The organism is Aeromonas sp. 604176 (assembly GCF_049170755.1).
GTDB classification, from domain to species: Bacteria; Pseudomonadota; Gammaproteobacteria; order Enterobacterales; family Aeromonadaceae; genus Aeromonas; species Aeromonas veronii_A.
On the sequence record NZ_JAAKNE010000005.1, the window covers coordinates 1 to 57,671 of the forward strand.

General features: G+C 57.1%; 51 protein-coding genes and 1 tRNA gene (1 of these 52 running past the window's edge). 33 read left to right on the forward strand and 19 right to left on the reverse strand.

What is annotated here, in order from left to right; all coding sequences use genetic code 11:
- From G5358_RS01570 to G5358_RS01615, 10 genes are all read left to right on the forward strand, one after another.
- On the forward strand, positions 1-606 hold a 606-nt coding region (locus tag G5358_RS01570), incomplete at its 5' end, for a transporter substrate-binding domain-containing protein (RefSeq protein ID WP_421323470.1).
- Positions 607-817: 211 nt separating this feature from the next.
- On the forward strand, positions 818-1,558 hold the full coding sequence (locus tag G5358_RS01575; RefSeq protein ID WP_005352911.1) for an ABC transporter permease: 741 nt from the start codon (positions 818-820) through the stop codon (positions 1,556-1,558).
- 3 nt (positions 1,559-1,561) lie between these two features.
- Complete coding sequence (locus G5358_RS01580) at positions 1,562-2,254, forward strand: ABC transporter permease (protein ID WP_005337302.1); 693 nt, start codon at positions 1,562-1,564, stop codon at positions 2,252-2,254.
- A gap of 176 nt (positions 2,255-2,430) precedes the next feature.
- Positions 2,431-3,090 (forward strand): TIGR01621 family pseudouridine synthase, encoded by a 660-nt coding sequence (locus G5358_RS01585; protein ID WP_421265426.1) that lies wholly within the window; start codon positions 2,431-2,433, stop codon positions 3,088-3,090.
- A gap of 7 nt (positions 3,091-3,097) precedes the next feature.
- Positions 3,098-3,796 (forward strand): HAD family hydrolase, encoded by a 699-nt coding sequence (locus G5358_RS01590; protein ID WP_421323471.1) that lies wholly within the window; start codon positions 3,098-3,100, stop codon positions 3,794-3,796.
- Positions 3,797-4,020: 224 nt separating this feature from the next.
- A complete protein-coding gene (gene hppD / locus G5358_RS01595) occupies positions 4,021-5,157 on the forward strand; it encodes a 4-hydroxyphenylpyruvate dioxygenase (RefSeq protein ID WP_323935940.1) in 1,137 nt (378 codons plus the stop codon).
- Complete coding sequence (locus G5358_RS01600) at positions 5,150-6,301, forward strand: homogentisate 1,2-dioxygenase (RefSeq protein ID WP_216953354.1); 1,152 nt, start codon at positions 5,150-5,152, stop codon at positions 6,299-6,301. The genes hppD and G5358_RS01600 overlap by 8 nt, the downstream gene beginning before the upstream one ends.
- 10 nt (positions 6,302-6,311) lie before the next feature.
- The gene (locus G5358_RS01605; RefSeq protein ID WP_139411878.1) at positions 6,312-7,307 is read left to right on the forward strand and encodes a fumarylacetoacetate hydrolase family protein; all 996 of its coding nucleotides are present in this window, start codon (positions 6,312-6,314) and stop codon (positions 7,305-7,307) included.
- 139 nt (positions 7,308-7,446) lie between these two features.
- A complete protein-coding gene (gene maiA, locus G5358_RS01610) occupies positions 7,447-8,082 on the forward strand; it encodes a maleylacetoacetate isomerase (protein ID WP_005361400.1) in 636 nt (211 codons plus the stop codon).
- Between the two features lie 456 nt (positions 8,083-8,538).
- On the forward strand, positions 8,539-10,035 hold the full coding sequence (locus tag G5358_RS01615) for a C69 family dipeptidase (RefSeq protein WP_421323472.1): 1,497 nt from the start codon (positions 8,539-8,541) through the stop codon (positions 10,033-10,035).
- A 171-nt stretch (positions 10,036-10,206) separates the two neighbouring features.
- Here the strand turns inward: G5358_RS01615 and G5358_RS01620 are convergent, their stop codons facing one another.
- Complete coding sequence (locus tag G5358_RS01620) at positions 10,207-10,731, reverse strand: acyloxyacyl hydrolase (protein WP_216953357.1); 525 nt, start codon at positions 10,729-10,731, stop codon at positions 10,207-10,209.
- A 1,170-nt stretch (positions 10,732-11,901) separates the two neighbouring features.
- Here G5358_RS01620 and G5358_RS01625 point away from each other — a divergent pair.
- The 15 genes from G5358_RS01625 to G5358_RS01695 all read left to right on the forward strand — a co-directional run bounded on the left by G5358_RS01625 (position 11,902) and on the right by G5358_RS01695 (position 30,229).
- A complete protein-coding gene (locus tag G5358_RS01625) occupies positions 11,902-12,276 on the forward strand; it encodes a hypothetical protein (RefSeq protein WP_201996467.1) in 375 nt (124 codons plus the stop codon).
- Positions 12,263-14,071, forward strand: coding sequence for a polysaccharide biosynthesis/export family protein (locus tag G5358_RS01630; protein ID WP_254204258.1), 1,809 nt, complete (start codon positions 12,263-12,265; stop codon positions 14,069-14,071). Before G5358_RS01625 ends, G5358_RS01630 begins: the two co-directional genes overlap by 14 nt.
- A gap of 65 nt (positions 14,072-14,136) precedes the next feature.
- On the forward strand, positions 14,137-14,937 hold the full coding sequence (locus tag G5358_RS01635; protein WP_421173013.1) for an ABC transporter permease: 801 nt from the start codon (positions 14,137-14,139) through the stop codon (positions 14,935-14,937).
- 10 nt (positions 14,938-14,947) lie between these two features.
- The gene (locus tag G5358_RS01640; protein WP_421259286.1) at positions 14,948-15,598 is read left to right on the forward strand and encodes an ABC transporter ATP-binding protein; all 651 of its coding nucleotides are present in this window, start codon (positions 14,948-14,950) and stop codon (positions 15,596-15,598) included.
- A 15-nt stretch (positions 15,599-15,613) separates the two neighbouring features.
- Positions 15,614-16,840 carry a sugar transporter gene (locus tag G5358_RS01645; RefSeq protein ID WP_421221617.1) on the forward strand — a complete coding sequence of 409 codons (1,227 nt, stop codon included), beginning with the start codon at positions 15,614-15,616 and terminating at the stop codon, positions 16,838-16,840.
- A gap of 228 nt (positions 16,841-17,068) precedes the next feature.
- The gene (locus tag G5358_RS01650; protein WP_421309674.1) at positions 17,069-18,061 is read left to right on the forward strand and encodes a CgeB family protein; all 993 of its coding nucleotides are present in this window, start codon (positions 17,069-17,071) and stop codon (positions 18,059-18,061) included.
- Positions 18,062-18,109: 48 nt separating this feature from the next.
- On the forward strand, positions 18,110-19,285 hold the full coding sequence (wecB, locus tag G5358_RS01655; protein WP_227342487.1) for a non-hydrolyzing UDP-N-acetylglucosamine 2-epimerase: 1,176 nt from the start codon (positions 18,110-18,112) through the stop codon (positions 19,283-19,285).
- A gap of 67 nt (positions 19,286-19,352) precedes the next feature.
- The gene (wecC, locus tag G5358_RS01660) at positions 19,353-20,609 is read left to right on the forward strand and encodes a UDP-N-acetyl-D-mannosamine dehydrogenase (protein ID WP_421309672.1); all 1,257 of its coding nucleotides are present in this window, start codon (positions 19,353-19,355) and stop codon (positions 20,607-20,609) included.
- Between the two features lie 59 nt (positions 20,610-20,668).
- Positions 20,669-23,434, forward strand: a complete 2,766-nt coding sequence (locus G5358_RS01665; protein WP_421221609.1) for a glycosyltransferase family protein — start codon at positions 20,669-20,671, stop codon at positions 23,432-23,434.
- Entirely contained in the window at positions 23,435-24,241 is an 807-nt protein-coding gene (locus G5358_RS01670; protein WP_421221607.1) for a YqiA/YcfP family alpha/beta fold hydrolase, read from the forward strand. It abuts the gene before it with no gap.
- Positions 24,242-24,254: 13 nt separating this feature from the next.
- Entirely contained in the window at positions 24,255-25,124 is an 870-nt protein-coding gene (galU, locus tag G5358_RS01675) for a UTP--glucose-1-phosphate uridylyltransferase GalU (RefSeq protein ID WP_421323473.1), read from the forward strand.
- 12 nt (positions 25,125-25,136) lie between these two features.
- On the forward strand, positions 25,137-26,207 hold the full coding sequence (locus G5358_RS01680; protein WP_421309671.1) for a galactosyltransferase-related protein: 1,071 nt from the start codon (positions 25,137-25,139) through the stop codon (positions 26,205-26,207).
- 22 nt (positions 26,208-26,229) lie between these two features.
- A complete protein-coding gene (locus tag G5358_RS01685) occupies positions 26,230-28,320 on the forward strand; it encodes a capsular polysaccharide biosynthesis protein (protein ID WP_421323474.1) in 2,091 nt (696 codons plus the stop codon).
- A 7-nt stretch (positions 28,321-28,327) separates the two neighbouring features.
- The gene (locus G5358_RS01690; RefSeq protein WP_216953368.1) at positions 28,328-29,662 is read left to right on the forward strand and encodes a capsule biosynthesis protein; all 1,335 of its coding nucleotides are present in this window, start codon (positions 28,328-28,330) and stop codon (positions 29,660-29,662) included.
- Between the two features lie 60 nt (positions 29,663-29,722).
- Entirely contained in the window at positions 29,723-30,229 is a 507-nt protein-coding gene (locus G5358_RS01695) for a hypothetical protein (RefSeq protein ID WP_421323475.1), read from the forward strand.
- A 317-nt stretch (positions 30,230-30,546) separates the two neighbouring features.
- Here G5358_RS01695 and asnB read toward each other — a convergent pair whose 3' ends face one another.
- The 4 genes from asnB to G5358_RS01715 form a co-directional block, all read right to left on the reverse strand.
- On the reverse strand, positions 30,547-32,211 hold the full coding sequence (gene asnB, locus G5358_RS01700) for an asparagine synthase B (protein WP_106842977.1): 1,665 nt from the start codon (positions 32,209-32,211) through the stop codon (positions 30,547-30,549).
- Between the two features lie 192 nt (positions 32,212-32,403).
- Complete coding sequence (locus tag G5358_RS01705) at positions 32,404-32,772, reverse strand: cupin domain-containing protein (RefSeq protein ID WP_129503815.1); 369 nt, start codon at positions 32,770-32,772, stop codon at positions 32,404-32,406.
- A 144-nt stretch (positions 32,773-32,916) separates the two neighbouring features.
- Positions 32,917-34,491, reverse strand: coding sequence for a cation:proton antiporter family protein (locus G5358_RS01710; protein WP_069555033.1), 1,575 nt, complete (start codon positions 34,489-34,491; stop codon positions 32,917-32,919).
- A gap of 54 nt (positions 34,492-34,545) precedes the next feature.
- Positions 34,546-35,295 (reverse strand): HAD-IIA family hydrolase, encoded by a 750-nt coding sequence (locus G5358_RS01715; protein WP_005337281.1) that lies wholly within the window; start codon positions 35,293-35,295, stop codon positions 34,546-34,548.
- 197 nt (positions 35,296-35,492) lie between these two features.
- Between G5358_RS01715 and G5358_RS01720 the strand changes: the two genes are divergently transcribed.
- Positions 35,493-36,557 carry an adenosine deaminase gene (locus G5358_RS01720; protein ID WP_263083988.1) on the forward strand — a complete coding sequence of 355 codons (1,065 nt, stop codon included), beginning with the start codon at positions 35,493-35,495 and terminating at the stop codon, positions 36,555-36,557.
- 113 nt (positions 36,558-36,670) lie between these two features.
- On the opposite strand, the gene G5358_RS01725 is transcribed toward G5358_RS01720, so the two are convergent.
- The 4 genes from G5358_RS01725 to G5358_RS01740 all read right to left on the reverse strand — a co-directional run bounded on the left by G5358_RS01725 (position 36,671) and on the right by G5358_RS01740 (position 41,896).
- Positions 36,671-37,657 (reverse strand): zinc-binding dehydrogenase, encoded by a 987-nt coding sequence (locus tag G5358_RS01725; protein WP_421323476.1) that lies wholly within the window; start codon positions 37,655-37,657, stop codon positions 36,671-36,673.
- A 147-nt stretch (positions 37,658-37,804) separates the two neighbouring features.
- Positions 37,805-38,926, reverse strand: coding sequence for an alkene reductase (locus G5358_RS01730; protein ID WP_421323477.1), 1,122 nt, complete (start codon positions 38,924-38,926; stop codon positions 37,805-37,807).
- Positions 38,927-39,133: 207 nt separating this feature from the next.
- Positions 39,134-40,669: a TerC family protein gene (locus G5358_RS01735; RefSeq protein WP_101531322.1), complete on the reverse strand. Its 1,536-nt coding sequence runs from the start codon at positions 40,667-40,669 to the stop codon at positions 39,134-39,136.
- Positions 40,670-40,969: 300 nt separating this feature from the next.
- Positions 40,970-41,896, reverse strand: coding sequence for a cation diffusion facilitator family transporter (locus G5358_RS01740; RefSeq protein WP_005361338.1), 927 nt, complete (start codon positions 41,894-41,896; stop codon positions 40,970-40,972).
- Between the two features lie 167 nt (positions 41,897-42,063).
- On the opposite strand from G5358_RS01740, the gene G5358_RS01745 reads away from it, so the two are divergent.
- From G5358_RS01745 to G5358_RS01760, 4 genes are all read left to right on the forward strand, one after another.
- Positions 42,064-45,135, forward strand: a complete 3,072-nt coding sequence (locus G5358_RS01745; RefSeq protein WP_421323478.1) for an FAD-binding and (Fe-S)-binding domain-containing protein — start codon at positions 42,064-42,066, stop codon at positions 45,133-45,135.
- Complete coding sequence (locus tag G5358_RS01750) at positions 45,135-45,623, forward strand: hypothetical protein (RefSeq protein WP_421323479.1); 489 nt, start codon at positions 45,135-45,137, stop codon at positions 45,621-45,623. Before G5358_RS01745 ends, G5358_RS01750 begins: the two co-directional genes overlap by 1 nt.
- A 168-nt stretch (positions 45,624-45,791) precedes the next feature.
- A complete protein-coding gene (locus tag G5358_RS01755) occupies positions 45,792-46,253 on the forward strand; it encodes a hotdog fold thioesterase (protein WP_216953377.1) in 462 nt (153 codons plus the stop codon).
- A gap of 180 nt (positions 46,254-46,433) precedes the next feature.
- Positions 46,434-48,329 carry a DEAD/DEAH box helicase gene (locus G5358_RS01760; protein ID WP_421323480.1) on the forward strand — a complete coding sequence of 632 codons (1,896 nt, stop codon included), beginning with the start codon at positions 46,434-46,436 and terminating at the stop codon, positions 48,327-48,329.
- Positions 48,330-48,778: 449 nt separating this feature from the next.
- Here G5358_RS01760 and G5358_RS01765 read toward each other — a convergent pair.
- From G5358_RS01765 to G5358_RS01805, 9 genes are all read right to left on the reverse strand, one after another.
- Positions 48,779-48,866: transfer RNA gene (locus tag G5358_RS01765), tRNA-Ser, on the reverse strand.
- Positions 48,867-49,011: 145 nt separating this feature from the next.
- On the reverse strand, positions 49,012-49,629 hold the full coding sequence (locus G5358_RS01770; protein WP_421209154.1) for a TPM domain-containing protein: 618 nt from the start codon (positions 49,627-49,629) through the stop codon (positions 49,012-49,014).
- Between the two features lie 21 nt (positions 49,630-49,650).
- Positions 49,651-50,376 carry a TPM domain-containing protein gene (locus G5358_RS01775; RefSeq protein WP_139743589.1) on the reverse strand — a complete coding sequence of 242 codons (726 nt, stop codon included), beginning with the start codon at positions 50,374-50,376 and terminating at the stop codon, positions 49,651-49,653.
- A complete protein-coding gene (locus G5358_RS01780) occupies positions 50,373-50,963 on the reverse strand; it encodes a LemA family protein (protein ID WP_005346564.1) in 591 nt (196 codons plus the stop codon). The genes G5358_RS01775 and G5358_RS01780 overlap by 4 nt, the downstream gene beginning before the upstream one ends.
- A gap of 85 nt (positions 50,964-51,048) precedes the next feature.
- The gene (gene mepA / locus G5358_RS01785; protein WP_421323481.1) at positions 51,049-51,786 is read right to left on the reverse strand and encodes a penicillin-insensitive murein endopeptidase; all 738 of its coding nucleotides are present in this window, start codon (positions 51,784-51,786) and stop codon (positions 51,049-51,051) included.
- Positions 51,780-52,685, reverse strand: coding sequence for an amino acid ABC transporter permease (locus G5358_RS01790; RefSeq protein WP_100646116.1), 906 nt, complete (start codon positions 52,683-52,685; stop codon positions 51,780-51,782). Before G5358_RS01790 ends, mepA begins: the two co-directional genes overlap by 7 nt.
- Positions 52,685-53,506 (reverse strand): transporter substrate-binding domain-containing protein, encoded by an 822-nt coding sequence (locus tag G5358_RS01795; protein WP_136501241.1) that lies wholly within the window; start codon positions 53,504-53,506, stop codon positions 52,685-52,687. The genes G5358_RS01790 and G5358_RS01795 overlap by 1 nt, the downstream gene beginning before the upstream one ends.
- Before the next feature lie 2 nt (positions 53,507-53,508).
- Positions 53,509-54,306 (reverse strand): amino acid ABC transporter permease, encoded by a 798-nt coding sequence (locus G5358_RS01800; protein ID WP_120414074.1) that lies wholly within the window; start codon positions 54,304-54,306, stop codon positions 53,509-53,511.
- Positions 54,299-55,069, reverse strand: a complete 771-nt coding sequence (locus G5358_RS01805; RefSeq protein WP_075115892.1) for an amino acid ABC transporter ATP-binding protein — start codon at positions 55,067-55,069, stop codon at positions 54,299-54,301. The genes G5358_RS01800 and G5358_RS01805 overlap by 8 nt, the downstream gene beginning before the upstream one ends.
- 106 nt (positions 55,070-55,175) lie before the next feature.
- Here G5358_RS01805 and G5358_RS01810 point away from each other — a divergent pair, with 106 nt between their 5' ends.
- Entirely contained in the window at positions 55,176-55,718 is a 543-nt protein-coding gene (locus tag G5358_RS01810) for a hypothetical protein (RefSeq protein WP_058057416.1), read from the forward strand.
- A 216-nt stretch (positions 55,719-55,934) separates the two neighbouring features.
- On the forward strand, positions 55,935-56,216 hold the full coding sequence (locus G5358_RS01815) for an RNA recognition motif domain-containing protein (RefSeq protein WP_005337180.1): 282 nt from the start codon (positions 55,935-55,937) through the stop codon (positions 56,214-56,216).
- A gap of 79 nt (positions 56,217-56,295) precedes the next feature.
- Here G5358_RS01815 and G5358_RS01820 read toward each other — a convergent pair whose 3' ends face one another.
- Positions 56,296-57,195 (reverse strand): aldo/keto reductase, encoded by a 900-nt coding sequence (locus G5358_RS01820; protein ID WP_407959550.1) that lies wholly within the window; start codon positions 57,193-57,195, stop codon positions 56,296-56,298.
- Positions 57,196-57,342: 147 nt separating this feature from the next.
- Between G5358_RS01820 and G5358_RS01825 the strand changes: the two genes are divergently transcribed.
- Positions 57,343-57,671, forward strand: partial view of a helix-turn-helix domain-containing protein gene (locus tag G5358_RS01825; protein ID WP_275056347.1) — the 5' portion only. It continues 79 nt past the right edge of the window; 329 of the gene's 408 nt are visible here — the first part of the coding sequence; its start codon is at positions 57,343-57,345; its stop codon lies off the right edge, out of view.

The window sequence follows — 57,671 nt, forward strand, 5'->3', positions numbered from 1 at the left end:
GCCCTGTGCGAAGAGATGAAAGTGAAGTGCACCCTGGTCAAGCAGGACTGGGACGGCATCATTCCGGCGCTGCTGTCACGCAAGTTTGACGCCATCATCGCCACCATGGACATCACAGAAGAGCGCAAGAAGAAGGTGGACTTCACCCAGAAGTACCAGCACATTCCGGCCCGCTTCGCCGCCAAGAAGGGCACTGACGTGCAGCTCGACAAAGCCTTTATGGAAGGCAAGTCCGTCGCGGTGCAGCGTGCGACCTCCATGGATACCTTTATTACCGACAACTTCCCCAACGCCACCATCAAGCGTTACGGCACCGCCGATGAAGCCTATCTCGATCTGAAATCCGGTCGTGTGGACTATGTGCTGGCCGACTCTGCCGCCATCACCGACGGTCTGCTGAAGAAAGAGGGCGGTGATGCCTTCGAATTCGTCGGCCCGAAACTGACCGATCCCAAGTGGTTTGGCGAGGGTGCCGGTATTGCGGTGCGCAAGGCTGACAAGGATCTGAAAGAGAAATTCAACGCCGCCATTCTGGCGCTGCGTGCCAACGGCAAGTACAAGGAAATCAACGACAAGTACTTCGAGTTCGACGTTTACGGAGAGTAAAACAAAGAGATGTTTACGGCGAGTAAGTCCAAAGACGTCTACGGCAAGTAACGACAGGTTGATCCCGTCAGTAGTCATCGGGCCCGTCACCTCCCTGAGGGAGTTTACGGGCCCGCATTGATTGCAATGGAGCTGCACATATTTCATTCGGACTGCTATGGAGCCTTCTGGTTAGCAGGTGCGTGAAGATTCAGTGGCGATGGAGCTGCATATGTTTGATTTGAAAGGATACGAAGCCTCGCTGCTGGAGGGCGCCTGGGTCACCCTGGAAGTGGCGCTGGCCTCCCTGCTGCTGGCGTTGCTGCTGGGGATGCTGGGGGCGCTGGCCAAACTCTCTCCCTACAAGTGGGCCCGGGCCATCGCCACCGGCTACACCACCATCATTCGCGGCATCCCCGATCTGGTGCTGATGATGCTGCTCTTCTTTGGCGGCCAGGTGCTGATCAACGGTATCTGCACCTGGGTCAACGAGACTTACAACAGCTGGTTACTGGAGAGTAATCCCAATCAGGAGTGGGTCTCCCTGCTGCCGGACTATATCGACATCAGCCCCTTTGTGGCCGGTGTCGCGACCATCGGCTTTATCTTCGGCGCCTACATGACCGAGACCTTTCGCGGCGCCATTCTGGCAGTGGACAAAGGCGAACTGGAGGCAGCACGGGCCTTTGGCATGCGGGCAACCCAGGTGTTTGTGCGGATCCTCTTCCCCCAGATGATGCGCCACGCGCTGCCCGGGTTTGGCAACAACTGGCTGGTGCTGCTGAAAACCACCGCGCTGGTCTCCATCATCGGCCTTGATGACATGGTGCGCAAAGCCTCGTTGGCGGCGGGCTCGACCCAGCAACCCTTCACCTTCTACATGGCGGTGGCGCTGATCTTCCTGATCTTCACTGCAGTCTCCACCTCGGCGCTCAAGTGGGCCGAGCGTCACTATGCCATCAAGACGAGGTAAGCCATGGATTTCTCAATCATTCTCAAAGAGTGGCCCACCTACTGGGAGGGGCTCTATACCACCGTCTGGCTGGTGGCCCTCTCTCTGATCCTTGGGTTGATGCTGGCGGTGCCCATGGGCATTCTGCGCAACAGCCGCAACTGGCTGATCAAGGGGCCGATCTGGGCCTATATCTACTTCTTTCGCGGCACCCCGCTGCTGGTGCAGCTCTTTATCATCTACTACGGCGCCGCCCAGTGGGAGTGGCTGAAGAACAGTGCCGCCTGGTCGCTCTTCTCCGAAGCCTGGTTCTGTGCGCTGCTGGCCTTTACCCTCAATACCGCCGCCTATACCGCCGAGATCGTGCGCGGGGCGGTACACAATATGCCGCGCGGCCAGATTGAGGCTGCCAACGCCTTTGGCATGACCCGCTGGCAGACCCTGACCCGGATCATTTTGCCCAACTCGTTTCGTCGGGCACTGCCGGCTTACAGCAACGAGGTGATCTTCATGCTGCAAGGTTCGGCGGTGGCGGGCATCATCACCATCGTCGATCTGACCGGCGCGGCGCGGATCATCAACTCCCGCTACTACAGTCCGTTCGAGGCCTTTTTGACCGCAGGGCTGCTCTATATGCTGCTCACCTTTGTCATCGTCTGGCTGTTCAAGAAGTGGGAAGCGCGCTGGCACGCTCACCTGCGCCCGCGCAATGTGTAAGGGTTGAGCTGCCAAGATGAGCGAAAATGGCTCCGCCTGTTGCAGGCGGGGCCATTTTTTATCTTTATCCTCTGCCCGCCCGGTTTGCCAAATAGTGCCCGAGCAGGGAGAATGCAGCACTCCCGAGCGCAGTCAGTCGTTGGCTGCGTGCTTTATCCCCCAGTTCCCGAGGTTTTATGTACCGGATATTGTTTGAGCATCCCGCTTTCCTGGTTATCGACAAGCAGCCCGGCATCGGCATGCATGACGAGAAGGGCGACTGGGAGTCGGTCAATCCGGGGCTGGTCAATCGCGTGAAGGCCGATACCGGGCTCACCCTCTATCCGGTACACCGGCTCGACAAGATGACCTCCGGTCTGGTGCTGCTGGCCCGCACCACGGACGCGAACCGTGAGCTGAGCATGGCTTTTGCGGCCCGTGAGGTGAGTAAACAGTATCTGGCGCTCTCCGATCGTAAACCGAAGAAGAAGCAGGGTTGGGTGAAGGGGGATATGCAAAAGGGGCGCGGCGGCAGCTGGATGCTGGCGCGCACGCTGGATAATCCTGCTATCAGCTGGTTCGATTCACTGTCGGTGCGCGAGGGGCTGCGGCTCTATCGCATCAAGCCGCAGACCGGCAAGACCCACCAGATCCGGGTTGCCCTCAAAAGCATCGGCGCCCCCATTCTCGGGGATGAACGCTATGGCGGTACATCAGCCGATCGTGGCTATCTGCATGCCTGGCAGCTCAGCTTTACCCTGGCGGGCGAGCCCTTCGACTTTGTCTGCCCGCCCACGCAGGGGGCCGAGTTTGTCACCCCCGAGCTGACCGCCGCGATTGCCGCTCTTGCACCTTGAGGCTCCCATGATAAGCCGCTCGCCAGCTGAACCAGTGGTGCCGAAAGAGAGTGGGGGGAATCGAGAGTGCGGGGGGGCTGCGCGCTGGATCCTGGCCGACTTTGACGACACCCTGGCTCCAGGCGACAGCCACGCCGGTCTGCTGCGCTATATCCTGCGCCGCCGGATCTGGCCGCTGCTGCTGTTGCCAGTGATTGCGCTGGGTGGCTTGGTCTATCTTCTTCCCAGCCAGCGGCGGCGCGGAATCTCCCTTATCTGGTGGGCCATCACGTTGGGGCTTTCCCCTTTGGACTGGCGCAAGCTGGTGCGCGCCTATTGCCGCACCAGGCCGGGGCTGTATCGTCAGGCTCGCGAATTGCTGCAAAGCGAGGGGGCGCGCTGCTGGGTGATCTCCGCCAGTCCCTGCGCGCTGGTGCGCGCCCAGCTCTATCAGCAACTGCCCGGCCAGTTGCCCCACCGGATCATTGGCTCGCAGATGCACTACCGTTTTGGCGGCCTGATGCCGCGCTTCTATTGCCACGGTCAGCACAAGCTGCTGCCGGAGATTTGCGCCCTCGATGCCGAGCTGGCCTTGAGCGACAGCCTGCACGATCTGCCGCTGCTGGGGTTGGGGAAAGAGGCGTGGTTGATCAATCCGACGCCTGTGCGACTGCAAAAGGCCCGGGCCTGCTTGCCCCATCTGATGGTCAAAAACTGGCAACTGTAAGGCAAAGCTGACAGTCCTGCGGGTCGTTACCGTTTGATCCGCAAGGCTGCGGCTTGAATGTCACAATCTATTTACATTCTTTGCTGTCAGCTGCGAAAAACTATCTGCAACCCGCCTCTTCTCTTCCTGCTACGCCCTGCTTCTAATGAAACAAGTTGTTAACACTTGCCGCGCCGCTGGGTGCCGCAATCCGTTTTAACCGAATCAAGAGCAAGGAGCGCCCGATGAATGCCACCTCTTCCGCCACCCATACCATCAATCCGTTAGGCACAGACGGTTTCGAGTTTGTCGAATACACAGCCCCCGATGCCAAGGGGATTGCTGCCCTCAAGAGCCTGTTTGTTTCGCTCGGGTTTGCCGAGGTCGCCAAGCACAAACACAAGCAGTGCTGGCTCTACCGGCAGGGGGATATCAACTTTGTGGTCAATGCTGAGCCTCACTCCCAGGCGGAGCAGTTTGCCAGCCTGCACGGGCCGAGCGTTTGCGGCATGGCGTTTCGGGTGAGCGATGCGGGCAAAGCCCAGCAGTACGCCATCGCCAAGGGGGCAAAGCCTTTTGTCGGCAAGATTGGGCCGATGGAGCTCAATATTCCCGCCATCTACGGTATCGGCGAGAGCACCCTCTCCTTTGTCGACCGCTATGGCGACAAGGGCTCCATCTACGACGTGGATTTTGTTTTCTACCCCGACTGGCAGGCCCGGATGGCAGAGGTGGATGCTGGTCTCATCGAAATCGATCACCTGACCCATAACGTGCATCGCGGCAATATGGATGTCTGGTCCAATTTCTACGAGCGGATCGGCAACTTCCGCGAAATTCGCTACTTCGATATCGAGGGCAAGCTGACCGGGCTGCATTCACGCGCCATGACCGCTCCCTGCGGCAAGATCCGCATCCCCATCAACGAGTCGGCGGATGACAAGTCCCAGATCGAGGAGTACCTGCGTCAGTACAAGGGGGAGGGGATCCAGCACATCGCCATGGCCTCCAGCGATATCTACCACACCATCCGCACCCTGCGCAGCCGCGGTACCGGCTTTATGCCGACGCCCGATACCTACTACGAGAAGGTGAACAGTCGGGTCGAGGGGCATCAGGAGGATCTGGCGGCCCTCAAAGAGCTGCGCATCCTCATCGACGGCTCCCCTACCAAAGATGGCATCCTGTTGCAGATCTTCACCGATACCGTGATAGGCCCGGTCTTCTTCGAGATCATCCAGCGCAAGGGTAACGAAGGGTTTGGCGAGGGCAATTTCAAGGCACTGTTTGAATCGATCGAGCTGGACCAGATCCGCCGCGGCGTGCTGGATGGCGGTGAGGATGAGAAGGGGGCCCGCAAAGAGGGAGCGAGCAATGCGTAACTGGATTAACTTTCCCCACCGGGAGGGAACCCACTCCCGACAGGCCCATGCCGACCTGCCGGAGCAGGCCATCTATGAGCGCGAGCTGGGGCGTAGCGGCTTTTTCGGCCCCGCCACCCACATGCACCACAAACATGCCCCCACCGACTGGAGCAGTTGGGAGGGGCCGTTGCGGCCACGGCTGTTTGACCTCAATGCCCTCCAGGAGGAGGTAAGCTCGCTCTCTCCCTGGGTGGCTCCCGACATTCTTAGCAACCCCCACTGCCGCTATCGCATCTGGCGGCTCTCCGAGGCGATGCCGTTTCTGGTGCGCAACGCCGATGGCGACGAGCTGCTCTTTATCCACGAAGGGAGCGGCGAGCTCTTCTGCGACTACGGCCACCTGACTCTTCGCGATGGCGACTACGTGGTGATCCCCCGTGGCACCATGTGGCGCATCGAGCCGACAGCGCCCCTGTTCATCCTGATGATCGAGGCGACCAACGACAGCTACCAGCTGCCGGATAAGGGGCTGGTGGGCAATCACGCCATCTTCGACCCAGCGGCGCTGGATGTGCCCGCCATCAACGAGCGCTTTTTGGCCCAGCAGGATGAGAATCCCTGGTCGCTGCAGGTGAAGCGCCACGATCAGGTATCGGTCATCACTTGGCCCTTCAACCCGCTGGATGCACAAGGGTGGCACGGGGATTTGTGCGTGGTGCGCCTCAACTGGCGGGATATCCGCCCGCTGATGAGCCATCGCTACCATCTGCCGCCGTCGGCTCATTCGACCTTTGTGGCGAGCCGCTTCGTGATCTGTACCTTCGTGCCGCGCCCCATCGAGAGCGATCCCGGCGCCCTCAAGGTGCCCTTCTATCACAGCAATGACGATTACGACGAGGTGCTCTTCTACCACGCCGGGGACTTCTTTAGCCGGGACAATATCGAGCGGGGCATGGTCACCTTCCATCCTGCCGGTTTCACCCACGGCCCCCATCCCAAGGCGTTTGCGGCAGGGCAGGCCTATGCCAAGAAGTTCACCGACGAGGTGGCAGTGATGCTCGATACCCGCGATGCGCTGAACGTCGGCAGTCTGTGCGAAGGGATCGAGAACACCCGGTATGTCTCCAGCTGGCAGCGACCGGACGCTGCTGCCGGCAAATAAGGAATCGCTTATGAAATTGGCAACATTGAACAATGGCAAGCGCGATGGCGCTTTGGTGGTTGTGAGCAGGGATCTGGCCCGGGCGGTGCGGGTGAGCGAGATTGCCCCGACTTTGCAGGCCGCCCTCGATGAGTGGGCCGAGGTTGCCCCCAGGCTGGAGGCTGTCTATCAGCAGCTTAACGAGGGCCGTGCGGTAGAGGCGTTCCCCTTTGATGAAGCGTCTTGCCTCTCTCCGCTGCCGCGTGCCTATCAGTGGGCCGATGGCAGCGCCTACGTCAACCATGTGGAGCTGGTGCGCAAGGCCCGCGGCGCCGAGATGCCGGAAAGCTTCTGGCACGATCCGCTGATGTATCAGGGGGGCTCTGACAGCTTTTTGGCTCCCCGTGGGCCGATTGTGATGGGTTCGGAGGAGTGGGGGATCGATTTCGAGTCGGAGGTAGCCATCATCACCGACGATGTGCCTATGGGGGTGAGTGCGCAGGGGGCCACCAGCCACGTCAAATTGCTGATGCTGGTCAACGATGTGAGCCTGCGCAACTTGATCCCGGGGGAGCTGGCCAAGGGCTTTGGCTTCTTCCAGTCCAAACCGTCCAGCGCCTTCTCGCCGGTGGCCATCACTCCAGATGAACTCGGCGATGACTGGCGTGATGGCAAAGTGCATCTGCCGCTTCTGACTCACCTCAACGGTGCCCTGTTTGGTGCGCCAGAAGCCGGGGTGGACATGACCTTCAGCTTCTTCGAGCTGATTGCCCATGCCGCCAAGACCCGTCCCCTTGGCGCTGGCTGCATCATTGGCTCGGGTACCGTCTCCAACTACGATCGCAGCGCCGGTTCATCCTGTATCGCCGAGCGCCGCATGCTGGAAATTCTTGATTGTGATCAAGCTATAACCCCCTATTTGCAGTTTGGTGATAGAGTGTCGATCGCGATGGAGGATCGCTCTGGCCAAAACCTGTTTGGCACCATCTCTCAACAGGTGGTGCCAGCGAGCGGTCAGGGAGGTTGATGACCAGCGCCGGTTGGCGGCAAACCTATTCGGGATATGTCCGGATCACGACGAGCCCTCAACCGGTGCAGGATACACACGGAGGCAGGTGGCGAGCACCTGCCGGGCTGCAGGCCCAGATAAGATGCAGGGACAGATTATGTTGCAGTTGTTTGGCTATTGGCGTTCGTCGGCAAGTTTTCGGGTGCGGATCGTGTTGCAGCTCAAGGGGCTCGCCTACGAGCAGCATCCCATCAATTTGCGGCAAGGCGAGCAGAGCGAGAAGGCCTATCGCCGGATCAACCCCCAAGGGCTGGTGCCGTTTCTGGTGGATGGCGATGTGCAGATCGGTCAGTCGGTCGCCATCATGGAGTACCTTGACGAGACCTATCCCGCCTATTCTCTGATGCCCTCTTCCCCCGACGCGCGGGCCCGGGTGCGCCAGATCGTCAACATGATCGCCTGCGATATCCACCCGCTCAATAATCTGCGGGTGCTCAACTATCTGGAAGAACACTTCAGGGCCAACAACGAGCAGGAGGCTCGCTGGTATCGCCACTGGATTGACGAGACCTTCACCGCCCTCGAACAGCTGTTGATGACCACCGCCGGTGTCTACTGCGTCGGCAACGAAGTGACCCTGGCCGATTGCATGCTGGTGCCCCAGGTCTACAACGCTCGTCGCTACGACATGACCCTGGACGATTACCCCACTATCCGCCGCATCGTCGCCAATTGCGAACAGTTGCAAGCCTTTATCAAAGCCGCCCCCGCAAACCAGCCGGACGCGCAGTGACCTACTGACTTGAATCGCGGGATGGCGTCAACACGCCATCCCACGCGTCACATCTCCTCATCTCTTTATTCCCCTCTCTGTGCGCTTTGTGTTCTTCGTGTTGACGGCTGAATGTCGCCAATAATCCTTCTTTTGTCACACCTATCAACATTTTGCATTGACTTAGTCTTTATTGTTGGTGTTTTGGGCTGTCAGTCACACTCAAGTCAGTTGATTGGGCCTAGTATCGCCACGCCAGCGGGACAGCGGAAAGCAGAAATGCGCACAGGTCGCCTATCAGGGGGCCTGGCTACCTCCCTGGTTTCCATGGTTTATTCGCACTGCTCTTTTTCGTGTTTACGGTTTGATGGCCCGCACTGTCCGGCCCGTGTCACCGCGCAGATCCCTTGTGACAGCGGCAGGTTGACTGGCGCGCCACCGCTTATTTGCAACCACTCTGTGCAACAAGGAGATCTCATGTATTCCTTCAAAAAGTGCGTCGTCGCACTCTCCATCAACCTTGCTCTCTTCTCGTCGGCGTTCGCCTGTACCACCTTGCTGGTCGGCAGTGAAGCCAGCGCCGATGGCTCCATGATGGTGGCCCGCAGCGCCGACAGCGATGCCCTGAAAGCCCAGCATTTCGTAATCCATCCGGCCAAGCAGGGGCAGAGCGGTATGCACAGCTCCAAGGCTCACAACGGTGCCAATGATTTCAGCTACCCCTTGCCGAAAAACTCCCTGCGCTATACCACGGTACCGAACTGGAAGACCCAGATGCACGGCGCCACCGGGTTCAATGAGAAGGGGGTAGGGGTGAGCGGCACCGAGTCCATTTTTGCCTCACCCGACGCGCTCGCCTTCGATCCCTATGTGGAAGATAAGGGGATTACCGAAGACGACATTCCCGATGTGCTGCTCTCCCGCGCTACGTCGGCCCGCGAGGCAATCGCCTTGCTTGGTAACATCATCGAGACCATTGGTGCTGGGGAGGGATTTGGCGTCGCCGTGGTGGATGATAACGAGCTCTGGTATCTGGAGACCGCCACCGGCCACCACTGGATGGCGCAGCGACTGCCGAAAAATCACTATTTCGCTACCGGCAATCAGGGCCGCTTGCAGCAGTACGATCCCGCCAGTGCCGATACGATGGGATCGAAGAATCTGATCGAATTTGCCACCGAGAAGGGGCTCTACCATCCGCAAAAGGATGGGGCGTTCAACTTCTCGAAAGCCTATACCCGCGATGACGAGCGGGACCGCACCTATAACGATCCGCGGGTCTGGACCATCCAGCAGATGTTCAACCCCTCGCTCAAGCAGGCGGTGGATGCCGGTCGTCAGTTCCCGGTCACCCTCGCCCCCGAGAAGAAGATGACGCTGGAGGAGGTCAAGGCGGTGCTGCGCAATCACTATGACGGCACCGAGCACGATCCCTACAGCAAGGGGTTGAACGGTCAGGAGCCGTGGCGCCCCGTCAGTGTGTTCCGCACTTACGAGTCTCACGTGATGCAGGTTCGCCCCTGGATGCCGCGTGAGGTGGGGGAGGTGACCTATCTGGGCCTCGGCATGGCGGATCTGACCGCCTTCGTTCCCTACTACAGCGGTCTGGAAGCCTATCCGGCGCACTATGCCATGGGCAGTGACAAGGCCGACAGCGACTCCATCTACTGGAAATATCGCAAACTGCAGACCCTGGTGATGACCGATTACCCCAAATTGGCCCCCATAGTGAAGCAGGCGTACCAGAGCTGGGAGGCGAAGATCGCCAAAGAGCAGAAAGAGATGGAAGCCAGCTACCTGAAAACGGTCAAAACCGACAAGGCCGCCGCCAACAGCATGCTCAACGACTTCAATCTGCGGGTGATGAAGGAGGCGGAAACGCTGACCGACGATCTCACCAACCAGATCTTCACTGTACGCACCCAGGATATTCAGGCCGATATCTTCTTCGCCAACAAGGCGAAAAAGGACTGATTGCCCCCATGATGTGGTAAGGCGGCAGAGCGTGTCGTCATCCATGTCTTGAGTATGGTGATCTTCTCACTGTCACCTTTGTTATCAGAAGACGACATAACGAAAAGCCTTCACGGGAGTGAAGGCTTTTTTGCAGAGTGTGTTCAGATGAGCACGACGAAGTCTGTCTGGCTAAAAACGGTACTCGATATGGAGGGTATGGCTGTCCAGCCCCGGGTTCTTGTCATACATATAGGCGTTGGACATGTGCTCATACTGATAGCCGATCAGCCAATTCTTGGTGATGGCGTAACCGAGGCCGATACCCAGAGCGAACTGCAAGGGACCGCCGTAATCCTTGTAGCCGTGGCCGCGGGTGCCAAATTGATACTGATCGAGCCAGACCATTTCGCCGGGGATCCAGGTCACCCAGTTACCCCATTGGCATTCGATACGGGCACCGCCTCCCAGTCTTGCTGTCTCTTCATCTTCTACCTTGAGGGTACCGCCACGCACTCCCAATCCAAATTGACAGGCCGAGTCTCCCCAGCGCCAGAACATGTGGTGAAACTTGGCATCGGCGATCTTGATGTCAAGCTTTTCATTGCTGAACGCCTTGCCCAGCTGCAGGGCAAGAATATTGTCATTGGCCACGGCCCCTGTGCTGGTGAGCAGTGAAACCAGCAGGCCAATCCTTGATAGAGTGTTAGCGTCCATGCCCCCTCCAATGTCGTTGAGACCCTGTGGTGCCGATTCAATCGGACACATATCAGGCATAGTCAACAGGCAATAACCCTGTCAATCACGGCCAGAAAAACTAAAAAAAACCATGTTGGCGAATAAATGGTCTATCACTTTTATGTTCTCAATAACGGGGGAAAAACGGAGTCTGGCTGAACGTTATTTGAACAGTTTGTTATGTGTGATGTTAATGGCGGTCACTTTTCAGGCAATGGCTGAGTGGATTGATGGGGATATCAGAGAGGTTGCCGAACTCGAATAAAGTATTGCCAACCATATTTTAATTGAAAGTTCAATGGATGTGACTCACAAAAATTAATTTCTTTTTGGAGGAGCGAGGGATAATTAAGAAATTTCTAAATTAATCTTGCTTGTCGTCAAAAATATTTACACCGTACGAATACATTTATTACCAATGCTGCTTTGAGTGTAAATCTTTTAAAAACAGAGTCTTGTGTCCCTCTTTGTCGTGTGAAGAATGCAGGTGAGTTTTTTGAGTGTTGACCCAATTGTGGCTAATTGATAGCATTCGAAAAAAATGAGAATAAACATGATATACGTCACATTGTGACGTTCTCATGCACGGGGTGGGTGCTTACATTGCAATCAATTTCTGTCTGCTTTTTGAGCTGGCAGGCATCGTTATTTTCCCTCCTGTTTTAGTTTTACATCCATTTTGTCTGTTTTTTGTCCGGGAAGATGTCATTGCCGTGCGGTAGCTATGGCAAAAAAACAGTGTTTCGCATCAACATCGCTACATCTTTACAGCAATTGAGCAGCATTGCTCATTTTAGAGCTCATGCCTACTTCTGATGAGACTATTGCTGTTCTGTCTGAGATCCATCATATATCGTGTCTTGCTCGATTCACTCAGAACATTCTGAAATGTGTGCTGTAAATGGTAATTTTTTGAGCAAAGCCCTCTTGTTCAGACTGCCTGGTATCGCTTCGCAGTCTCGGCAGATTGTCTGTTGATGAGGAACTCAAAACCCGCTTTTGCAGTTGCAGGGCTGGGGATGAACAGCCACATGTCAGTTCGTTTTTTGGTCATGAAAGATAATGAGTCGATCGGCAATAGCGTTGCCAGACCATAAGGCGACCTGGCTTTAACAGATCAACACTTGACTCCATGGGAAATATTGACACATGAATTTTGCAACCCGGTTATTGGCCATATCGTTAGCCATACAAGTTGGTGGCTGTGCATATGAGCCAAAGCAGGTAGAAGCGTCTCGTCCTCTCGTCAACCCGTCAGTTGCTACTGAATTGTATGCCATGCCTCCCGATCTGCAGCAGGCGCTGAATACACTGCCACAAGGCGCTGCATTCAGTAGAAACAATGTTACCTATACCCTGGGGCAACGCTATGTTTCGGCTCTGGGTCTTGAGTGCGTTGAGTTGTTGTTTAACAGCATGCAAGGCCATTCGCAAAGGCGCGCGGCATGCAAGACTGAAGAACAATGGTATCTGATACCTCAACTGGAACAGACCTCTGTCAGCAACCTTCTTGCTGAGCAATAAAATGAAGGCACATGTTTTGAACAAAATGAAAATTTATCAGCTCGGCACACTTCTGTTTCTCATCAGTACATCCTGCGCAACCATGGCCATTGCCGCCCCGGATTTAGCGCAAGCAAATGGATCATCATTTGGTTACACCCTTTCAGGAAAGGCTGCTGAAAACACCGGCACCCAGCTTGGTGGTCAAGCAGCACTGAGTGGGCAGGCCAACACAAGTTCAACGACCGGGAGTTTTACCCAACAGAATCGTCAAGGGATGTTGTTACCCGGTGAGGCAGATGTACGTAAATTACTGCCCCTGGCAGAGGCTGGATTACCTCCTCCCTATGGCGCCAATCTGTTTGCCGGTGGCTATGAGACCGAACGCAGCGATGGCTTGAATGACAATTATCTGATAGCGCCAGGGGACAAGCTTAATATCTGGATCTGGGGTGCCGTCAATTTTTCAAATGTAGTGACGGTAGATAATCAGGGCAATATTTTCATCCCTGATGTCGGCCCGATAAATGTCAAGAATGTACCTGCCAGCCAGGTCAATAATCTGGTGACCAGCAGGATTGGCGATGTTTTTACAAATAATGTCAATATCTACGTCAATCTGCTGACAACAACTCCCGTGAGTGTGTTTGTCACTGGCCCGGTAATACGGCCAGGCCAGTATGCGGGTCAATCCTCTGACAGTGTGCTCTATTTTCTAAAGCGGGCTGGGGGGATCGACTCGGAGCGCGGCAGCTATCGCCAAATAAAGGTATTACGCCAGAACCAGGTCATCCAAAAAATCGATCTGTATGAATTCATGCAGCAGGGCAAAATGCCCAAGCTCTCTTTTAAAGATCAGGATGTCATCCTGGTAGAGCCACAGGGCCCGATGATAAATGTCGCGGGCAAGGTTCGTAATCCCTTCCGTTTCGAATTGACTCAGCGTAATACGCTAGGCTCGGAGCTGGTTAACTACGCACTGCCGCTTGCCAAGGTGAGTCATGTCGGGGTGATAGGTGACCGTCCAAGTGGTCCATTCTCCATCTATTTACCTTACAAGGATTTTGCCAGCCTCCAGCTTAAGGATGGTGACAAAGTCTTGTTCAATGATGACATGCATGCACAGGTTTATGATGTGCAGGTCGCAGGTAGCTATATGGGGCCCTCATATTTCACTGTGCGCAAGCAGACCAAGCTGCATGAGCTGCTCAACCATATTCCCATTGACCCACAGCTTGCCGATTACCAATCCATCTACCTGATGCGCAAGAGTGTCGCTGCGCGGCAAAAAGAGATGTTGGAAGAGTCGCTCAACCGGTTGGAGCGCAGTGTGTTTACTGCTCCTGCCAGCTCGGATGGTGAAGCGTCGATCCGTGCCAAAGAGGCAGAACTGGTGATGCGCTTTGTCGAAAAGGCCAGAAAAATCCAGCCTCTTGGCAAGGTTGTGGTCGCAGACAAGGGGATTGTTGCGAACATTCAGCTGGAACAGGGTGACCAGATTGTCATACCGAACAGAACGGACCTGATTCAGGTCGGTGGGGAAGTCTTGATGCCACAGGCTGTGGTCTATAACGCCAATGCGACTCTCGATGACTATGTGGCCTGGGCGGGTGGATTTACCGAGCGTGCGAATGACCAGCGGATTGCCGTGGTTCATGCCAACGGATTGGTGGAGTTTAAAGATAAGGGGAGTGTCCAGCCCGGTGATCAGATTTTGGTGTTGCCCAAGGTTGACAGCAAAACCATGCAATCGGTCAAGGATATTACCCAAATCATTTATCAGATCGCCGTGGCTGCTAACGTAGCAATTAACTAAGCCGCTTCTTGCTGTAAAAAAGCAGACTCGCCAATGGGCGAGTCTGCTATGGGTAAAGCGAACTAATGAATAAACCGATTCTTAATCAAACGCCGCGCACATCCTTGCAGGTGTTGCGAGATGTTGTCTTTGGCCTGCTTATTCGTGAGCTTAAAACCCGCTTTGGTAGTTACCGGTTGGGTTATGCCTGGGCTCTGCTGGATCCGCTGCTAATGATTGGTTTTTTCAGCCTGATTTTTGGCCTGCGGAACCACAGTGGCTTTGGCGGCGCGCCAGCACCACTCTTTATCACCGCCGGGTATTTGCCCTTTATCTTTTTTAAAAATGTGGTGAGTAAACTGCAAACGGCAGTTAGCTCCAATATGGGGCTGTTTTGCTACCGTCAGGTCACCCCATTCTCAACCTTCATCGCGCGCTTTATGCTCGAAACCATGGTGGGGATGATGGTGGGGGGGGTATTGATATTGGGGCTAATCTGGTTTGGTTTTGATGCCATCCCCGCCGACCCGCTGCAGGTGCTCCTTATTTATCTGCTGCTGATGGTATTCTCGTTTTCCCTCGGTATTGTTTTTTGTGTTATCTGCAATTTGGTGCAAGAGGCCGACAAATTCCTCAACCTGCTGATGATGCCATTGATGTTTATCTCTTGTGTCATGTTCCCGCTGGCCACCATTCCGGCTCAATATCGGCACTGGTTTTTATGGAATCCGCTGGTGCATGCCCTCGAGCTTATTCGTAGTGGCTGGATTGCCGGCTATAGCAGCCCATATGTTAGTTGGGAGTATCTGGCTGCTGTCACCCTGATACTGCTCACCTTCGCCATGAGTTGCTATCGGTTAAGCCATCGTCGCTTGATTGCAAGTTAAAGTGATCCACATGATTGTTCTTGATTCTGTTACCAAGTATTACCCGACCAAATTTGGCCGTAACTATGTGCTGCGCGATGTCTCGCTCACCCTGCCTCGGGATCGCAATATCGGCATTCTGGGGGTCAACGGGGCGGGCAAATCGACCCTGCTACGGCTGCTTGGGGGCATGGATATGCCCAACCGAGGCAAAGTGAGCCGGCATTGCCGGGTCTCCTGGCCACTGGCATTGGGGGGAGGTTTTCAGGGCAGCATGACGGGGCGTGAAAATACCCGTTTTGTTTGCCGCATTCATGGGGTGAGCGAGACGGCTGCTGTTGAGGAATGGGTCAAGGAGTTCTCGGAAATAGGTCAGCATTTCGAGCTGCCAATCAAGGGATACTCCAGTGGTATGCGTTCCAAATTTTCCTTTGCGGTTAGCATGGCGTTTGATTTCGATATCTATCTGACTGACGAGATCACCTCGGTGGGGGATGCGCGTTTTAAGCAGAAGTGTATCGATGTATTTAACAAAAAGCGTGAGACAGCCAGCCTGATTATGGTGTCGCACGATATGAAAAACCTTCGTCAGCAGTGTGATATGGGTATTTTATTACGAAATAGCAGATTGGAGGTATTTGACAATATCGACGATGCCATCCGTATTTATCAAAATCTATAATAAGCACAATTAAACATGACACAACCTATCAGAACAGAAAAGCCATCACGCTTCGTGCGGAAGCTTCGCAAACTTGGCAAAGAGCCGAAGCGTTTCTTCATTGATTCCAACGGTTATAAAATTGCCCACAGGTCTTGGCAACAGAGTCTGAAACTGGGCAGCTTTTTGTGGGTTGTAGCCTGCTTTACCATGGCATCGATCTATTTTGGTGGGATTGCTTCAGACCGTTATGTCAGCCGAAGTGACATCATTATCAAGCAGGCAGATCAAATCAAAATGTTGCCCGATGCCCTGTCTATGCTGGGGCTGGGTGGTAGCAATCATCAGGACGTATTGCTGGTACAAGAGTACCTGCGCTCCTGGGATCTGCTGGCCAAGCTGGATCGCGAATTGGCGCTCAAAGCGCACTACCAAAGCCATGATGCCGACTTCTTCTCCCGTTTATCGGGGGAGGCGACCCGCGAAGAGTTTCTTGAATATTACCGTGATCACCTGACCCTGCGTCTTGATGAACTCTCCGGGGTATTAACTATCGAATTGCAGGCTTTTGATCCCGTCTATGGCCAGCAGGTAGTTAACATGATGCTGAAAGAGGCGGAAGGTTTTATCAACAAGCTGGGCCACCAGGTCGCCATGGATCAGCTCGCATTTGTCGAGCAAGAGGTTAACCGGTCCCATCAACGCTTGCAGGCAGAGAAAGCCAAGGTACTGGCGTTTCAAAATAGCCATCAGCTAATCAGTCCGGAATCGACCAGCACTGCACGCCTTGGTGTGGTCAGTGAAATTGAAGCCGAACTGGTGCGCCAGCAGGCAGAACTGAAGCAATTGCGCAGTTATATGAAAGAGAGCGCACCAGGGGTGGTATCGGTGCAAAGTCGTGTTGATGCGTTAAGCAAGCAACTGAAACAGGAAAAGGCGAAATTGACCACCAATGACGCCGGTGCTGGCACTCAGGTGGCACCTGAGGCAATGAACGAAATCACTGCCCAATATATGGATCTGAAAACCCAGGCCACTCTGGCTGCTGATCTCTACAAGACGGGCCTTATCAGTCTGGAGCAAGCCCGCGTTGAGGCATATCGCAAGCTGAAACACCTGCTGGTCGTGACGAAGCCAACCTTGGCGGAAGAAGCCGAATACCCACGCCGCTTGTATAACCTGGTCACAATTGGTGTTCTGCTTTGCCTCTTCTATGGCCTGATTGTTATGGGGCTGGCTACCTTGCGTGAACACCAGGATTGATAAGGTGATGCAAGATAGGTCAGAACTGTATTCTTGGCAGATGAGAATATCATCTGCCAAAGAGATAACGTTGAGGAATGAGGTCTGCCTGTCAGAATATAGCCAAGCGACTATTGTATATAAATTTATTGGTTTTTTGATAAAAACCAGCATGCTATTCATATTCCACGCTATATAGATAATAGGTGGCTATGATTTTCACTTTATTATATGTGTGGATCAATTTCTTTGGGCAATAATAAACGACCATGTATTGCTTTAGTGGCCGACCAGTTTACTACATTCAGTTTGGCTCCAGACGCAGATTTAATTCAAATAACACCGATAGATTGGCAATGGAAGTTAAGATTTTACAAACCTGACTTTTTATTTGTCGAATCAGCCTGGCGTGGTTATAAGGATAGCTGGAAAGGGAAAATAGCCAGTTATGCCAATAGTTCGCCCAATAAACCAGAGCTGCGGAGGGTGCTGGAATTCTGCCACAAGCGGAAAATTACAACAATTTTCTGGAACAAAGAGGATCCGTTTCACTTCGAACGCTTTGCTGATGCTGCCGCGTTGTTTGATGTGGTCTACACCACGGATTCCGGCTCACTGGAGCGCTATCATGCGCTCCCCCATCAGCGTTTTCAGCATGTCGGTGTGCTGATGTTTGCTGCCCAGCCACGCTGGTATCACCCTGCAGAGAAGGGAGTGCGGGGTCAGGAGGTCGCATTTCTGGGGGGCTATTATGGTAACGAGCTGGCTGAGCGAAGCAGGGTTCAGGAGGATATTCTTCTGGCATTGCGAGATAAAAATCTGATTATTTTTGACCGGTTTTGGCAGAAGGGAAATGGCTGCAGCTATCCTGAGCAACTACAACCTTACTGTAAACCTGCGATCACCCAAATGTCAGTTGCCAAGGCATATCAGCAATATCAAATATATTTGAACTTCAATACGATTAGTCAATCTTCAACAATGCTATCCCGTCGGGTGTTTGAATTGGCCGCTGCTGGCTGCCCTATTATCAGCACCCCTTCGATCGCCATGGGTAACATTTTTGGCAAGAGCATTGTCGCAGTGCAGGATGGTGCTGCGGCGCGCGAATGGTGTGAACAATTACAAAATAATGTTCGACTAAGAGACGAATTGGGTCAAAACGCGATGGAAATCGTGCTGGCCCAACACACCTGGCAACACAGGCTGACACAGCTCAACAGTGAACTCAGTCTTTATTAGTTAATTTCGGATAGATAAAACCAATTAGCTCACACGGGAGTGATTATTATGCCAATTAAGGCGCAGCGAGTATTGATCGTTTTTGGTACCAGACCGGAAGCCATCAAGATGGCCCCTATCGTCAAGGCTTTCCAGGCCAATCGCAAGGTTGACGTCAGGGTCTGCGTGACCGGGCAACACCGGGAGATGCTGGATCAGGTTCTCAACCTGTTCGAGATTGAGCCGGAATATGATCTCAACATCATGAAGCCGGGCCAGGATCTGACAGATGTCACGACCGCCATCTTGCAGGGGCTCAAACCCGTTTTTGCCGAGTTCAAACCGGACCGCATTCTGGTGCACGGTGACACGGCTACGTCGTTTGCGGCGACACTGGCTGCCTACTACCACCGTATCGCGGTTGGCCATGTTGAAGCAGGGCTACGCACCGGCAACATCTACTCTCCCTGGCCGGAAGAGGGGATGCGTCGTTTGACTGGTGGCATCGCCGATCAACACTACACCCCGACGATCAGCTCGCTGAAAAACCTCATCATGGAGAACATCGCTCCGGAGACCATCTTCGTCACCGGTAACTCGGTGATCGACGCCCTGATTGAGGTTTCCCAACGCATTGATAAAAACCTTGGCATGAAGGCTGAACTGGCCGCGCGCTTCCCTTTCCTCGACAAGAGCAAGAAGCTGATCCTGGTCACCGGCCATCGCCGCGAAAACCATGGCGATGGCTTTGAGCGGATCTGCAAGGCGCTCTCCGTGCTGGCCCAGCGGGATGATGTGCAAATCGTCTATCCGGTTCATCTCAACCCCAACGTACAAGAGCCGGTCAACCGCAACCTCAAGGGGCTCGACAATGTGCATCTGATCGAGCCGCAAGATTACCTGCCGTTCGTCTATCTGATGAAGCAGAGCTACCTGATCCTGACCGACTCGGGCGGTATTCAGGAAGAGGCGCCCACCCTGGGCAAACCGGTGCTGTGCATGCGAGACACCACAGAGCGTCCTGCTGCAGTCAAGGCCGGAACAGTTCGTCTGGTGGGGACCTGTGACGAGACTATCGTTGCAGAAACCGTTCGCCTGCTGGATGACGAGCTGGCCTACCAGGTGATGAGCCATGCCAACAACCCCTATGGGGATGGCAGAACCAGTCAGCGCATCGTTGAGGCCGTCATCGGCTTGAGCGGCGCCCTCGGCCAGCAGATCGATAGCAGCCTGCAAGTGGCCTGATTTACAGATTACATAACTGTCCTTGGGGGCATATTGCCCCCAGTTTTCCTTTTGAGAGCACAAAATAATGAAATTCGAAACCATCTCCGTCGTTGGTCTGGGTTATATCGGTTTGCCAACAGCAGCAGTCATTGCCAGTAACGGCATTCGGGTTATCGGTGTCGATGTCAACCAGCATGCGGTAGACACCATCAATCAGGGCAAGATCCATATCGTGGAACCGGGCCTGGAAGATCTGGTCAAGCAAGCGGTGCAGGATGGCCACTTGAGCGCACACACCAGCCCGCAGAAGGCGGATGCCTTCCTGATTGCCGTACCGACTCCGTTCAAGGGTGAAGATCACGAACCGGATCTGAAATATATCGAGAGTGCTTCCCGTGCCCTGGCGCCCATGCTGGAGAGAGGCAATCTGGTGGTACTGGAGTCCACTTCTCCGGTGGGGGCCACCGAACAGATGGCCAAATGGCTGGCCGAAGAGCGCAGCGATCTGACCTTCCCGCACACTGTGGCAGAAGGCCAGACCCCTGACATCTTTGTTGCCCACTGCCCGGAGCGTGTGTTGCCCGGTCAGGTGATCCGCGAGCTGGTGGAGAACGATCGCATCATCGGTGGCATGGACAAGGCTAGTACCGAAGCCGCCACTCAGGTCTACAAGATGTTTGTCAAGAAGGGTGAGTGCATCGCCACCGAAGCGCGCACCGCCGAGATGAGCAAGCTGACCGAGAACGCCTTCCGCGACGTCAATATCGCCTTTGCCAACGAGTTGTCACTGATCTGTGACCAGCAGGGCATCAATGTGTGGGAGCTGATCTCCCTTGCCAACCGTCACCCGCGAGTCAATATCTTGCAGCCGGGTTGCGGCGTGGGTGGCCACTGCATCGCAGTCGATCCCTGGTTTATCGTCAACCAGAATCCTGAGACTGCCAAAATCATCCACCAGGCTCGCCTGGTCAACGACTACAAGCCGCACTATGTGGTGGAGCAGGTAGAAAAAGCGGTTGCCGGTCTGAGCAACCCGAAAATTGCCTGTCTGGGTCTGGCTTTCAAACCGGATATCGACGATCTGCGTGAGAGCCCGGCACTGGATATCACCAAGACCCTGGCGAACAACCCGGCATATCAGATCCTGGCAGTTGAGCCCAATATCGAAGCATTGCCGCCGGTACTGGAGAACCGCAATAATGTTAAGCTGGCCTCTTTGTCTGATGCGTTGCAACATGCCGATATGATTGTGATATTGGTAAAACACAAAGAATTCCTTGGTCTCAACCGTAGCGATGCTGCCAAGAACCAATTGCTTGACTTCGTTAACGCAGCTCAATAATCCACTCGTAAACAGTGGCTGGCTTAGTCCGGCCACTGTGTGAAAAAAAGAACTCTGATATGTCAACCCGTCTTGCTAAAAAAAATTCTCGTAAAAATAAGCACTCACCCCATCCGGAAAATAATCAGCTCAATACAGTATTCTCTATCTATGATGAGCACCTTGATTATCTTTATCGACAGTTGGCTCGTAAAACTGACAAGATTGAATGGGTTGAGCAGTCCTATCCCCTGTTATCTTTCAAAAACATCAGTAATATAGAAAGTGCTGATGCATGGCTACTCCCTGCTGATAATGATCGTAACAAGTCAATCTCGGTTGATAAAAATGGCGTAGCAACTCTGACCATGGATCTGGTTGATGGCGACTCATTTTATTTGCAGACAGGCAGTATGAATATTAATGGGTTGCCACTGAACAAAGAGGTATGGCGCATCAGTGGTAGTCATAAATATCAAGTGTTTATTGATGCCCAGTATGGTGAGCTGCGTCCTGATTGTGCCATGTTCCTCATTCAATACGATGAAGAAAAACGTATCGCGCATAAATTCCAGCAAGTCTATAACGGCCTTAATCGGATAGAGTTTGAAACGGTTCCTGACGCACGCTATTTCAGTATTGCCTTGCGTTTCAAAGGTCAAGGAACTCTCAGCATCAAACCACTCAAGATCATTGCGGAAGAGATGCTGCCGGTTAATGCGATTACACTCGAAAATTGCCAATCTCCAGAAGAGATAGCCCGTATATTTGAGCTCAAAGCCAAAGCGTTGACATCTGCCTTTGAGAAACGTATACATGCGCTGCCAGATTCTCCAATGGTTCAAAAAACCAATCTGGAAGCATTAAAAGATAAGCTGGCTACGGCACTTTATGAAAAACAGCAAGTGGAGAAATCTCTGTATTATCGTCTTGGCAAAACATTGGCAGAAGCCAAGCGCAACAAGCTATCAGGGCTTTTGTCACTGCCGCAAAAGCTCATCAAAATTCGGGCGGCCAAGCGCAAGGGGAAATTTGAACATTCGCCCATGGACAGTACCATCAGGCAGCAGTTGCTGGAACAGGTCGGCATCTTCAACGAAGCTCGTCCCAATGACGAGATAACCTGGCCCGCATTCGAACCTCGTGCCCGTCTGCGCAACCAGCATATCAATGTCGTTTCGATCAGCGACAAGTTCACTTACGAGTGTTTCCGCTACGAAGCCAACTTCATTCCGCTGACCAAGAAGAACTGGAAAGCCGAGATCGATGCAGCCAACCCCGTGCTGTTCTTCGTCGAGTCAGCCTGGAATGGTAATGATGGCGAGTGGACCTACACCATGGCCAGCTACAAGAAGCACCTGGGCGATCCGCTGCGCGAAGCCATCAAGTATTGCCAGTCCAAGAACATTCCCGTAGTGTTCTGGAACAAGGAAGATCCGACCAACTACGACGTCTTTATCGATGTGGCAGCTGATTGTGACTACATCTTTACCACCGATGGCGGGATCGTGGACAAGTACAAGGCCCGTGTCGGCCACGATAGGGTTTACCCGTTAGCCTTTGCGGCGCAGCCGGCGATTCACAACCCGATCCGTGACAAGCGCAAGAAGCTGCCTACCTATGAAGCCTGCTTCGCCGGTAGCTGGTACAACAATGGCCATGATACCCGCCGTATTCAGACCGAGATCGTGCTCGATGGGGCCATGCATCGTGAGTTGCACGTCTACGATCGCATGTTGCACGCCACCAAGCATCGCGAGTCTCGTATCTTCCCGGCCAAATATCAGCCGTTTATTGTGGGTTCTCTGAGCTACGACCAGATGGTCACCGCTTATCGCCAGTACAAGTTGTTCCTGAATATCAACACGGTACAAGACTCACCAACCATGTTCTCTCGTCGGGTCTTCGAAATCCTGGCATGTGGGACGCCAGTGGTGTCGACCCACTCCGATGGCATGAAGGCGATGTTGGGCGAACATGTTCACATCGTAAACAACAAGGATGAGGCAAAGAACATTGTTCAGCAGTTGCTGGAATCCGATCTCGACCGTGAACGTCTGGGTCATCAAGCCGCCCGTCACTGCCTGCAGCATCACTCTTATCAGCAACGTTTCGAACAGATCCTGAAGACAATTGGAGTTGAAAGCTCTGTCGATCAGGGCGACAAGGTATCCATCATCATGTGTACCAACCGTCCCAAGAACATCGACATGATGATTGACAACTATCAGCGTCAGACCCATGCCAACAAAGAGCTGTTAATTATCCTCAACAACGATGATTTCGACATCGAAACCGTGAAGAGCAAAGTCCAGGGACTGGCGAATGTTCAGGTACATCAGTTGCCGCAAGACATGACGCTAGGTGATTGCCTCAATCACGGTGTTGCCAATGCATCGGGTGACTATATTGCCAAGATGGATGATGACGATATCTACGGAGCAAACTATCTGGTGGATGCCCTGCTGGCCTTCAACTTCAGCGGTGCCGACGTAGTAGGTAAAGACTCCTATTTCTGCTATGTGGAATCCAAGAACATCATGGCAATCAAACAGCCCGGAAAGGATAATCGCTATTCCGATTTTATTTCGGGCGGCACGCTGGTGATTCGTAGACAGGTCTTTGACAAGGTTAAATTCCATAGCCGCAATCGCGGTGAAGACACCAACTTCCTTAAGGACTGCAAGGAAAATGGCTTCACCATATACTCATCGGATAAATACAATTTTATCCAGATGCGTTATGCCAATACCAGTGCCCATACTTGGACCATCCAAGATGAGGAATACCTGAAGAATTGCCAAGTAATTTGTTCTGAGTTGAAACGAGACTTATCGGGCATCTAAATGGAAATTTTTGAGTTTCACGGCGTCAGTAACTTCACATATGTTGAAGATGGGCATTATGTTATTCATGATACCCACATCACTCATAATGTGTTTATTAAAAAATCGAAGACCAACAGCACACAACTTTATATTTTTGGTCAAGGCGCTGTGGACAAGTCAAAACCCCAGCCAAACTTCCAACGAGTCAGTTGGGTGGATGAGTTAGAAGACAATATAATTATTGCTACTGACCCAACTCTTACTGACAACCAGTTAAGTATTGGCTGGTTTCAATGTTCTATGGAAACGAATTATTTTTACCGCTTCTCCGAACTGGTTAAATTTATCGCAGTAAAGATGAGTCTCGATATTTCGAAGCCGATTCTTTATGGCTCGTCAGCAGGAGGGTTTGCATCATTGATGCTCTCTCCATATTTCAATAGCCCTGTTGTAGTTGTAAACAACCCTCAAACGGATTGGACATTATTTTACGAATCAAAGGTAAAAGATGTACTAGACACAATTTACAATGGAATGAACGTTGATGAGTATCGAAAAAAATTCCCAATGAAATTTAATGCAATTGATGTTTTCAAAGCCACATCAAAAGTGCCAAGCATTATATTCATGCAGAACCTTGATGACATCTTCCATTATGAACGACATTGTGCACCATTTATGCAATGGATGCGCGACCAATATAAAAACAGCAAGCTCACGGAGAGGGGGCTGATTACGTACTTATATCGTAACCCCTCCGAAGGCCACAATCCATGTAGTAAAGAGATAACTTTAAGATACTTGGAGTTAGCCAAGAGTTTATAAATACGGGATTAATATGATTAAGAAAGCCGTTTTTCCTGTCGCGGGTATGGGTACCCGCTTCCTTCCCGCCACCAAGGCATGCCCGAAAGAGATGTTGCCAGTGGTCGACAAGCCGTTGATCCAGTATGCGGTTGAGGAGGCCATTGCCGCCGGTATTACCGACCTGATCTTTGTTACATCCTGGACCAAACGTGCCATCGAAGATCACTTCGATAGCAACTTCGAGCTTGAGTACAAGCTCGAACAAGCAGGTAAGAAGGCGTTGCTCGATACCGTCAAGAACATCATCCCCGCCGGCGTCAACTGCTTCTATGTTCGTCAAACTGAAGCCCTTGGACTGGGCCACGCCGTACTGTGTGCCAAGCAGATCGTTGGTAACGAGCCGTTTGCTGTATTGCTGGCTGACGACATGATCCACTGCGACAAGACTCCCTGCCTCGACACCATGATTGCCCTCGCTGGCGAGAGCCATTGCTCGGTCGTGGCTGTAGAAGCCGTGCCGATGGAAAAAGTCAGCCAGTATGGTGTCATTGCACCACAAGCGGTGAGCGAACGCCTGTATAAACTCAATGGCGTCGTGGAGAAACCGCCCCGTGAGGAGGCGCCATCCAACCTCTCCATCGTTGGCCGATATGCACTGCAGCCACGCATTTTTGAGCTACTTGAGCAGACCCAGCGCGGGGCCGGTGGCGAGATCCAGTTGACCGATGCCATTGCCGATTTGCTCAAGGAGCAAGAGGTCATGGCTTACGAGTTTGACGGTATCCGCTATGACTGCGGCAGCAAACTGGGCCATATGAAAGCCAACATTGAATATGGCCTGCGCCATCCCGAGTTGTCGGACACGCTGCGAGCCTATCTCGAAGAATTGCTGGCACACTGAGCGTAGGACACCATGTCGCGAGATCTCAGTGTTATTACACCGTTCCACTTTCAGCAAAGTGGGCGGGGTAGTCTGGATTCTGCGGTGAAGAGACTGGAGGCATGCCTCCAGTCTCTTCATATCGCAGGCGATCTGGATATTTTGATTCCGACTAACCAGCGCAATCTGCTAGCAGGGCAGCTTGATGCCCGGATCTTGGAAGACTCACAGCCTTTTCCTATCTACTCGCCTGGACTGGCGCGTAGCCATGGTATTGAGCACAGTACCGCACGCACGCTCTTTATCATGGATGCAGACCTCCTTTGCTCACCGCAACTGGCCAAGCAACTTCCTGACCGCTGCCAGCTGTATGCTCATTCAGGGCAACCCTCTTTTGAGATGTACCCCTGCCTCTATCTGACCAAGGAAGAAACGGAGCGCTTTGACGGGGATTTTCAGGGCTGCCTGGAATCCTTTCTGCGCGGGGAGAATCACCGGGTGGAGGGAATCGCCCTGGCCAGTAGTTGCTTGCTGATGAATCGCGAGTGGTTTTTGCAACTGGGGGGCTTTGACGAGCAGTTTGTCGGCCATGGCGGCGAAGATCTCGAACTGATTGACCGGCTCACCCGTCATTATCCCATCGGGCCGAGACCGGATGACTATGCCCTGAATATCAAGGCACAGCATCCGGGGGATTATCAGGGGTTTCGGCGCTATTTCAGTTATTATGCGCTGCCCCATCTGTTTGCCGGCCGGTTTCTGGTTCACCAGTGGCATCCGCGCCCCCTGACTCACCCTTACCACAAACGGCGGGCTAACAATGATCAGTTGCTTGAGCAGATGCTGGCTCGCAGTGAAGCAGAGCGAGGCCCGTTGAAAGGGCCCGTGGTGCCCTGTAACGACCTTGGCGGGGAGCTGCCGGATTTTCGCGAGTGGATGATCCGTTTGCAGGAGGAGGCGGGCTATCCGGTGAGCGAATATCCGGGGCTGTTGCGCTGGCAAGAGGGGGTGCAGCGCAAGCGGCCACTGTGGCGCAAGCTGCGCAAGCTCTACCTCAACCCTCGGGCCTTTTTCAGAGATATGTTTAAGCCCACATCTCGCTGAACTTTTTATCTGAGCAATTTGCATGACTCTATGGACACAATCCAGCGGCATACTGGCCCGCAGCACTCAAATCAGCGCCTGTCTGGGACAACCCTTGGCGCGCTTTGCTTCCCCTGATGCCGTACAGCCGGGGGATGTGCTGGTCGGCTGGGGCCAGAAGGCTAATACCCACCAGATCAAGGAGCAGGCCAAGACCCTGAGTTTGCCCTATTGGCAGCTGGAAGACGGCTTTATCGGTTATATCGGCCACCCCGCCAGGGGGGGCAAGGCGGTCTCATTGATCGCCGATCCGGTGGGGATCTATTACGATGCCCGCCAGCCCAGCCAGCTTGAACAATTGATTGCCACCCCGTGCGAGCCACAGATGTTGGCACGGGCCGAGCGACTGATCGATGAGCTGGTACGCCTCGGGGTCACCAAATACAACTGTTATGCCACTGCCCCCGATCAGTCGATTGCCAGCGGCAGCGTGACCGCCCTCTCTGCCGTCGGGGACTATGGCGGCTTGCCATCAGGGCTTGCCACTCGTCTGCAGCAGAGCGCCAAACCCAGGATCCTGCTGGTCGATCAGGTGGCGGGGGATCTCTCCATTCCGGGGGCGCTGGCCAGTGAAGCTGATTTTGTGGCGATGGTGGAGGCGGCGCGCCGCAATCATCCCGATGCGCGCCTGTTGCTGCGCACCCATCCCGATACTCGCCTTGGCAAGAAGCGCGGGGTGTTGGCCCGTCTGAACCTGGATGATGTGGAGATTGTGGCCGATCACTGCCATCCCCATGCGCTGCTCAATGTGGTGGATGCGGTCTATACGGTGTCATCCCAGCTTGGTTTTGAAGGCCTGTTGCTTGGCAAGCCGGTCTATTGCTTCGGTATGCCGTTTTATGCCGGTTGGGGGCTGACCCATGACAGCAAGCAGTGTGAACGGCGCAACGTAAAAGTGTCGCTCGCCCAGCTGGTCGCGGCAGCCTTGATCCGCTATCCCCGCTATCTCGACCCTGTGCTGGGCCAGCGTTGCGAGGTAGAGGAGGTGGTCGCCATTATTGCCAATCAGCGCCGTCCCGCGCCGCGCTGGCGCCGGCTCTATCTGGTGGGTTTCTCGCTGTGGAAGCGGGCATTTATGCAGGCGTTTTGCCAGCATTTGGCCGATGAGCTGCACTTTGTGCGCAAGCCACCCAAGCGGTTGACCGGTGACGAGCAGATATTGGTGTGGGGTAGCCGCCACCCTGATCTCGCCTCTGCAATCCGGGTCGAGGATGGTTTTATTCGCTCGAGGGGGCTGGGCTCCAATCTCTGTCGTCCCTCCTCCTTGTCACTGGACCCGGTCGGGATCTATTTCGACAGTCGCACTCCCAGCGGGCTGGAACAGTTGCTCAACTATCAGGAGTTGACAGAGGCAGAGGTCAAGCGCGGGGATGCGCTGCTCGCCTTGCTACGGGAACACAGGGTCAGCAAATACAATGTGGGCGAGCCGCAGCACTACACCAGGCCTGATGATGGCCGTGAGCTGGTGCTGGTGGTGGGTCAGGTGGATGGCGATGCCTCCATCCTGACCGGGAGCCCCCATATTCGCAGCAACGAGCAGTTGCTGTGGGCGGTGCGAGCGGCTAAACCCGACGCTCATATTCTCTACAAACCACACCCTGATGTGGTGGCGGGCAATCGTGGTGGGGCGATTTCTGCGGCCTGTCTGGCGGAGTGTGTCGATAGTCAGGTGCTGGATATTGGGCTCACCAGCCTCTATCCCCATGTGGATGAGCTGCATACCATGACCTCGCTCAGTGGCTTCGAGGCGCTGGTGCAGGGGGTCAAGGTGACGACCTGGGGCCAACCCTTCTACAGTGGCTGGGGGTTGACCACGGATGCCAATCCGCCTGCTCGTCGTCAACGTAGTCTGCCGCTGGCGGCGCTGGTCTATCTGACGCTGGTTGCCTATCCGCTCTATCTCGATTGGCAGACCGGGCTCTGGATAAGTCCGGAGCAGTTGATCCACCAACTGGCGAAGCAGGGACACTCATCGGCCCAAAAAGCGAGCCGCTGGCAACGCTGGCAGCTCAAGCTCGGTTACTTGTTCCAGACGCTCATGCAGCGCCCCTCTCTCTCCCCGTTTTTGAGATAAGTCGTTAATGAAGATTTTGTTACTGCAAGGCCCGCTTGGCCCTTTCTTTCAGACCCTGAGTCGCCAGTTGACCGAGGCGGGACATCAGGTGGTGAAGATCCATTTCAATGGCGGGGATGAGTGCTGGCCCTGTGCCGGAAAAAATCTGCGTTTTCGCGGGAAACCGGAAAGCTGGAACGCCTTTTTCCGCCGGGTGCTCAAGCAGCAGGGTATCGATACGGTGATCTGTTACGGGGACTGCCGTTATTACCATCTGGAGGCTGGCCGTATCTGCAAGTTGAAGCGAGTGCCATTCTGGGCGATGGAGGAGGGCTATCTCAGACCCGATTTCGTCACGCTGGAGCAGGGTGGGGTCAATGCCTTCAGCCCCTGGTATGAGCGGCGCGATCAACTTGCCCAACTGGATTGGCCTGTGCCTTATGACAGCTCGCTCAAGGTGGGCAAGACCTTTGCGGTGCGCGCCTGGTATGCCAGTCGCTACCACATCAACAAGTCGCTGTTCCGTTGGCGTTATCCCCACTTTGTGAATCACCGTCCCTGGAGTCTGGTGCAGGAGGCGATGGGGTGGGTCTGTGGCGCCATGGTGAAATACGGCAACTTGCGCCAGGATCGCGCCCTGCTCAAGGCGTTGCCGCAGCACGCCGGGCGGATCTTCTTTGTGCCACTGCAAGTGACCGAGGATTTTCAGATCCGGGAGCACTCTGACCTGAGCGGGGTGGAGGAGATGGTTGCGCAGGTGATCAACTCCTTTGCGGAGCATGCCAAACCCGAAGATGTGTTGCTGTTCAAGCACCACCCCATGGATCGGGGCTATGTCAGTTATCGTGCCCAGATAAACAGACTCATTGCGGTGCTTGGCCTGGAGGGGAGGGTCTTTTACGGTTATGAACTGCCGCTGCCAACCCTGTATCCCTTGCTCAAAGGTGTGATCACCATCAACAGCACGGTCGGTCTCTCTGCTTTGCTCCATGATGTACCCACCTTCTGCATGGGGCGGGCACTCTATGATATTGACGGTCTGACCACCAAAGGTTCGCTGGCCTCCTTCTGGCACTCGCAGAGCCCGGTATGTGCCGAGACATTCAAACGGGTGCGCCACTCCTTGCTCCATCTGACCCAGCTCAATGCCAGTTTTTACCGTCATCTGAAAATGAGTGCGCTGGCGGTCATGGAAAAAATGAAGCTTTCAGCGCCGAATATGCGTGATGAGCTTGTATCGCCGGAACGCCGTATGAGGGTGAATAATACCATGTGCCTTACATTACCCTGGCTGGCCACTCTCGATGGTATTAGCGACCCGTTTACATCTATCGGTTCAACCGCTCTGATGTTACTCGTTTGATGTCTGCCTATTTTTGATTTAGTGTGTTAGTGAGAGGTAAATAAAACCAGGAAGGTTAACATGAACATTCACGGTTGCTTGTTATCCATTGGACTCTTGGGGTTGCCGACTTTTTCCATGGCAGCTGAACATGATCTTTCACTTATTATTCACGGGGCATCAATACACAGTGATTGTTCGCAGGGAACAGGAAAAAAAAGCAAAACCTGTGACTTTAATGGTTTTAACCCGGGATTGGGATTGGCGTGGGTGTTCTTGGGTGACAACGACACGGGAAAACTTGCGCTGCGCGGCGGGCTTTATCGGGATTCTCTAGAAAATACAGCTGGTTATGCGGGTTTCTCTTATCGGAAAGATTGGTATCTCACCGAACATGTTTTTGCTGGGGTAGGGGCGCAGGCTGGTTATCTCAACGGTTCGGGTATTGATGGTTTTGCCGCTTTGCCGATAGTGATACTGGGTTACAAGTCAGTTGCATTGGAAGTCGGTTATGCACCCAAGGTTGATTGGGTACCTGGGGGAGACCATGTCGCGGTCACCACCTTCTCATTGCGATGGACGCTGTAATATTAGCGAAATATGATCGCCATTACGCATTGTACTTTGTCATTTTGTCACGTTTTTTTAATACACATTTGTGGTGGATATAATCTGGCAAGCTGTGTGAAATATATTTCAGGCCAGATTTTGACTTGTGAGTCATAAAATGGTGCCCCATTTTATCTGAGCAACAATTATTGTGGGTTTATTTCAAGATGAGCTAAGTGGCATATTCATTTATCAATATTGATTGCATCTGGAACATTTAAAAATAAAAAGCCCTTCACCATGGTGAAGGGCTTTTTGCTATCTGGCGTTAGCCGATGGGGTCGCCCCGCTCTGGCTTAGTAGCCCTGCTGGTGCACGTCCATCACGGCGCGGCCGGACGGGTCGGCCATCTCCTTGAACTTGGCATCCCACTCCAGCGCGGTGGGGGTGGAGCAGGCGACCGACTTGCCGTAGGGCACGGTACGGGCGGCAGCTTCCAGCGGGAAGTGCTCGTCGAAGATGGCGCGGTAGAAGTAGGCCTCCTTGGTGAGCGGGGTGTTGATGGGGAAGCGGAAGGCGGCCGCTTCGAACATCTGATCCGTCACTTCCTGCTCCACCATGGCTTTCAGGCTGTCGATCCACGAATAACCTACGCCGTCGGAGAACTGTTCCTTCTGGCGCCATGCCACTTCGTGGGGCAGCAGATCTTCAAACGCTTCGCGCAGGATGTGCTTCTCGATCTTGCCCTTGCCACACATCTTGTCGGCGGGCTGCAGGCGCATCGCCACGTCCATGAACTCCTTGTCGAGGAAGGGCACGCGACCCTCCACACCCCAGGCGGCCATCGATTTGTTGGCGCGCAGGCAGTCATAGAGGTGCAAAGAGGCGAGCTTGCGCACGTTTTCTTCGTGGAACTCTTTAGCGTTGGGCGCCTTGTGGAAGTAGAGGTAGCCACCAAACAGCTCGTCGGAGCCTTCGCCGGAGAGCACCATCTTGATCCCCATCGCCTTGATGTAACGGGCCATCAGATACATCGGCGTGGAGGCTCGGATGGTGGTGACGTCATAGGTCTCGAGGTGATAGATGACGTCGCGCAGGGCATCCAGACCCTCCTGCACGGTGAAGTGGATCTGGTGATGGATGGTGCCCAGATGGTCGGCCACCTTGCGGGCGGCGGCGAGATCCGGAGATCCTTCCAGACCGACGGCGAAGGAGTGCAGTTGCGGCCACCAGGCTTCGCTCTTGCCATCGTCCTCGATGCGGCGCGCCGCATAGAGCTTGGTAATGGCGGAGATAACGGACGAATCGAGCCCGCCGGAGAGCAGCACGCCATAGGGTACGTCGCACATCAGCTGGCGTTTGACCGCTGCTTCCAGCGCGGCTTTCAGCTCGGCCTTGTCGCTGACGTTGTGCTCGACCGAGCTGTATTCCATCCAGTCGCGTTTGTACCACTGTTTGAGCTCGCCATCCTTGCTCCACAGATAGTGTCCCGGCGGGAAGGTTTCGACGCTCTTGCAGACCGGCACCAGCGCCTTCATCTCGGAGGCGACATAGAAGTTGCCGTGCTCGTCGCGACCGGTATAGAGGGGGATGATCCCCATGTGGTCGCGACCAATCAGGTAGGCATCCTGTTCGGCGTCATAAAGGATGAAGGCAAAGATGCCGTTGAGATCGTCGAGAAACGCCGGGCCCTTCTCCTTGTAGAGAGCTAGCAGCACTTCACAGTCGGATTTGGTCTGGAACTGGAAGTCGACCTTGAGGGTCTTTTCCAGCTCTTTGTGGTTGTAGATTTCGCCGTTGACCGCCAGCACATGGGTGCGCTCGGGGTTGTAGAGCGGCTGGGCGCCATTGCCCGGGTCGACGATGGCCAGACGCTCGTGCACCAGAATGGCTTTGTCGGAGCTGTAGACGCCGGACCAGTCAGGCCCGCGGTGACGAAGTCGCTTGGACATCTCCAGCGCCGATTTGCGCAGGGCAACTGCATCGGACTTGATATCCAGAATGCCGAAAATTGAACACATTGGCGGTAATCCTCTTGATTTTTATATGAGCCCCCCACGTTTGGGCTCGAAATTCCATTTACATTCCTCGTCAGACACAATGCCTAGCGGAAAAATCTTTTGCAAGCGGGAAAACCGCAGAAAATCATGCCGTAAGCGTCAAGCGGATCAACAGGATAAGGGCTGCTGCAACGGGGCAGGGTGACGTGAACGTCAAGCCGAGGCGGGTTCGAAGATGACGTAGACCTTGCGACAGGGGGTAAGGGTCTCCCACTCACCGACAAAGCCTGCCGGAATCACGAATTGATCGCCGGGTTTGAGAGCAAGCTGGCCGCCCTCACTGTCGTGGATCACCACATCCCCCTCCAGCAGCTGGCAATACTCGTGCTCGGTGTAGTGGATGGCCCAGCGGCCAGGCTCGCAAGCCCAGAAGCCCACGTGAAACTGCTGGCTTGGGTCGGAGTAGTGGTTCCACACCGTTTGCGCCGGGTTGCCCGCTTTAATGCGCTCGGGGGCTGGCATCAGCGGGGTAGGGGCCGCCTCGTGGCGGCCCGGCAAAATCCAGTCGTTGAGGGTCTTCATGGTGCCTCCTTGGCTTCGTCAGATAGGAAAGCGGGGCCATCCCGGCCCCGCGTTTTGTTCGTTTTATTAAACGAGGTTGTGCATAACTTAAACGATGCGCATTCCCTTGCCAAGAGCCCTTGCCAAGGGGCGCAGGTCGACGACTCACAGAGGCTGCAAACGGCGGATCACATGGCGGGCAAAGCCGCTGCCCGCTTCGTTGTAGACGTTGAACACCGCATCCACCCCCTGCTCCTGCAGGGAGGCGATATCATCCTCGAAGCGGACGATGGCGGCGATCTTGCCGTTGAATCCATGGCTGCGCAGCTTCTCGATGGCGTAGAGGTTACCCGAGTGGTGGGGCATCGCCAGCAGCACCAGATTGACTTGATTGGAGAGCAGCACCTTGTCCCAGAAGTCGGTATCGGTGGCATCCCCCTCGATGACGTTCATCCCCTGGGCTCGCAGGGTGGGTAGCTTCTCGCTGTCGTTCTCCACTCCGAGGATGACGTTGCCGTATTTGTTCTCCAGCTCGAAGTAGGCCCCCTGACCGATCCGCCCCATGCCGAGGATGATCACCTCCGCATCGCCCAGCTCGATGGGTCTGTCTTCCGGATGGAGGTTGCTCGCCTGCAATCCCCGCAGCCAGTGGCCGATGCGATGGTAGATGCGCTCACTCTGAGCATTGAGCGGGGCAGAGATCATAAAGCTGGCCGCCAGCGCCAGCGAGACCGCCACCAGCCACTCGTGGGAGAGCCAGCCCGCCTTGGCGGCGATGGCGGCGACGATCAGGCCAAACTCCGAGAAGTTGGTGAGCGCCAGGGTCGAGAGCAGGGCGGTACGCACCCGCAGGTGTGCGCCGCTGTAGACCAGATAGTAGAGCGCGCTTTTGAGCGGCAGGGCCAGCACCAGCGCCAGCGCCAGCAACATGGTGTCGTGGGTCGGCAGGCCGTTGAGGCCGATGGTGAGAAAGAAGCAGACCAGAAAGAGGTCTTTGAGGTTGAAGAGCGCCTTGGCCAATCCCGCCGCCGCCGGATGAGAGGCGAGCAGCATGCCGATGATGAGGGCCCCCAGATCCGGTTTGAGGCCGACCACTTCAAAACCGGCTGCCCCGACCACCAGCGCCAGAAACACGCCGAACAGCACCTGCAACTCGCCGTGCCCGGCACGCTCCAGCAGCTTGAACAGCAGCGGGCGCAGCAGCGGCAGCCCCAGTACCCAGAGCGCCCAGATGCTGGGCCATTTGCCGCTGGAGAAGGCCAGAAAGGCCACGGCGAACACATCCTGCATCACCAGCACGCCGATGGCGATGCGGGCGTAGAGGGCATTCATGTCGCTGCGATCTTCCAGCACCTTGACTGCGAAGACGGTGCTGGAGAAGGAGAGGGCAAAGCCCAGCAGTAGCGCCAGTTTCCAGTCCAGCGAGAGGGCAAGTTCAAGCCCCAGTCCCTTGCAGACCAGCAGCACCACGGTAAAGAGCAGGGTGGAGAGCAGCAGGTGCAGGCTGGTGGTGCCCCACACATCGCGCCGCATCAGGGTCTTGATATTGAGCTTGAGGCCGATGGTGAACAGCAGCAGGGTGACGCCGAGATCTGCCACCTCGCTCAGGGCGGGGGTATTTTCATATCCCATGCCGTTGAGGATAAAACCGGCGGCCAGAAAGCCGAGCAGGGGGGGCAGGCCAATCAGATTGACTACCATGCCGCAGCCAAAGGCCACGGCGATCAGAATGGGTTCCATAACAGATCCTGCAAGGGCAGGAGAGACCTGCCCTGTTTAACGCTTGGGTGGTGATTAGACGATATCGATGTCGACCACGGAGTCGAAAATATGGTTCGGGCGAAACGGCATGCGGTCGATATCGGCGACCTTGCTCACCCCGGAGAGCACCAGCACCGTCTCGAGACCGGCCTGAAAGCCCGCCAGAATGTCGGTGCGCAGGTTGTCGCCGATGATGATGGTGTCGTCGGAGTGGGCCTCCATCCGGTTGAGCGCCGCACGGATGATCCAGGCGCTCGGCTTGCCGACATAGAACGGCTTCTTGCCGGTCATTCGCTCGATGGGGGCGCACAGGGCGCCGCAGGCCGGGTGCATCATGGGGCCGTGGGTATCGGGGTTGGTGGCGATAAAGCGGGCCCCCTGATCGACGAACTTGGCCCCCTGTTGCATCATGGTCCAGTTGTAGTTGCGGGTCTCCCCCACCACCACGAAGTCGGGGTCTATGTCGGTGATGGTGAAACCGGCCTTGTAGAGCTCGTGGGTCAGCGCCCCTTCACCGATCACATAGGCCTTCTTGCCATCCTGACGCTTGAGGAAGTCGGCGGTGCCCATGGCGGAGGTATAGAAGCACTCCTCCGGCACTTCGATCCCGGCGGAGCGGAAGCGGTTTTGCAGATCTTTCTGGGTCTGGGCCGGGTAGTTGGTGAGGAACAAGAGCTTGCTGCCCTGCTCCAGCAGGCGATGGACGAAACGGTCGGCACCGGGGATGAGATCGTTGTTGTGCAGGATAACACCGTCGATATCGCAGATGACGTTCTTCTTCATGAAAACTCCTTGTCAGGGCGCAGGCGAGCCGCCAATCGTTAAGATGTTCAATCATTTATGATTTTTGTGACGCCATTATAAGTCTGTTTGATGACAAGTCTCCCCTGTCTCGTCACTTCGGTGCACAATAAAGCTGCCGTCGGGTCAGTCTGGTGGAGGGGCTGACGCCGGATCACTTTGCTGATGGAGCCGTCGCTATGGACACCCCGATTCCCAAGCCAGTCACCCCCGAACACCTCACCGCCGCGCAATTTATCGCCGGACTGCCGAAGCTGGAGTTGCACCTGCATATCGAGGGCAGCCTCGAACCCGAGCTGATGTTTGAGCTGGGCCGCCGCAATAATGTGCCACTGCCCTGGCCCGATGTGGCCAGCGTGCGCGCCGCCTATGACTTTGACTGCCTGCAATCCTTTCTTGACCTCTACTATCGCGGCGCCAGCGTGCTGGTGACCGAGCAGGACTTCTTCGACCTCACCTGGGCCTATCTTGAGCGTTGCGCCGCCGACAAGGTGGTGCATGTGGAGATCTTCTTTGACCCGCAGACCCACACTGCCCGCGGTATCCCCTTTGCTACCGTGCTAGGTGGCATCGAGCGGGCGCTGCAGCGCGGGGAGCAGGAGTTTGGCATCAGCTGGCGCCTTATCATGAGCTTCTTGCGCCACCTGAGCGAGGAGGAGGCGTTCGCTACGTTGGCAGAGGCCATGCCCTTCCTGTCACGGATCCACGGCATCGGCCTCGACTCCGGGGAGAAGGGCAATCCGCCAACCAAGTTTGCCCGGATTTTTGCCAAATGCCGCGAGCTGGGGCTGCCGGTGGTGGCCCATGCGGGCGAAGAGGGGCCTGCCGACTACATCTGGCAGGCGATCAACGAGCTGCAGGTGTGCCGTATCGATCACGGGGTGCGCTCGGCCGATGATCCCGAGCTGCTGCGCTATCTGGCGGATACCCGCTTGCCGCTCACCGTCTGCCCCCTCTCCAACACCCGGCTCAAGGTGTTCGGCAATATGGCCCAGCACAATGTGTTGCGACTGCTGGAGCAGGGGCTCTGCGTCACCATCAACTCGGACGATCCCGCCTACTTTGGCGGCTATATGAATGCCAACTTTGTGGCGCTGGCCGATGGCCTTGGCGCGACCATGAGTCAGCTCTGTCGCTTGTCGCTCAATGCGGTGGAGGCAAGCTGGCTCTCTGTGGCCGACAAGGCGCGCCTGACTCGGGAGATCCGCAGTTATGCCGAGACTCACGGGGTGATCCTGCACTGAGTCAGGCGCCAATGAAGTCGAGATGAGATGCACTAGATATAAAGAGAGGCCCGCCATCACTGGCGGGCCTCTTTCGTTTCAATGGTCGGTGTGGTTATTAGGGAAGGTCAGCGTTATGCCACTCGCACCAGAAACTTCTCGCCCTGTCCTTCGCGCTTGAAGCGCTCGAGCAGGGTAGGCAGTGACTCAAAGTCGCCGACCACCAGCGGCGGCAGGGTCAGCTCGCCGCTCGCTATCTGCTCCATCATGGCGACCCCGGCGGCGACCAGTCGGCTCCACTGTTTGTCCGAGCCAAAGGCGTGCTGGGCACCCAGTGCAATCTCGTGTAACGAGTGGCAATGGGCAAAGGCGGGCAGCGGATTGTGCGGGATGCGCCCCAGCACAGTCACCATATGGCCGTAGTAGCCCAGCGCGGGCAGCAAGCTCTCTGCCTGTTGGCTGGAGACCAGATCGATGATCCCCTCGAACGGCTCGTTGCCGTTGGCCGCCTGCAAAGTGGCCAGCCACTCGGGATCCCGATAATCGGCCACCCCCTGCACGCCGATCTGTTTGAGCCACTGATGGTGGCGTGGGCTGGCGCTGGCAAAGACTCGCGCTCCTTGCTGGAGGGCGAGCTGCACCGCAAAGCGGCCGACACTGCTGCCGGCGCCGGTGATGAGCAGCGCTTCCCCGTGCAGGCGCGGCAGCTTGGCCAGCGCCTGCCACGCAGTGAGGCCGGGACAGGGCAGGGCGGCGGCCGCCTCGTCACTCAGGGCATCGGGCACTGGCAGCAGGGCGCGGGCTGGTACCCGGGTGTGGCGGGCAAAGCTGCCGTGGTGGCGCAGGTCGGTGTGATAGGCGACCCGGGCACCGAGGCGCAGATGGCTGACGTTGGCGCCGAGGGCCACGATAGTGCCCATGCCATCGACGCCGGGCACCTGACCATCCTGCCAGTTGGAGTGGCCATACTCGATCAGCTTCCAGTCCACCGGATTGAAGGCGATAACCCGGTTTGCCACCAGTACCTCGTCAGGGGCGAGCGGTGCCAGGGGCAGATCGGCGAGGGTAAGCTGGGTCGGTTCACCGGGGGCATGCCAGCACCAGGCTTGGGTGTGATTCATGATGACTCCTTGTGAAAGCGAGGGGAGAGAACAACGAGATCATTGCAACAGTGATTCGGTCAGTCATATCACTGTTGCTAATGCGCAACAATACGGCAGGCCCCAACCTGTGGGGCCTGCTTTACGTGGCCGGTTGGCCATTGGCAATCAGCGGCTGGCTGCTGCGTCCTCGGCCTGATAGACGGGGTAATCGGTCAGCCCCTTCTCGCCACCGCCAAACAGGGTGGCCGGATCGTGGGGAGCCAGCGGATAGCCGTGGCGCAGCCGTTCCGGCAGATCCGGGTTGGCGACGAAGGGGCGGCCAAAGCCAATCATGTCGGCCCAGCCCGCCTTGAGGGCGGCGCGCGCCCGCTCGCCATCATATTTGCCGGCATAGATCAGGGTGTTGGGGAAGGCATCGCGCAGACCCTGCTTGAAGTTCTCCGGCATCAGGGGGGCATCGTCCCAGTCCGCTTCGGCGATGTGCAGGTAGACCACGTTGAGCTGGCCCAGCAGGCGGGCGGCGGCCAGATAGGTCTCCTGCGGGTTGGCATCCACGGTGCCGTTGAGGGTGGTGAGCGGCGCAAGACGCACCCCTACCCGGTCAGCCCCGATCTCGCTACTAACCGCTTCTGTCACCTCCTTGAGGAAGCGCAGCCGGTTTTCCAGCGATCCGCCATAACTGTCGGTGCGGGCGTTGGATTCGGAGTCGAGGAACTGGTTGATCAGATATCCGTTGGCGGCGTGCAGCTCGATGCCGTCAAAACCGGCGCTGATGGCGTTGCGGGCCGCCTGACGGAACTGGCCCACCACCGCATCGATATCGGCCCGGGTCATGGCGCGCGGAGTGACGGTCTCGACAAAGCCCGGCGCATCGCTGCCGTTATCGACGAACACCTTGACGCCCACTGCGGGCAGGGCTGAAGCGGAGATGGGCTGGGCGCCGCCGATGTTATCCGGATGGGTGACGCGGCCCACGTGCCAGAGCTGGGCGAAGATGGTGCCCCCCTTGGCGTGCACGGCATCGGTCACCAGCTTCCAGCCAGCGATCTGCTCGGCGCTGTAGATGCCCGGCGTCCAGGCATAGCCCTTGCCCATGGGGTCGATTTGGGTGCCTTCGCTGATGATCAGGCCCGCCTCGGCGCGCTGGGCGTAGTAGCTGGCCATCATGGCGTTGGCCACATCACCGGGCTGACTGGCACGGGAGCGGGTCATGGGGGGCATGACGATGCGGTTGGCAAGGTGCAGCTGGCCGAGGCGCAGCGGGCAGAACAGGTGATCGTGGCTCATCTTGAGTTCCTCATGGTGGAAGTGAGGCCACTTTATGCCGCCATCTTGTTGTGAAAAAGGGGGGTAATTGCACAAGAGAATTGTGCTTGATGCAGCAATCGATGCAGCAATCAGTGCAAACCGTCGGGAAAGAGGCGTTGAGGCATAAAGTTGAAGCATAAAAAAGAGGGCCGTCTGGCCCTCTTCTGTATTCTGCTGGTGGCAGGCTCAAGCCGTGGCGGGCATCACTTTCACCCGCTCGATGCGCCGCTCGCTCACCTCGATCACCTCGAAGTTGAGTTGCTGCAGTTGCAACTGCTGGCCCGGGGTGGGCAGGGTGCCGAAGTGGGAGAGCAGCATGCCCGCCAGGGTCACGTATTCATCGCTCTCGCTCACCAGCCCCTCATGCTCCAGCACCTGCTCCACATGATGGATGTTGGTGCTGCCGTTGATCAGCCACCCTTCGCCATCGCGCACGATATCCGGGGTTTCGTCTTCGTCCGGCAGCTCGCCGACGATGGCCTCCAGCAGATCGTGGGTGGTGACCAGCCCCTGGATCACGCCAAACTCATCGGAGACCAGAATAAGGCTCCCCTTGGCTTTGCGCAGCTCCGCCAGCAGGCGGATCACGTTGATGGTCTGCGGCACGATAATGGGGTCGTTCTGCTTGGCCAGTTCGCTCAAGGATTGCCCTTCGTTCAAGGCAAACAGCAGGTCCCGCGCCTTGACCACTCCGATCACCTCGTCCAGATCCCCGTCACAGATGGGGAAGAGGCTGTGGGGCTCGCGCTGCAGCAGGGCGCGGATCTCGTCGCTGGAGTCGTTGATATCGATCCAGGCCATCTCCGAGCGCGGGGTCATGATGGTGCGAATGGAGCGCTCGGCCAGCGACAGTACGCCGGTCACCATATAGCGCTCCTCCTCGCCAAAGCTCACCGGCGCTACGGCCGGGGCATCCAGATCGTCATCCGGCTGATCCTGATAGGCCTTGCTGCCCATCAATTTGAAGATGGCGGCTGTGGTGCGCTCGCGCAGCGGCTGTTTGGATTCGTGACGCATGGCGCTGCGCTGGGCCAGCTGGTTGAAAAACTCGATCAGCACCGAGAAGCCGATGGCCGCGTAGAGGTAACCCTTCGGAATATGGAAGCCGAATCCTTCCGCCACCAGGCTGAAGCCGATCATCAGCAGGAAGCTCAGGCAGAGCACCACCACGGTCGGGTGGGCGTTGACGAAGCGGGTCAGCGGCTTGGAGGCGAGCACCATCACCACCATGGCGATGGTCACGGCGGCCATCATGACGCCAAGGTGTTCCACCATGCCGACGGCGGTGATGATGGAGTCGAGCGAGAAGACCGCATCGAGCACCAGAATTTGGGCGATCACCACGCCGAAGCTGGCGTAGGCGCCGACAGGGCCGTCATCCTGGGGTTTGGCTTCCAGCCGCTCATGTAGCTCGGAGGTGGCCTTGAACAGCAGGAACAGGCCGCCCCCCATCAGGATCAGGTCCCGACCGGAGAAGGGGTGATCCCACAGGTGCAAAATCGGGGTGGTCAGGGTGACCAGCCATGACATGACGCTCAGAAGTCCAAGTCGCATCAGCAGGGCCAGCGACAGGCCGATGACGCGTGCCTTGTCCCGCTGGGCGGGAGGCAGTTTTTTCACCAGAATGGCGATAAAGACCAGGTTGTCGATCCCCAGCACGATTTCCAGAATGATCAGGGTAAACAGACCGATCCAGATATGGGGATCCAGCAGCAATTCCATTGTATGACCTCAATAAAAACAGACAGAGCAGAGAGTGATCACGGCGCGCGATGGCCGCAGTAACAGCAAGGCAAAGGTGTTATTCAGAGGCGCTGATTAAGCAGAAAAAGATAGGCTTTGACAGAGAGAGACGAAGGGCAACTTCGGGGATTGTCCATGATGGGCAATAAAACCTCGGGTGAAAAATGAGCCCTGATGATAGCGGCTGGCGCCAATTTGGCAAGAGCAGCGTCAGCGAGGCGTGATGGGGTTGTGATGCGACAGGGGGAGGCAGCGGTGCCGCTCTCCCCCGTGCGGTCGTTACAACCAGCGCTTTTCGCGGGTGAAACAGACCGACAGCCAGGCATCCCCAAGGGTGTCGCCAAGGCGAGACCAGAGCTCCTGACGCAGGGCATCCTGACGTTCGACGGGCCACTCCTGACCCGGCGCCACCAGAATGTTCAATTCCAGATCGAAGCGGCGACCGCTTTTGGCCAGATGGCTGTAGCACTCTATGCCGTGGCGCTGGCGCAGCGCTTCGATCTCCTGTTCGACTTGCCGTGGCACATCCCCCTTGGGAGCGATCTTCAACACTTCCCGCAGGTTGCGACCGAGCACCTTGATGGGAATGAGGGTGGCACAGAGGGCCAGTAGCGAGACCAGCACCGGGTCTATGTAGCGGTTGTATTGGCCGTAGCCGATGGCATCGAGGCCGATGGCGACCACGAAACCGATAAGCAGGGTGGCGCTGAGCAGGGTATCCACCAGCCACTCTTTGGAGTCGACCCGCACCAGCTCGGAGTCTACCTGCTCGGCGACCTGGGCTTCGATGCGATAGATGATGGCGCAGAAGAAGGTGGAGACGGCGGCATAGATGAGGGCGTGGCCGAGATCGATCTCCCGTCCGCCATCCAGCAGGGTGGTGATGCCGCTATAGAGAGCGCCAAGGCAGAGCAGCAGAATAATGGTGCCATTGATGACGTTGGTGATGGGCTCGAAGTGGGCGTAGCCATACTGGAAGCGCGCATCGGAAGGGCGGGTAACGAGATAGGCGGTAACAAGACCGAGGCCTGTCATGCCCATGCTGAACAGGGTGAAGATACCATCGAGCATGATGGCGTTGGAACCGACGAAGAGGCCGTAGCCGATGCCGAAGATGGCAAAGGTGATACAACCGAACAGCGACAGGGTAAGCGCCTGTTTTTCGGTGGTGACCAGCGTACTGATAACATGGCTGTGGTGAGCCATAAAAGTCCTCCTTTCAAATGGTGAATATTGCCAAGCGCAAGCGGTTTTCTAGCTGATATACTGCCCGCTCACATGTGAGCGGACTGGCCTGACTGCCATTGACAGGCGGCTGGCCAGTCGTTGTCGCCGGCGTGCCGGCATCAAGCAAAGGATGGGAACAAGGATTCATGATCCCGAGACTCGATTACCAGGACAGTTTGTCACCCGCAACCCTGCAGTTTCTTGAGTTGCTAGAGCGCAGCGCATTTCGTGGTGATATCGAAAAGTCTTATGCAAGCCGGTTGGCGATGGCGACGGATAACAGCGTCTATCAGGTAGTACCTCAGGCGGTTCTCTATCCGCGCAGTGCGGACGACATAGCAGCAATGCTCAAGCTGGCCGCAGAGCCGGCGTACCACACTCTGAGTTTTTTCCCTCGCGGTGGCGGTACCGGCACCAATGGTCAGTCATTGGGCGGCGGCATTATCGTCGATCTCTCCCGTTATATGAACCAGATCATGGAAATTAATCTGGAAGAGGGGTGGGTGCGCGCCCAGGCCGGGGTGGTGAAAGACCAGCTCAACGCCTATCTCAAGCCCCATGGCTACTTCTTCTCGCCGGATCTCTCCACCTCCAACCGCGCCACCTTAGGGGGCATGATCAACACAGATGCCTCGGGGCAGGGGTCCCTCGTTTACGGTAAAACCTCGGATCACGTGCTGGGTCTCAAGGCGGTGCTGGAGAACGGTGACATCATGGCGACCGAGCCGCTGACCGGTGAGCGACTGGCCGACAAGTTGGCGCTGGAGAATCGGGAAGGGGAGATCTATCGCACCCTCTATCGTATCGGCAAGGAGCGCCGCGCCGACATCGAGGCGACCTTCCCCAAGCTCAACCGCTTTCTGACCGGCTACGATCTCAAGCACCTCTATCAACCCGATACCGATACGCTGGATGTGAGTCGGGTGCTGTGCGGCTCGGAAGGATCCTTGGGCTTTATCACCGAAGCCAAACTCAATATCACCCCCATCCCGCGCTACCGCACCCTGGTCAACGTCAAGTACGACAGCTTCCCCTCCGCCCTGCGCAATGCCCCCTTTATGGTGCAGGCGCAGGCTCTCTCGGTGGAGACGGTGGACTCCCGGGTGCTCGGGCTGGCCCGCGCCGACATCATCTGGCATTCGGTGAAAGAACTTATTCAGGATGTGCCCGGCAAGGATCTGCAGGGACTCAACATTGTCGAGTTTGCCGACACCGATGAGGCAGAACACAAGGCCAAGGTGGCGGAGCTCTGCCGCCGTATCGACAATCTGCTCGCCAAGGGGGAGGCGGGGATCATCGGCTATCAGGTGTGTGACCACCTGCCGAGCATCGAGACCATCTACACCATGCGCAAGAAGTCGGTGGGGCTGCTGGGCAACGCCGAAGGACGCAAGAAGCCGGTGGCCTTCACCGAAGATACCGCCGTGCCGCCAGAGTCACTGGCCGATTTCATCATGGAGTTTCGCGCTCTGCTGGATGCCCACGGCCTCGACTACGGCATGTTTGGCCACGTTGATGCCGGTGTGCTGCACGTGCGCCCGGCGCTCGATTTGTGCGATCCCGAGCAGGAGGTGCTGCTGCGCCGCATCTCCGATCAGGTGGTAGCGCTCACTGCCAAATATGGCGGCTTGATGTGGGGCGAGCACGGCAAGGGCTTTCGCTCCGAATACAGCCCCGCCTTCTTTGGCGAACTGTGGGAAGAGCTGCAGCGGGTCAAGGGGGTATTCGACTCGGGCAACCGCATCAACCCGGGCAAGATCTGTATCCCCTATGGTAGCGGCGCCGAGCTGGTGTCGGTGGATGGCCCCAAACGCGGCAAGTATGATCGCCAGATCCCGCTCGCGGTGCGCACCAGCTACACCCGCGCCATGGATTGCAACGGCAACGGTCTCTGCTTCACCTTCGAGACCGACTCCCCCATGTGCCCCTCGGTCAAGATCAGCCGTGATCGTCGCCACTCCCCCAAGGGGCGGGCGGGCCTGATGCGTGAATGGTTGCGTCAGCTGGCAGAGCAGGGCTTCGACCCGTTGGCGGAAGAGGTGGCGCTGCAATCCGGTGGTGTGCGCTTTAAACAGCTGGTGGACAAGGTGCGCAACAGCTGGGCCAAACAGCGCGGCGAGTATGACTTCTCCCACGAGGTGATGGAGGCGATGGCTGGCTGTCTGGCCTGCAAGGCGTGCACCAGCCAGTGCCCGATCAAGGTGGATGTGCCCGATTTTCGCGCCCGCTTTATGCAGCTTTATCATGGCCGCTACCTGCGCGCCCCCAAGGATTACTTCGTCGGCACGGTGGAGAGCTATGCGCCGTTGCTTGCCAAGGCGCCGAAGCTGGTCAACTTTTTCCTCGAAAAAGAGTGGGCCCAGAAGGCGACCGAGAAGAGCATCGGCATGGTGGATGTGCCGCTGCTCTCAGTGCCGACCCTTGCCGAGAGCCTGCACGATAACCGTGCCCGCTATTTTGATCTGCCGGGACTGGAGCGGATGAGCGTCGAGCAGCGCAAGCAGGTGGTGCTCATCGTGCAGGATCCCTTCACCAGTTATTACGACGCCCCTGTGGTGCGCGACCTGGTGAAACTCGCCAGCAAGCTCGGCTTCCAGCCCTACTTGCTGCCCTTTAAACCCAACGGTAAACCCCAGCATATCAAGGGGTTCCTGCGCGCCTTTGCCCGTACAGCGGCCAACAGCGCCCAGTTCCTCAACAAGGTGGCGGCGCTTGGCATTCCCATGGTGGGGGTGGATCCGGCCATGGTGCTCTGCTATCGCGACGAGTATGCCAAGGCGCTGGGGTCGGCCCGCGGTGATTTTCAGGTGTTGTTGCCGCAGGAGTGGCTGCTCTCGCTGCCGGCAGATCAACTGCCTGCTCGCACTGACAAGACCAAGAGCGAGGAGGGGGGCGAGCCCTGGTATCTCTTTGCCCACTGCACCGAGAAGACCGCCAAGCCCTCCACTCACGGCGACTGGAGCACCCTGTTTGGCCGCTTCGGGGCCAGCTTGCAGCCAGTCTCTGTGGGTTGCTGCGGTATGGCGGGCACCTATGGTCACGACGTCAAACAGGTGGAGAACTCCAAGGGCATTTATGGGTTGAGCTGGGCTGACCCGCTAGCCCGTCTACCCAAAGCGCGCTGTCTGGCGACCGGCTATTCGTGCCGCAGTCAGGTCAAGCGGATGGAGGGGGAAAAGCTCAAACATCCATTGCAAGCCCTGCTGGAGCTGCTCTGATGCTGACGTTTCCCAAGCGGTTTCGGGTGCCGAAGGCCTATCGGCACCCGCGTTTCTTGCTATTACCCGCCACCCCCGCTCAGGCGGTGGTGGAGTTTGTCGCCATCCTGCGCGAGCGTGAGCAGCTCCATCAGCTGTTTCGCCCGAATGATATCTGGCCCTCCGCCAACTTCAGCCTGAGCCAGCACGAAGGGGATCTGGAGTGGCAGCAGTCGGAGTTTCTGGCCAAGCGCTCCTTTGCCTATGGCCTCTGGAGCCCGGATCGGGAGCCGCAATTCTGGGGCGGGGTTTATCTCTACCCCTCGGTGTTGCCTGAGGTAGCGGTGGAGCTCTTCTTCTGGAAGGTGGCCGAGGCGCCAATCACGGATGAGGAGCTGGAGATTCAGCTGCGCGACTGGCTCGCCAAGGTGTGGCAGTGGCCAGACCCCCGCTTGCCGGGGCGAGAAGTGCCCTGGGCTGAGTGGCCCGGCGTTACCTACCCCTGGTGACATCCCGCTTAAGGGCATGATTGTGTAACACGCAGTTCCGAGTCGGGGCTGCGTTGTTAACATGTCACCCGGTAACCAACAACTCATATAACCGAACCATTTTGTCGATGGAGGGCGTTTCACTCATATCGGTACGCATTCATCGCTTACATAAGGAGTCTGCTCGCAATGAGTCACGATATTGCGCCCATCTGGCGTAAACCCATGAGTCTGGAGGGGCTCAACGCCACCTCTCGCAACACCCTGATGGCCCATCTCGATATCGTCTACACGGCTTTTGGCTCCGATTGGCTGGAAGCGATCATGCCGGTGGATCACCGTACGCACCAGCCCCTTGGCATGCTGCATGGCGGCGCATCCGTGGTGCTGGCGGAAACCTTGGGATCGATTGCCGCCAATATGGCTGTGGGGCCAGATAGCTACTGTGTGGGGTTGGAGGTGAATGCCAACCATCTGCGGGCCAAACGGGAAGGGGTGGTGACCGGGCGTTGCGCGCCGCTCCATCTGGGAGCAACAACTCAGGTGTGGCAGATTGAAATTCGGGACGAACGTGAGCGTTTATTGTGCACCAGCCGACTGACCATGGCGGTGCTCAAACACAAGCGGGGCAAGGACTCCAGCGAGGAGTGATCTGCAATAACGCACTATGAGTGCAAAATAAGCAAGCCATACTCGCCAGATCCCTCTATAATTGCCAACGTCTTGAGAGGCTTATCACATTTTTCAAGACAGCAGAACAAAGTGGCGCTATAATCGCCGCCTTTTTGCTATTCCGCGGTGTTAGCCGCCTGCCTTAATCTGGAAGAATCTATGTCTGATACCGAACAACTGCCCCTTTTTAGTGAGCTTGGACTGGCCGCGCCTGTATTGAAAGCGCTGCAGGACGTGGGCTATGAGCGCCCGTCACCGATCCAGGCCGCAGCAATTCCCCACCTGATGGCGGGACACGATCTGCTGGGGCAGGCGCAAACCGGTACAGGGAAGACCGCTGCTTTTGCCTTGCCTCTGTTGTCTCGTCTGGAAGCTGGTAACCGCAACACCCAGATCCTGGTGCTGGCGCCTACCCGCGAACTGGCGCTGCAGGTGGCTGAAGCGTGCCAACGCTATGCACACCACATGCCTGATTTCCACGTGCTGCCGATCTACGGTGGTGCCTCCTACGAAACCCAGACCCGCGCCCTGCGTCGTGGTGCCCAGGTTGTCGTCGGTACTCCGGGCCGCGTGATGGATCTGATCCGTCGCAAGAACTTGGATCTCTCCGGCCTGAAAGCTCTGGTACTGGACGAAGCTGATGAAATGCTGCGTATGGGCTTCATCGACGACGTGGACTGGATCATGGAGCAGTGCCCGAGCTCTCGTCAGGTTGCTCTGTTCTCTGCCACCATGCCGGAGCAGATCCGTCGCGTGGCCCAGAAGCACCTGAAGCAGCCCAAAGAGATCAAGATCGCCTCCAAGACTGCTACCGCTACCACTATTCGCCAGCGTTACTGGCAGGTAACCGGTCTGCACAAGCTGGACGCCATGACCCGCCTGCTGGAAGTGGAATCCTACGAAGCCCTGCTGGTATTCGTACGTACCAAGAACGCTGCCGAAGAGCTGGCTGGCAAGCTGGCCGCACGTGGCCACGCCTGTGAAGCGCTGCACGGTGACATCCCGCAGAAGCTGCGTGAGCGTACCGTTGACAAGCTGCGTCAGGGCCAGCTGGACATCCTGATCGCCACCGACGTGGTTGCCCGTGGTCTGGACGTTGAGCGTATCACCCACGTAGTGAACTACGACATTCCGTACGACACCGAATCCTACGTTCACCGTATCGGCCGTACCGGTCGTGCCGGTCGCAAGGGCGAGGCCATCCTGTTCGTGGCTCCGCGCGAGCGCCGCATGCTGCGCGCCATCGAGCACGCAACCCGTCAGGCCATCGAGCCGATGAAGATGCCGAGCACCGAGGACATCAACCAGCATCGTCTGGCCAAGTTCAAAGAGCGCATCCGCGAAACCATGATGGGCGAAGAGCTCGAGATCTACCACAACCTGGTAAACGAGCTGATCGAAGAAGATTCTGCCGATCCGCTGGAGCTGGCTGCCGCACTGGCCAAGCTGGTACAGGGCGACCAACCGCTGCTGCTGGATGACTCCATCCCGGATCCGCTGTTCAACAACAGCAACGATCGTGGTGGCTTCGAGCGTCGTGACTTCAACGATCGCGGCGGTCGTGACTTCGGTGACCGTGGCGATCGTCCGGCCCGTCGCATGCCGTCCCTGGAGCCGCGTCCGCTGAAAGACAACCCGGACGTGGAGATGGAGCGCTACCGTGTCGACGTGGGTGCCCATCACGGCGTCAAGCCGGGCCAGATCGTGGGCGCCATCGCCAACGAAGCGAATATCGAGAGCCGCTTCATCGGCAACATCGACATCGCTGACGACTTCTCCACCGTTGACCTGCCCAAGGGCATTAGCGCCGATGTGCTGGAAGTGATCAAGAAAGCCCGTGTTTGCCAGCGTCCGCTGCAGATCACTCGCTACACCGAGGTGCCGGCCGGTGGCAACACCAGCAGCCGTCCGCCGCGCGGTGATCGTCCGTTCCGTGGCGACCGTCCTTTCAACAAGGATCGCCGTCCGCAGGGTGACCGTCCGTTCAACAAGGATCGCCGCGAAAGTGGTTTCAACAAAGATCGCAAATTCGGTGGCAAGCGCCGCGAAAGCTGATTGCTGATCCCGTTATGAAGAAGGCCGCTCATTGAGCGGCCTTTTTTTGTGCCAGCCTCTCGCGAGGCGGTAAGGTGCTGGTGCGCCGAGGATAACAGGAAAACTGTGCTCAGAACCTTGTGGTGAGCGCTCAGGCTGCCATAAAGCTGTCATGCTGAGGAGATAGATGACGCCGACGTGGCATGCCTCACCATCGCCCTGAGGGTGGTTTGCTGGGTACCCGTCGCTGAGCGTTAGAAAAGGGGGGCATGCCGGCTAATGACACAACGGCGATGAGCAAGCCCATGCCCAACCAGCTGCTCCATGGGAAGTGCCGGGGAGGTGTTGCTCATACAGGCGATGGTCTGGCGAGAGTGCTCACCTGTTTTTGTCGTTGTTGCCGTTGTCGGCACCGATGTTTGTGTTTTCCGGAAAGCAAAAAACCGACCCTGAGGTCGGTTTTTTTAATTTGGCGGTGAGGGAGGGATTCGAACCCTCGATACGTTGCCGTATACACACTTTCCAGGCGTGCTCCTTCAGCCACTCGGACACCTCACCAAATTTTCGTTCACTGCGCTGTTGCGCTGGAACGGGGCGTAATTTAGGGGAAAGGACTGTGTGGGTCAACCTCTTTTCCCCTTATTTTTCATAATCTTTTCCGAATGCCTAACCCTTGCGCAGAATGCCGGTTTTTTAAACCGGATCAGGGCTTGTCGAGGATGATCAGACTGTCCGGCAGCTCGTTTTGATCCCGGGTGGCCGGGAAGGCATCGGTCAGAATGGCACTAACGCGCTCCACGCACTCCAGAAAACCCTGTTCGATCTCCTTGTTGCGCACTCGCGCCACGAAGTCGTCGATGATCTCCTGCCACTGGCCGTTGTCGATATGCTGGGCGATGCCGTCATCCACCAGTATTTCTACATAGTGCTCGGCGGCTGAGACGAAGATCAGCACCCCGAGCCGGTCGCGGGTGCGGTGCAGCCCTTGCTCGACAAATTGCAGGCGGGCCATCAGGGCCGCCCGGTGCTGGCGAACCTTCTTCGGGATGAGCCGCATCTTGATGGGGGTCCAGTGGAACAGCAGGCTCAGCAGCAGCCAGACCGACCACTGGACCAGCAGGATTTCGTACCAGCCTAGCCAGAAGCCGAGCTGGAACACCAGCAGCGGGGTGAGCATCGCCAGCAGCGCCGCCCAGAGGGTGGGAATGTAGCGATAGCCATCGCTGGCCGGGGCCAGCACGGTCACCAGTTCGGCATCCGTTGCCTGTTCGGCTTGTCTGACCCTGGCCTGAAGCGTGTGATAAAACTGTTTGGAAATCATGTCGTTGTCTCTTAATCCCTGTTACCAGCCACCGGAGGCTCCGCCGCCGCCAAAACTGCCGCCGCCACCGCTGAATCCGCCGCCGGAGCGACCACCAAAGGAGCCGGCACCCAATCCACCGGCCATGTAGGCCGACCGACGTCGTCCTCCCGGCCCACCGCCGCCACCCCCGCGCAGGTTGTGGAGCACGATCATCGCAATCACCACCAGAATAAACAGCCAGGGGCCGCCACCCTTGTCACTCTTTGGCTGCTCGACCGGCTGATATTCTCCGGCGAGTGCCTTCATGATGCTCTGGCTGCCCGCCATGATCCCGGCCACCATATCGCCGCGCTTGAAGGCGGGCAGGATGCGGCCATGGATAATGTTGGCGGCGATGGCGTCGGGCAGGGCGCCTTCCAATCCATAGCCCACCTCGATGCGAACCTTGCGCTCATCCTGGGCGATCAGCAACAGCACGCCATTGTTTTTGCCTTTCTGGCCGATCCCCCAGTGGCGACCGAGCTGGTAGCCGTACTCCTCGATAGTCTCCCCATCGAGGCTGTCGACAGAGACCACCACCAGCTGGATGCCGCTGCGTTTTTCAAAGGCCGCCAGTTGCTGGGTCAGTTGATGGGCCTGTTTGCGGGACATCAGACTGGCTTCATCCACAACCCGTCCGCTCAGCGTCGGGAAGTCGGGTGCCGCTTGCAGGGCAGTGGCCCAGAGCAGCAGACAGGGAAGAAACCAGCGCAGCATCATCTTCATTGGAAGCTGACCTTGGGCGCCTCATCGGCACCGGGTTTGGCACTGAAACTGGGTTTGGCTTCCAGATCCGAGTAGAGCAGCTTGGACCAGATAACGCCGGGGAAGGTGCGGATCTCGGTATTAAACTGGCGCACCGCCTCGATATAGTCGCGGCGTGCCACCGAGATGCGGTTCTCGGTTCCTTCCAGTTGAGCCTGCAGGGCAAGGAACTGCTGATCCGCTTTCAGCTCGGGGTAGCGTTCTACCACCACCATCAGGCGGGAGAGGGCGCTGGAGAGCTGGTTCTGCGCCGCTTCAAACTCCTTGAGCTGGGCAGGATCGCTCACCTGCACGCTGCCGACCCGGGCACGGGCATCGGTGACCGCCTTTAGGGTCTCCTGCTCATGGCTGGCGTAGCCCTTGACGGTTGCCACCAGATTGGGAATGAGATCGGCACGGCGCTGATACTGGTTTTCCACCTGCCCCCAGCTCGCCTTGACCTGCTCATCCAGGGTCGGAATGTTGTTCATGCCGCAGCCGGTCAGGCCGAGCAGCAGGGTCAGGGTCAACAGGCTCTGCGTGGTTCTGCGCCAGAGTGATGTGGCCATCTTGTTGTTCTCCTTTGATATTTCGAGTCGATAGTGCGCCATGGATGGTGTACTACCAAGAGTGCATCACCATACCAGCTTGGGGTCAGTTGCCACAACGCGCAGGTAGCTCAGGTCGCTTGTTGATGCCGGAGACCTTGGGCAACTGGGGCTTGTCTTTGAGCCAGGAGGCCAGCTCTTCCCCACAGCCATTGCCGGGCGGAATGGGAGCCTGGGGTTCACAATCGGGGCTGCCCACCGGGCAGCGCAGCCGCACGTGGAAGTGGCTGAAGTGGCCCACCCAGGGGCGTAGCTTGGCGACCCAGGGTTCGTTACCAGCCTGTTGGCAGACCGCGGATTTGATCACCGGATTGACGAAGATGCGGGCCACCTCGGGTTTGCTGGCCGCAAGCCGCAGCAGGGTGAGCTGCTGGGGGCCAAAGCGGCCCGGTAACATCTTGTAGCTGGGTTCGTCGATCAGCGCCCACTCCTTGGGGGCATCCTGCTCCCATTTGCTGATGGGGCGGTTGGCCATGCGAAACCAGATATCGGCATCAAGTCCGGTCTGATGGCTGCGATGGCCGGAGGTAAAGGAGCCGCCACGGGCCATCGCCAGATCGGCGATATAGAGATCCGGCAGCCCGGCCATGCGGGTCTGGTTGGCCAGCGCTTGCAGATAGTGGATGAGGTCGGGGTGGCCGTAGTAGCGTAGCCGCTTGGTGCGGATCACCTGATAACCCGGCCCTTCGAGGGGCAGGGATACGCCGTTTTTCAGGCAACCGGCGGCATAACCGCCAATGGCTTCCGCTTGCAATACGGTCGCCAGCAACAGGGACGTCAGCATGTGCGTGCTCCTTGTCTTGCTTCGAGTCGGCTCAGCAATACGAACAGACTCAAACATATAAATAAATAGGCTGCGGCTACCAGCAGCCAGATCTCGTAGACCAGTCCGCTGGAGTTGGCCATCTCGGTACCGACGAAGGTGAGCTCCTGCACCGAGATAAGGGAAACGATGGCGGTATCCTTCACCAGCGCGATGAGCTGGCCGGTGAGTGGGGGCAGCATCAGCAGCATGGCCTGCGGCAGGATCACATGGCGCAGCCGCACCCAGGGAGAGAGCCCGAGGCTCTGCGCCGCCTCCCACTGACCACGGGGGATGGCGGCCAGCCCGGCGCGGACGATCTCGGCGACGAAGGCTGCGCTGATCATGCCAACGCAGAGGGTGCCTGAGATGAGGTTCTCCCAGCGGGCTGGTGGGCCAAACAGCGCCTCTTGCCACGGGGAGAGTGATACGGTGCCGAGCCAGCGGGAGAGGCCGCTCGAAGGCAGCAGCTGGTTGGCGATAAAGAAGTAGAAGATGAAGATAAAGACCAGCGGCGGCAGATTGCGGATCAGCTGGATAAAAAGGGTCGCGGGCATCACCAGCCAGGGGCGGCGGCTGAAGGCGGCTACCCCCAGCGCAGTGCCGAGCAGCAGCGCCAGCACCATGCCGAGCAGGGCGATGCGCAAGGTGGTGAGCAGACCGCTGAAAAAGTAGGGCAACTCGCCGTGAGGGCCGGGGGTGAACAGCAGGTCGAAGGCTTCATGCCAGCGCCACTGATAGGCCACCCCTATGTGCAGGCGGCTGGCCAGCCAGAGGCCAGCCAGCAGCAGGATCAGGGCGATCGCCCCATCCAGCCAGTTGATGTTCCGACATGGCCCACGGATGATGCGCCGGATGGTCTCTTTTAGAGCAATCAGCATCAGGGGTTAGCGACCTGTGCTTCCCACGCCAGCGACTTGAACCAGTAGTCATGGCGCGCCTTGAGCCAGCCATCGGCCTGACGGGCGGCGATCCACTCGTTGAACTGCTCAGCCAGGGCATCATCCCCCTTGCGCAGGGCAAAGCCTTCATCGCCTTGTGCCAACGGCTCGGCAAACGGCATAAAGAGGGCATTCGGGTGGCGCAGCGCCTCTTGCTCGGGTTTCGGGGAAGAGGAGAGGGCGCCGTGGGCGCGGCCGTTCAGCACCTCCTGAAATACCTGTGACTCGTCATCGAACTGGCGCAGGGTGGCCTTGGGGAAGTGTTCTTTTGCCACCTGTACCGGTGAGGCGCCACGACGTACCGCCAGGATCACCCCGCGCTGGTTGAAGTCCGCCACGGTTTTCTTCTCTTTGGCCAGGGTGCTGGAGGCGGCCAGCTGCACCCCCGAATGGGAGTAGGCCTGGGTGAAGCGCACGCTCTTCTCCCGCTCGGGGGTGATGGTGAGGCCGCCGATGATGACGTCATATTTTTTCGCCAGCAGGGAGGGGATGATGCCATCCCAGGCGGTAGGCACGAACTCTACCTGCCAGCCGTTATCTGTGGCGAGGCGACGGGCCACGTCAATCTCAAAACCGATCAGCGCCCCTTGCTTGTCGCGCATCGCCCAGGGGGCGAAGGTGGACATGCCGACCCGCAGGGTACCGCTCTGCTCGATCTGTGCTTGGGTGTCGGAGGGGGCAGTTTCTGCCAGTGCCGGAGTGAGCAGGCTTGCCAGCAGCAGGGCTGCGCCCGACAGGGTGGTCTTGAATGACAGATTCATGGTTAGCGTCCTTGTTGATCCGGATTCAGGTGACGGGCCAGTGCCCGCGAACAGGCTGACAGCGTCAGGGTTAACAGCAAATAGAGGGCAGCTACGGTAAACCACACCTCAAAGGTCAGAAATGTATCGGCAACCAGAGTACGCCCTTCGTTGGTCAGATCGAAGATGGCGATCACACTCACCAGCGCCGAATGTTTGATAAGGGAGACCAGCTCGTTGGTCAGCGGCGGCAAGGTGATGCGCACCAGCTGGGGCAGGATCACCTTGCGCAGGGTGATGGTTCGCGACAAGCCAAGAGAGTGGGCCGCCTCCCACTGTCCTTTGGGAATGGCCTGTACACCTGCACGCAACACCTCGGCGGTGAAGGCCCCCTGATAGAGGGAGAGGCTCAACACGGCGCAGGCAAGGGGGGCCAATCCCAGCATGGGGCCCAGCAAGAAATAGAGAATATAGAGCTGCACCAGCTGGGGCGTGGTGCGCACCAGCGCCAGATAAGCGATGGCGAGCCATGGGCCGAGCCGGGAGGGGAGCAGCCGCAGGCTGACCACGCACACCCCGACTGCCATCGTGCCCAACAGGCTGAGCAGCGCCACCTGCAAAGTGACCAGCAGGCCGTTTAGCAAGGGGCCGGCATAAAAGGTTCCCTCATCCCATTCGCCGAGAAAGGGCAACACCCGCGGCCACTGCCACTCATAGCCCATCTGGCGAGCGCCGCTATAGAGCGCCCAGCCCAGTAGCGCAGAGAGCATCACAGTGCCTGACAGCCAGCCGAGCAGGCGGGGGCGATTGAGCCTAGCCATGATAGCTGAGCACCTGTTCGAGGAAGGCCCGGGTGCGCGGGTGCCGAGGGGCGTTGAACAATTGGGCGGGCGGGGCCGACTCGATGATCTTGCCCTCGTCCATAAAGAGCACCCGATCCGCCACCTGACGGGCAAAGCCCATCTCGTGGGTGACGCAGATCAGGGTCATCCCCTCGTCAGCCAGCTCGCGGATCACATCGAGCACTTCGCGGATCATCTCGGGGTCGAGGGCGGAGGTGGGCTCGTCAAACAGCATCAGCTCGGGTTGCATGCAGAGGGAGCGGGCGATGGCGACCCGCTGCTGCTGGCCGCCGGAGAGCTGGTGAGGGTACTTGTCGGCCTGAGCCTGAATGCGCACCCGCTCGAGCAGACCGAGCGCCCGGGCTTTGGCCTCCTGGGGGCGCAACCCCAGGGTATGCACCGGCGCCACCATCAGGTTTTCCAGCACCGTCATATGGGGGAAGAGGTTGAACTGCTGAAACACCATGCCAACCCGGCCTTGCAGGCGGCGCAGGTAGGAAGGGGTCACCGGCTCGCCAAACAGGAACAGCTGGCCGTCGTCGATCCCCTCCAGCCCGTTGATGGTGCGGATCAGGGTCGATTTTCCCGAGCCTGACGGGCCACAGATGACCCACTTCTCTCCCCGTTCAATGGTGAGATCGATGTGATGAAGAGCCTGAAAGTCGCCATAGAATTTGTCGACGCCACAAAAGCGCACACAGGGTTGCGAGCTGGTCAAGAAGCGGGTTCCACTGAGAATCATTTACGCCATGGTATTGATTTTATAGGGGGATGACAAAGAAAACCCCCTTGTCAGCATCCTGATGGCTATTCACAATGGCGCCATTTCGTGATGACAGGAGCTTTTCATGCGTATTACATCCTTGCTTGCCGGTTCGCAGGTGCAGCTGTTGATGCCGCCAGCGGTTCGCTATCGCTGCGTCATTTTTCTGCTGTTGCTGGTGAGTTGGGGCGTGGTGGCGGCCTCCTTGTGGGATGGCTGGGGCGCCATGGCGCTGCTCAACTGGGTGGGCGTGGTCTTTGGTGGCATCACCGGGATCATGGTTTCGCTGCCCCGCAGCTGGCAGCCCTGGCGCCTGGCGGAGCTGGGGTGGGACGAACAGCATATCTATCTGCTCAATGGCAACAAGGATGAGGCGCTGGCGCTGCCCCGCAACCAGCTGGTGGCGCTCGAGCGGGAGCGGCGAGTGGGTCACGACGGCCAGTGGCTCGACTTCAGCCTCGATCTGCAGCTGAGTGAAGAGGAGCTGGCGGCGGCCATGGCCTTGCTAGATCTCAAGGCAGGGGAGCTGCATCTGGTGAGCCCGTCTGTCTATCGCTTCGGCTTTAAACGGGCCTGGCACGGTCGCCGGATGCTGGCGCAACGGTTGTCAGATCTGCAATCGGCCTGAGTCGACTATTTTCTCGACAATTCCCGGCAAAGCTCAGATACTGCCAATGACTCGAATTGATCTTGTCTGCACTGTTAACCCAAGAGATCAATCACTTGACGACAGTGTGGAGAAGGCCACGGCATGAAGCCATGGCAGGTCCGGCATAGGGGTTGTGCCCTTACCGTTATGCTGGGAATTGCATAGAGAAGGCACCTTGAATCGAGAGTGGATGGCATGAAGATTTACGTAGGAAATCTGTCGTACCGGATGACGGCCGACGAACTGAAAACCCTGTTCAGCCAGTTTGGACAGGTCGACAAGGTTGATATCATCATCGACCGCGATACCGGCCAGTCAAAGGGGTTTGGTTTTATTGAAATGCCGGTCAATGGTGATGCCGAGAAGGCCATCGCTGGTCTGCATGGCACTGAAGTCGGTGGCCGTACCATCACCGTCAACCAGGCCAAACCGAAGACAGATGCTCCCCGTGGTCGCCCGCAACAGCGCCACCGCTAAGGTGCCTCGGCAATCTCGGCAATGAAAAACGGCATGGGTTTCCCCCATGCCGTTTTTGTTTCTGAATGTTTTGCTGTGATCAGGGGACGTCGTAACCGAGCGCCGCCTTGCGGATGCGGAACCACTGCTGGCGGTTAAGCTCGACAGATTCGGCGGCCACGGCGGCAGCAATCCGCTCCCGCTTGCCGGAGCCAATCAATGGCAGCGGCTGGCTTGGCAGCATCATTACCCAGGCGTAGACCACCTGCTCGATAGTCTGGGCGCTCACTTCCTGACGGATCTGCTCCAGTTCGGCACGCAGCGGGGCATAGGCGTCATCGCTGAACAGTCGGCCGCCGCCGAGACATGACCAGGCCATCGGCTTGATGCCAAGCTGCTGGCACTGATCCAGAGTACCATCGAGGGTCCCTTCCTGATGAAGCGGCGAGATCTCCAGCTGGTTGGTGACCAGCGGGAAGGGGAGGCGCGATTGCAGTAGCTCGAACTGACGGGCGGTGAAGTTGGATACCCCGGCGTGCTTGATCTTGCCCGCCTGTTTCAGGGTGATAAAGGCGTCGGCCACTTCATCTGCGTTCATCAGGGGATCCGGGCGGTGGATCAGCAGCAGGTCCAGATGGTCGGTGCCGAGCTTGCGCAGCGAGGCCTCGGCGCTGGCGATGATATGGTCCTTGCCGGTGTTGTAGTGGTTGAGAGCATGCTCCGGCTTGGCGGTGAGGGCGATACCGCACTTGGTGACGATCTCCATCCGGCTGCGCAGGGAAGGCTCGAGGCGTAGGGCGTGACCAAAGGCCTCTTCGCACTGGTAGCCACCATAGATATCGGCGTGATCGATGGTGGTGACCCCCAGATCCAGATGATATTTCATCAGATCGAGCAGAGCGGCCGGAGAGAGCTGCCACTCCATCAGGCGCCAGTAACCCATGATGAGGCGAGAGAAGGTGGGGCCTTGCGGATGCAGGGCGACACGGGATACAGACATGGTTGACTCCTTGAAAAACACGATGCGAAAACGATGTGCAACATAGATGACTGCGGGCATCTTGGCCTCATGTGGCTGGCAAAGCAATAATGGGCAGTGGCATGATTCGAACTTTGGTTCTGATCGCAAAGTAGGAGAGAGAGTTGGATGGAAGGATTTGCCGAGCGCTTGCAGAGCCTGATCGGGGAGATGAGCGTGAGCGCGTTTGCCCGCAAGGTGGGGCTCAGTGAAGCGCTGATCCGCAAATATTTGAAGGGAGCCGAGCCTGGCCTGGCGCGGGCCAACCAGATCGCCATGGGGGCCAACTGCTCGCTGGAGTGGCTGGCAACCGGCTGCGGTTATCTCTACCGTCAGGCGGAAGTGGTCGACAGGGAGGCACTGGCAGCGGCGCAGCTACTGCTGGGCGAGCAGCAACCCGGGGTGGGGCTGCCCGATGAGGAGGCACTGGTCATCCTGCTCGCCTATTACCAGTTTTT

What these genes read in the sequence shown, in the direction of transcription:
- G5358_RS01575 (WP_005352911.1), top strand. Translation starts at nt 818, where the DNA reads ATGTTTGATTTGAAAGGATACGAAGCCTCGCTGCTGGAGGGCGCCTGG.
- G5358_RS01580 (WP_005337302.1), top strand. Translation starts at nt 1,562, where the DNA reads ATGGATTTCTCAATCATTCTCAAAGAGTGGCCCACCTACTGGGAGGGG.
- G5358_RS01585 (WP_421265426.1), top strand. Translation starts at nt 2,431, where the DNA reads ATGTACCGGATATTGTTTGAGCATCCCGCTTTCCTGGTTATCGACAAG.
- G5358_RS01590 (WP_421323471.1), top strand. Translation starts at nt 3,098, where the DNA reads ATGATAAGCCGCTCGCCAGCTGAACCAGTGGTGCCGAAAGAGAGTGGG.
- hppD (WP_323935940.1), top strand. Translation starts at nt 4,021, where the DNA reads ATGAATGCCACCTCTTCCGCCACCCATACCATCAATCCGTTAGGCACA.
- G5358_RS01600 (WP_216953354.1), top strand. Translation starts at nt 5,150, where the DNA reads ATGCGTAACTGGATTAACTTTCCCCACCGGGAGGGAACCCACTCCCGA.
- G5358_RS01605 (WP_139411878.1), top strand. Translation starts at nt 6,312, where the DNA reads ATGAAATTGGCAACATTGAACAATGGCAAGCGCGATGGCGCTTTGGTG.
- maiA (WP_005361400.1), top strand. Translation starts at nt 7,447, where the DNA reads ATGTTGCAGTTGTTTGGCTATTGGCGTTCGTCGGCAAGTTTTCGGGTG.
- G5358_RS01615 (WP_421323472.1), top strand. Translation starts at nt 8,539, where the DNA reads ATGTATTCCTTCAAAAAGTGCGTCGTCGCACTCTCCATCAACCTTGCT.
- G5358_RS01620 (WP_216953357.1), bottom strand. Translation starts at nt 10,731, where the DNA reads ATGGACGCTAACACTCTATCAAGGATTGGCCTGCTGGTTTCACTGCTC.
- G5358_RS01625 (WP_201996467.1), top strand. Translation starts at nt 11,902, where the DNA reads ATGAATTTTGCAACCCGGTTATTGGCCATATCGTTAGCCATACAAGTT.
- G5358_RS01635 (WP_421173013.1), top strand. Translation starts at nt 14,137, where the DNA reads ATGAATAAACCGATTCTTAATCAAACGCCGCGCACATCCTTGCAGGTG.
- G5358_RS01640 (WP_421259286.1), top strand. Translation starts at nt 14,948, where the DNA reads ATGATTGTTCTTGATTCTGTTACCAAGTATTACCCGACCAAATTTGGC.
- G5358_RS01645 (WP_421221617.1), top strand. Translation starts at nt 15,614, where the DNA reads ATGACACAACCTATCAGAACAGAAAAGCCATCACGCTTCGTGCGGAAG.
- wecB (WP_227342487.1), top strand. Translation starts at nt 18,110, where the DNA reads ATGCCAATTAAGGCGCAGCGAGTATTGATCGTTTTTGGTACCAGACCG.
- wecC (WP_421309672.1), top strand. Translation starts at nt 19,353, where the DNA reads ATGAAATTCGAAACCATCTCCGTCGTTGGTCTGGGTTATATCGGTTTG.
- G5358_RS01665 (WP_421221609.1), top strand. Translation starts at nt 20,669, where the DNA reads ATGTCAACCCGTCTTGCTAAAAAAAATTCTCGTAAAAATAAGCACTCA.
- G5358_RS01670 (WP_421221607.1), top strand. Translation starts at nt 23,435, where the DNA reads ATGGAAATTTTTGAGTTTCACGGCGTCAGTAACTTCACATATGTTGAA.
- galU (WP_421323473.1), top strand. Translation starts at nt 24,255, where the DNA reads ATGATTAAGAAAGCCGTTTTTCCTGTCGCGGGTATGGGTACCCGCTTC.
- G5358_RS01680 (WP_421309671.1), top strand. Translation starts at nt 25,137, where the DNA reads ATGTCGCGAGATCTCAGTGTTATTACACCGTTCCACTTTCAGCAAAGT.
- G5358_RS01685 (WP_421323474.1), top strand. Translation starts at nt 26,230, where the DNA reads ATGACTCTATGGACACAATCCAGCGGCATACTGGCCCGCAGCACTCAA.
- G5358_RS01690 (WP_216953368.1), top strand. Translation starts at nt 28,328, where the DNA reads ATGAAGATTTTGTTACTGCAAGGCCCGCTTGGCCCTTTCTTTCAGACC.
- G5358_RS01695 (WP_421323475.1), top strand. Translation starts at nt 29,723, where the DNA reads ATGAACATTCACGGTTGCTTGTTATCCATTGGACTCTTGGGGTTGCCG.
- asnB (WP_106842977.1), bottom strand. Translation starts at nt 32,211, where the DNA reads ATGTGTTCAATTTTCGGCATTCTGGATATCAAGTCCGATGCAGTTGCC.
- G5358_RS01705 (WP_129503815.1), bottom strand. Translation starts at nt 32,772, where the DNA reads ATGAAGACCCTCAACGACTGGATTTTGCCGGGCCGCCACGAGGCGGCC.
- G5358_RS01710 (WP_069555033.1), bottom strand. Translation starts at nt 34,491, where the DNA reads ATGGAACCCATTCTGATCGCCGTGGCCTTTGGCTGCGGCATGGTAGTC.
- G5358_RS01715 (WP_005337281.1), bottom strand. Translation starts at nt 35,295, where the DNA reads ATGAAGAAGAACGTCATCTGCGATATCGACGGTGTTATCCTGCACAAC.
- G5358_RS01720 (WP_263083988.1), top strand. Translation starts at nt 35,493, where the DNA reads ATGGACACCCCGATTCCCAAGCCAGTCACCCCCGAACACCTCACCGCC.
- G5358_RS01725 (WP_421323476.1), bottom strand. Translation starts at nt 37,657, where the DNA reads ATGAATCACACCCAAGCCTGGTGCTGGCATGCCCCCGGTGAACCGACC.
- G5358_RS01730 (WP_421323477.1), bottom strand. Translation starts at nt 38,926, where the DNA reads ATGAGCCACGATCACCTGTTCTGCCCGCTGCGCCTCGGCCAGCTGCAC.
- G5358_RS01735 (WP_101531322.1), bottom strand. Translation starts at nt 40,669, where the DNA reads ATGGAATTGCTGCTGGATCCCCATATCTGGATCGGTCTGTTTACCCTG.
- G5358_RS01740 (WP_005361338.1), bottom strand. Translation starts at nt 41,896, where the DNA reads ATGGCTCACCACAGCCATGTTATCAGTACGCTGGTCACCACCGAAAAA.
- G5358_RS01745 (WP_421323478.1), top strand. Translation starts at nt 42,064, where the DNA reads ATGATCCCGAGACTCGATTACCAGGACAGTTTGTCACCCGCAACCCTG.
- G5358_RS01750 (WP_421323479.1), top strand. Translation starts at nt 45,135, where the DNA reads ATGCTGACGTTTCCCAAGCGGTTTCGGGTGCCGAAGGCCTATCGGCAC.
- G5358_RS01755 (WP_216953377.1), top strand. Translation starts at nt 45,792, where the DNA reads ATGAGTCACGATATTGCGCCCATCTGGCGTAAACCCATGAGTCTGGAG.
- G5358_RS01760 (WP_421323480.1), top strand. Translation starts at nt 46,434, where the DNA reads ATGTCTGATACCGAACAACTGCCCCTTTTTAGTGAGCTTGGACTGGCC.
- G5358_RS01770 (WP_421209154.1), bottom strand. Translation starts at nt 49,629, where the DNA reads ATGATTTCCAAACAGTTTTATCACACGCTTCAGGCCAGGGTCAGACAA.
- G5358_RS01775 (WP_139743589.1), bottom strand. Translation starts at nt 50,376, where the DNA reads ATGAAGATGATGCTGCGCTGGTTTCTTCCCTGTCTGCTGCTCTGGGCC.
- G5358_RS01780 (WP_005346564.1), bottom strand. Translation starts at nt 50,963, where the DNA reads ATGGCCACATCACTCTGGCGCAGAACCACGCAGAGCCTGTTGACCCTG.
- mepA (WP_421323481.1), bottom strand. Translation starts at nt 51,786, where the DNA reads ATGCTGACGTCCCTGTTGCTGGCGACCGTATTGCAAGCGGAAGCCATT.
- G5358_RS01790 (WP_100646116.1), bottom strand. Translation starts at nt 52,685, where the DNA reads ATGCTGATTGCTCTAAAAGAGACCATCCGGCGCATCATCCGTGGGCCA.
- G5358_RS01795 (WP_136501241.1), bottom strand. Translation starts at nt 53,506, where the DNA reads ATGAATCTGTCATTCAAGACCACCCTGTCGGGCGCAGCCCTGCTGCTG.
- G5358_RS01800 (WP_120414074.1), bottom strand. Translation starts at nt 54,306, where the DNA reads ATGGCTAGGCTCAATCGCCCCCGCCTGCTCGGCTGGCTGTCAGGCACT.
- G5358_RS01805 (WP_075115892.1), bottom strand. Translation starts at nt 55,069, where the DNA reads ATGATTCTCAGTGGAACCCGCTTCTTGACCAGCTCGCAACCCTGTGTG.
- G5358_RS01810 (WP_058057416.1), top strand. Translation starts at nt 55,176, where the DNA reads ATGCGTATTACATCCTTGCTTGCCGGTTCGCAGGTGCAGCTGTTGATG.
- G5358_RS01815 (WP_005337180.1), top strand. Translation starts at nt 55,935, where the DNA reads ATGAAGATTTACGTAGGAAATCTGTCGTACCGGATGACGGCCGACGAA.
- G5358_RS01820 (WP_407959550.1), bottom strand. Translation starts at nt 57,195, where the DNA reads ATGTCTGTATCCCGTGTCGCCCTGCATCCGCAAGGCCCCACCTTCTCT.